General features: G+C 61.4%; 37 protein-coding genes, 2 tRNA genes, 2 pseudogenes and 1 other annotated feature. Of the genes and pseudogenes, 21 read left to right on the top strand and 20 right to left on the bottom strand.

Going from position 1 to position 45,124, the window contains the following annotated elements:
* Positions 1-114, top strand: a pseudogene (locus HKD46_RS16005) (IS5/IS1182 family transposase); the annotation flags it as partial.
* A gap of 157 nt (positions 115-271) precedes the next feature.
* On the opposite strand, the pseudogene HKD46_RS16000 reads toward HKD46_RS16005, so the two are convergent.
* The 3 genes and pseudogenes from HKD46_RS16000 to HKD46_RS15990 all read right to left on the bottom strand — a co-directional run.
* Positions 272-790, bottom strand: a pseudogene (locus HKD46_RS16000) (C39 family peptidase); the annotation flags it as partial.
* Positions 791-842: 52 nt separating this feature from the next.
* Positions 843-1,802 (bottom strand): hypothetical protein, encoded by a 960-nt coding sequence (locus tag HKD46_RS15995; RefSeq protein ID WP_010673558.1) that lies wholly within the window; start codon positions 1,800-1,802, stop codon positions 843-845.
* Between the two features lie 187 nt (positions 1,803-1,989).
* Positions 1,990-2,568 carry a hypothetical protein gene (locus HKD46_RS15990; RefSeq protein WP_232092831.1) on the bottom strand — a complete coding sequence of 193 codons (579 nt, stop codon included), beginning with the start codon at positions 2,566-2,568 and terminating at the stop codon, positions 1,990-1,992.
* 346 nt (positions 2,569-2,914) lie between these two features.
* Here HKD46_RS15990 and HKD46_RS15985 point away from each other — a divergent pair, with 346 nt between their 5' ends.
* Positions 2,915-4,216, top strand: a complete 1,302-nt coding sequence (locus tag HKD46_RS15985) for a sigma-54 dependent transcriptional regulator (protein ID WP_010673560.1) — start codon at positions 2,915-2,917, stop codon at positions 4,214-4,216.
* Between the two features lie 98 nt (positions 4,217-4,314).
* On the opposite strand, the gene ybaL is transcribed toward HKD46_RS15985, so the two are convergent.
* Together ybaL and ggt are read right to left on the bottom strand one after the other, a co-directional pair.
* Entirely contained in the window at positions 4,315-5,946 is a 1,632-nt protein-coding gene (gene ybaL, locus HKD46_RS15980; protein WP_043155825.1) for a YbaL family putative K(+) efflux transporter, read from the bottom strand.
* A 374-nt stretch (positions 5,947-6,320) separates the two neighbouring features.
* Entirely contained in the window at positions 6,321-8,102 is a 1,782-nt protein-coding gene (gene ggt, locus HKD46_RS15975; RefSeq protein WP_052814879.1) for a gamma-glutamyltransferase, read from the bottom strand.
* A 112-nt stretch (positions 8,103-8,214) separates the two neighbouring features.
* Between ggt and HKD46_RS15970 the strand changes: the two genes are divergently transcribed.
* Positions 8,215-8,832 carry a GDSL-type esterase/lipase family protein gene (locus tag HKD46_RS15970; protein ID WP_161470658.1) on the top strand — a complete coding sequence of 206 codons (618 nt, stop codon included), beginning with the start codon at positions 8,215-8,217 and terminating at the stop codon, positions 8,830-8,832.
* 158 nt (positions 8,833-8,990) lie between these two features.
* On the opposite strand, the gene rdgC is transcribed toward HKD46_RS15970, so the two are convergent.
* Entirely contained in the window at positions 8,991-9,902 is a 912-nt protein-coding gene (gene rdgC / locus HKD46_RS15965; RefSeq protein ID WP_010673564.1) for a recombination-associated protein RdgC, read from the bottom strand.
* Positions 9,903-10,081: 179 nt separating this feature from the next.
* On the opposite strand from rdgC, the gene HKD46_RS15960 reads away from it, so the two are divergent.
* The 3 genes from HKD46_RS15960 (at position 10,082) to HKD46_RS15950 (ending at position 15,599) form a co-directional block, all read left to right on the top strand.
* The gene (locus tag HKD46_RS15960; protein ID WP_171865653.1) at positions 10,082-10,510 is read left to right on the top strand and encodes a GNAT family N-acetyltransferase; all 429 of its coding nucleotides are present in this window, start codon (positions 10,082-10,084) and stop codon (positions 10,508-10,510) included.
* Between the two features lie 110 nt (positions 10,511-10,620).
* Positions 10,621-11,847, top strand: a complete 1,227-nt coding sequence (locus HKD46_RS15955) for an exonuclease SbcCD subunit D C-terminal domain-containing protein (RefSeq protein ID WP_171865652.1) — start codon at positions 10,621-10,623, stop codon at positions 11,845-11,847.
* The gene (locus HKD46_RS15950) at positions 11,844-15,599 is read left to right on the top strand and encodes an AAA family ATPase (protein ID WP_171865651.1); all 3,756 of its coding nucleotides are present in this window, start codon (positions 11,844-11,846) and stop codon (positions 15,597-15,599) included. Before HKD46_RS15955 ends, HKD46_RS15950 begins: the two co-directional genes overlap by 4 nt.
* Positions 15,600-15,680: 81 nt before the next feature.
* Here HKD46_RS15950 and HKD46_RS15945 read toward each other — a convergent pair whose 3' ends face one another.
* The 5 genes from HKD46_RS15945 to cysK all read right to left on the bottom strand — a co-directional run bounded on the left by HKD46_RS15945 (position 15,681) and on the right by cysK (position 20,475).
* Positions 15,681-16,226, bottom strand: coding sequence for a cytochrome b (locus HKD46_RS15945; RefSeq protein WP_052814874.1), 546 nt, complete (start codon positions 16,224-16,226; stop codon positions 15,681-15,683).
* A gap of 254 nt (positions 16,227-16,480) precedes the next feature.
* Positions 16,481-16,990: a PTS glucose transporter subunit IIA gene (gene crr / locus HKD46_RS15940; RefSeq protein WP_010673569.1), complete on the bottom strand. Its 510-nt coding sequence runs from the start codon at positions 16,988-16,990 to the stop codon at positions 16,481-16,483.
* Positions 16,991-17,033: 43 nt separating this feature from the next.
* Positions 17,034-18,761 carry a phosphoenolpyruvate-protein phosphotransferase PtsI gene (gene ptsI, locus HKD46_RS15935; RefSeq protein ID WP_052814873.1) on the bottom strand — a complete coding sequence of 576 codons (1,728 nt, stop codon included), beginning with the start codon at positions 18,759-18,761 and terminating at the stop codon, positions 17,034-17,036.
* A 44-nt stretch (positions 18,762-18,805) separates the two neighbouring features.
* The gene (locus HKD46_RS15930; RefSeq protein ID WP_005303128.1) at positions 18,806-19,063 is read right to left on the bottom strand and encodes an HPr family phosphocarrier protein; all 258 of its coding nucleotides are present in this window, start codon (positions 19,061-19,063) and stop codon (positions 18,806-18,808) included.
* A gap of 443 nt (positions 19,064-19,506) precedes the next feature.
* Positions 19,507-20,475, bottom strand: coding sequence for a cysteine synthase A (gene cysK / locus HKD46_RS15925; protein WP_010673571.1), 969 nt, complete (start codon positions 20,473-20,475; stop codon positions 19,507-19,509).
* A 163-nt stretch (positions 20,476-20,638) separates the two neighbouring features.
* Here cysK and HKD46_RS15920 point away from each other — a divergent pair, with 163 nt between their 5' ends.
* Genes HKD46_RS15920 through HKD46_RS15910 form a run of 3 tightly spaced genes read left to right on the top strand, consistent with a single transcriptional unit; the run spans position 20,639 to position 23,825 of the window.
* Entirely contained in the window at positions 20,639-21,481 is an 843-nt protein-coding gene (locus HKD46_RS15920) for a MoxR family ATPase (RefSeq protein WP_103244488.1), read from the top strand.
* 3 nt (positions 21,482-21,484) lie between these two features.
* Positions 21,485-22,648, top strand: a complete 1,164-nt coding sequence (locus HKD46_RS15915) for a VWA domain-containing protein (RefSeq protein ID WP_171865650.1) — start codon at positions 21,485-21,487, stop codon at positions 22,646-22,648.
* A gap of 55 nt (positions 22,649-22,703) precedes the next feature.
* A complete protein-coding gene (locus HKD46_RS15910) occupies positions 22,704-23,825 on the top strand; it encodes a beta-ketoacyl-ACP synthase III (RefSeq protein WP_039039348.1) in 1,122 nt (373 codons plus the stop codon).
* Between the two features lie 71 nt (positions 23,826-23,896).
* On the opposite strand, the gene tsaA is transcribed toward HKD46_RS15910, so the two are convergent.
* Entirely contained in the window at positions 23,897-24,601 is a 705-nt protein-coding gene (tsaA, locus tag HKD46_RS15905; RefSeq protein WP_041214760.1) for a tRNA (N6-threonylcarbamoyladenosine(37)-N6)-methyltransferase TrmO, read from the bottom strand.
* A gap of 305 nt (positions 24,602-24,906) precedes the next feature.
* Between tsaA and HKD46_RS15900 the strand changes: the two genes are divergently transcribed.
* Positions 24,907-25,902: an NAD-dependent epimerase/dehydratase family protein gene (locus tag HKD46_RS15900; protein WP_103244490.1), complete on the top strand. Its 996-nt coding sequence runs from the start codon at positions 24,907-24,909 to the stop codon at positions 25,900-25,902.
* A gap of 70 nt (positions 25,903-25,972) precedes the next feature.
* Here the strand turns inward: HKD46_RS15900 and HKD46_RS15895 are convergent, their stop codons facing one another.
* The 4 genes from HKD46_RS15895 to cydD form a co-directional block, all read right to left on the bottom strand.
* On the bottom strand, positions 25,973-26,359 hold the full coding sequence (locus HKD46_RS15895) for a DUF488 domain-containing protein (protein WP_171865649.1): 387 nt from the start codon (positions 26,357-26,359) through the stop codon (positions 25,973-25,975).
* Positions 26,360-26,367: 8 nt separating this feature from the next.
* Positions 26,368-26,739, bottom strand: a complete 372-nt coding sequence (gene rcsF, locus HKD46_RS15890) for an Rcs stress response system protein RcsF (RefSeq protein ID WP_010673578.1) — start codon at positions 26,737-26,739, stop codon at positions 26,368-26,370.
* A gap of 107 nt (positions 26,740-26,846) precedes the next feature.
* Positions 26,847-28,592 (bottom strand): heme ABC transporter ATP-binding protein/permease CydC, encoded by a 1,746-nt coding sequence (gene cydC / locus HKD46_RS15885; protein WP_171865648.1) that lies wholly within the window; start codon positions 28,590-28,592, stop codon positions 26,847-26,849.
* Positions 28,585-30,360, bottom strand: a complete 1,776-nt coding sequence (gene cydD / locus HKD46_RS15880) for a heme ABC transporter permease/ATP-binding protein CydD (protein ID WP_171865647.1) — start codon at positions 30,358-30,360, stop codon at positions 28,585-28,587. Before cydD ends, cydC begins: the two co-directional genes overlap by 8 nt.
* A gap of 201 nt (positions 30,361-30,561) precedes the next feature.
* Between cydD and HKD46_RS15875 the strand changes: the two genes are divergently transcribed.
* Together HKD46_RS15875 and HKD46_RS15870 are read left to right on the top strand one after the other, a co-directional pair.
* Positions 30,562-30,635: transfer RNA gene (locus tag HKD46_RS15875), tRNA-Gly, on the top strand.
* Between the two features lie 94 nt (positions 30,636-30,729).
* A tRNA-Gly gene (locus HKD46_RS15870) sits at positions 30,730-30,804 on the top strand.
* 147 nt (positions 30,805-30,951) lie between these two features.
* Here the strand turns inward: HKD46_RS15870 and arcA are convergent.
* Positions 30,952-31,671: a two-component system response regulator ArcA gene (gene arcA, locus HKD46_RS15865; protein WP_010673581.1), complete on the bottom strand. Its 720-nt coding sequence runs from the start codon at positions 31,669-31,671 to the stop codon at positions 30,952-30,954.
* 385 nt (positions 31,672-32,056) lie between these two features.
* Here arcA and HKD46_RS15860 point away from each other — a divergent pair, with 385 nt between their 5' ends.
* Complete coding sequence (locus tag HKD46_RS15860; protein WP_081000902.1) at positions 32,057-32,455, top strand: DUF3293 domain-containing protein; 399 nt, start codon at positions 32,057-32,059, stop codon at positions 32,453-32,455.
* A 107-nt stretch (positions 32,456-32,562) separates the two neighbouring features.
* The gene (locus tag HKD46_RS15855; protein ID WP_053288455.1) at positions 32,563-33,042 is read left to right on the top strand and encodes a putative 4-hydroxy-4-methyl-2-oxoglutarate aldolase; all 480 of its coding nucleotides are present in this window, start codon (positions 32,563-32,565) and stop codon (positions 33,040-33,042) included.
* Between the two features lie 3 nt (positions 33,043-33,045).
* Here the strand turns inward: HKD46_RS15855 and HKD46_RS15850 are convergent, their stop codons facing one another.
* On the bottom strand, positions 33,046-33,522 hold the full coding sequence (locus tag HKD46_RS15850) for a hypothetical protein (protein ID WP_039039355.1): 477 nt from the start codon (positions 33,520-33,522) through the stop codon (positions 33,046-33,048).
* Between the two features lie 166 nt (positions 33,523-33,688).
* Here HKD46_RS15850 and HKD46_RS15845 point away from each other — a divergent pair, with 166 nt between their 5' ends.
* The gene (locus HKD46_RS15845; RefSeq protein ID WP_039039356.1) at positions 33,689-34,078 is read left to right on the top strand and encodes an META domain-containing protein; all 390 of its coding nucleotides are present in this window, start codon (positions 33,689-33,691) and stop codon (positions 34,076-34,078) included.
* A 102-nt stretch (positions 34,079-34,180) separates the two neighbouring features.
* Here the strand turns inward: HKD46_RS15845 and aceK are convergent, their stop codons facing one another.
* Positions 34,181-35,908: a bifunctional isocitrate dehydrogenase kinase/phosphatase gene (aceK, locus tag HKD46_RS15840; protein ID WP_053288250.1), complete on the bottom strand. Its 1,728-nt coding sequence runs from the start codon at positions 35,906-35,908 to the stop codon at positions 34,181-34,183.
* 195 nt (positions 35,909-36,103) lie between these two features.
* Between aceK and HKD46_RS15835 the strand changes: the two genes are divergently transcribed.
* The 6 genes from HKD46_RS15835 (at position 36,104) to HKD46_RS15810 (ending at position 43,015) form a co-directional block, all read left to right on the top strand.
* Complete coding sequence (locus HKD46_RS15835; RefSeq protein WP_010673587.1) at positions 36,104-36,811, top strand: tRNA/rRNA methyltransferase; 708 nt, start codon at positions 36,104-36,106, stop codon at positions 36,809-36,811.
* Positions 36,812-36,883: 72 nt separating this feature from the next.
* Positions 36,884-37,014, top strand: a sequence feature (Thr leader region).
* Positions 37,015-37,071: 57 nt separating this feature from the next.
* Positions 37,072-39,531 carry a bifunctional aspartate kinase/homoserine dehydrogenase I gene (thrA, locus tag HKD46_RS15830; protein ID WP_042015804.1) on the top strand — a complete coding sequence of 820 codons (2,460 nt, stop codon included), beginning with the start codon at positions 37,072-37,074 and terminating at the stop codon, positions 39,529-39,531.
* A gap of 13 nt (positions 39,532-39,544) precedes the next feature.
* On the top strand, positions 39,545-40,525 hold the full coding sequence (gene thrB, locus HKD46_RS15825; RefSeq protein ID WP_171865654.1) for a homoserine kinase: 981 nt from the start codon (positions 39,545-39,547) through the stop codon (positions 40,523-40,525).
* On the top strand, positions 40,522-41,796 hold the full coding sequence (gene thrC / locus HKD46_RS15820; protein ID WP_103244495.1) for a threonine synthase: 1,275 nt from the start codon (positions 40,522-40,524) through the stop codon (positions 41,794-41,796). The genes thrB and thrC overlap by 4 nt, the downstream gene beginning before the upstream one ends.
* A 124-nt stretch (positions 41,797-41,920) precedes the next feature.
* Positions 41,921-42,343 (top strand): DUF4440 domain-containing protein, encoded by a 423-nt coding sequence (locus tag HKD46_RS15815; protein WP_103244496.1) that lies wholly within the window; start codon positions 41,921-41,923, stop codon positions 42,341-42,343.
* A gap of 453 nt (positions 42,344-42,796) precedes the next feature.
* Positions 42,797-43,015 carry a hypothetical protein gene (locus HKD46_RS15810; RefSeq protein WP_233721005.1) on the top strand — a complete coding sequence of 73 codons (219 nt, stop codon included), beginning with the start codon at positions 42,797-42,799 and terminating at the stop codon, positions 43,013-43,015.
* 182 nt (positions 43,016-43,197) lie between these two features.
* On the opposite strand, the gene HKD46_RS15805 is transcribed toward HKD46_RS15810, so the two are convergent.
* A complete protein-coding gene (locus HKD46_RS15805) occupies positions 43,198-44,811 on the bottom strand; it encodes a hypothetical protein (RefSeq protein ID WP_171865646.1) in 1,614 nt (537 codons plus the stop codon).
* Positions 44,812-45,124: the final 313 nt, after the last annotated feature.

Genomic DNA, 45,124 nt, shown 5'->3' with positions numbered 1-45,124 from the left:
CGGTTTTCAACGAGATATGAAAAGCTAGCCAAGAGTTTTGCAGCCTTTATCAAACTGGCTTTCTGCCTTCGCTACTTGCGCGAGTTATGTGTGGACAGAAAACCAGCATTTTGAGAACACAGCCTAGCTCTTTGTGCTGAAAACCGAATTCCAGCAGGGATGTTTCATTGACCGGGGCGAAGAGCCCATCCTTGCCTCTGACAGAGAGCGGGGGAGAGGGCTTGGCAAGGGGGGCATCGGGACGATAGCCCGCGCCGATGACGGCGAGGAGGATGCCGTTCCAGCTCTCCTTGAACTCCTTGAACGTGATCACCCGGTTGCCGAGGGCCGGGTCTGCCAGATAGACGCGATCGTGGCGATCGATGGCCCGCAGCACGGCAAAGTGCTGATAGCCGCGAATGTTGAGCAGGACGATGGTGGGCACCCTCACCTGGCGCAGTTTTTCATCGCCCAGTCGATACCCTCTGACCCGCATGCCGAGCATTTGCAGGTACTGCTTCATGTCGAGCATGGAGAAGCCGTAGTGCTTGACCTGCTCCGGGTCTGCCATGGCAAGCATGCCATCCATGACCCAGCGTTCATTGGTTGCATGGCCGTAGGCGTAGCGCAAGATGGTGGCGACGGCGGCGGCCCCGCAGCTGAAATCCGTATGTTGGCGCTCGATGTTGGCGTACCGGCGCTCCAGAATGCTCTGCACCGGTTTGTTGAGATCCCCCAACGCCGGGAGATGCTCCCCCAGTGGCACCGAGCCTGCCCAGACGGCAGGACAGCACAGCAACAGCCAGCGCATTCAGACCTCCAGTGTCAGGGAAAAAGGGGGCACTGGGCCCCCTCGCATCGACTTACTTGGCAAACCCTGCGGCCAGCGAGAGATTGTTCGCTTGCAGGTTGTTGGTCCCCGAGGAGACGTTCACCCCGATGTTGCCCACGGCACCGTTGAAGGCGCCGCCATCGATGGTTGCCCGGTTGAAGGTTTCGCGGCTGGTGTAGGTGTTGACCACGGGAATATACCCGACGGCGTACCCACTGAGCTTGATGTCACCCTCTTCCTTGAACTCGAACTTGCCATCATCTTTCGGGTTGTTGTTGCCGTACCTGTCGTTGTCATTGTCGTGGCCATGTCCTTTCTTGACATCATGACCGGTACCGCCCCCCTCGTAATCGCCCCAAGCCTTGAGACCGAGGAACACACCTGCCTTGTCAACCGTCTTGGTTGCGCTCAGGCTTTGGTTTTCGGTCATGTTCTTGGAGACGCTCTGGCTGTTGGCCACGGTGGCCACGGCCATGTTGCCGGTGGACACGGAGGCAGCCATGTTGTTGGCCTGGACGTTACCCGAGCCCGAGGTCACGTTGACCCCGATGTTGCCTGCGGCATCCTTGAAGGCCCCATCGCCCACACCGGCCTTGTTCTGATGGCCGTGATTGGTCGTCCAGTTGTTGCTGGCGCTCTGGGTGGAGAAGACCTCGGCATCCGACGATCCGCCAGGGGCGCCATGTTGTTGTTGACCACGACCCATGATGAACTCGGCATCGACCTCGTCATAGGCGGCCAGGGAAGCGCTGTTGCCCTGTACGTTGGAGTCACCGGCTGCGACGTTGGCGCCGATGTTACCGGATGCACCCTTGAACGAGCCGTCGATCTTGCTCGTGTTCTCCGTTCTTGTATTGGCGGTGCCTATCATGGAACTGGACTGCTGGTTATCCACGACGGCCATGCCGAGTTTGTTGACGTTGATGTAGCCGCCGACATTGACCCTGCCTTCGTATTCCACATCGACTTCTGCCTTGACCTTCTTGGTCAAGGTTGCCCCTGTCTCATCTCTGTCACCGCGGTAATCGGCGGATGCAGTGCCCGACATGGCCATGATGACCGCGGCGGCTAATGAGCTATAAATAAGTCCACGCATAATGAGTCTCTCCATTGAACTTTCAGCGGAAGATATGCCCATCGGCTGATACCCCCGGGCCTGGCTTCCTATCCCTGCGGCATCATGGGGATGCCGTTACTGCGCCAGCCAGGGGCAGGGAAACCATGTTGACTGACTGGTTTCCCTGTCCCGTGACCTGGTTCACCTGAATGACCCCCTTGCTGCCCGTGAGGGCGGTGTCATCCAGATAGATGCTGGTAGTGGTGTTGGCGGGGGGCTTTCCCCCTGGGGTCTTCGCGACGCTGGAGCTGAGATTGATGTCGGTCACGACACCCAGGCCGCTGTCATCGAGGGACAGGGCGAAGGCGTTCAGTTGCTGGTTGCCCTCACCCGCCCCCTGATTGATGCCGACCAGTCCCCGGTTCTGGCTCAGGGCCGAGCCCAGGATGGCGACGCTCTGGCTGCCGTTCAGATTGGTGGTGGATTGATTCAGCTGGCCAAATTGAATGACGGCCGGACCCGAAATGGCGATGGCGGCAAGATTGCCTTGCTGGTTGTTATTACCGGCAACCATATTGACGCCCATGGAACCACGAATATTGCTCAATGCCTGAGCACCGAGATCGACCCGGTTTTGTGCCATTGAGGGGGTGGCAAATGCCAGAAAAGGAAATGTTGCCAATGCAATATATGTCTTCATGTTCTGTCTCCATATGCCAGGAGGGCTTATTGGAGAGAGCAACGACCATGCCAATTTACAACCATATGATTTTTAGTTGTTTTTTATTTGATATAATTGTTTTTACGTCTCAATATTGAGAGCGACATATTATGTCGTGAAGTAAGCGCTTATTTATCAATGGATTTATTTTTTCTCACGGATAATTTGGCTGTCTCAATATTGTGGTGCCATCAGTCTAAAGGCGGGATGGTTTATAGTTATCATCGTCTGGCCATATTAAACGGCGCCATTTGATGATAAAGGGAGTTATCTGGATAAGTCGTCAGACTCCTTCGTGCAGTGGCGATAACAAGGAGTTGTCCCTATGACAGAAACGGCATTGTTGCTCATCAATTCATGTGCCGTACTGGAAAGCCTGCTGGAACAAGGCGAGTGGCAGGTGGAGCAGGCAAGCTCCCTGGTGGTGGCAGAGAAAAAACTGCAGGAAAAGGACTATCCCCTGGTGCTGGTGGTGATCGAGCATCAGCAGCACGAAGCCCTCTACAACCTGATTGCGCAGCACTCCGGCGCCTTGTGGATCGGCCTCATCCAGCGGGACTGTCTCGCCAGCGAAGCCCTTCGCAATTTGCTGGCAGCCTGTTTTCATGATTTTCACACCTTTCCCCTGGACAGAGACAGGCTCTCCCACAGCCTGGGACATGCCCTGGGGATGGCGCGCCTCATCCGGCGACACCGCCCCCGACTGCAACCCCAGCTTCGTTTCATCCAGGGGGAGAGCGCCCCCATCCGCCAGTTGCGCGACCAGATCGTGCGGTTGCAGCATTGCCGCCTGCCCGTACTGGTGACGGGACCGAGCGGTACGGGCAAGGAGCTGGTGGCCCGGGAGCTGCACTACAGCACGTTCGGGGAGGAGAGCCCTTTCGTGGCGGTCAATTGCGGGGCCATGCCCCATCAGCTCATCCAGTCCGAGCTGTTCGGCCACGTCAAGGGGGCCTTCACCGGGGCACAGCACCACAAGATAGGCAAGATAGAGGCCGCCGATGGCGGCACCCTGTTTCTCGACGAGATAGGGGAGTTGCCACTGGAGGATCAGGCAACCCTGCTGCGCTTCTTGCAGGAGCAGTGCATAGAGGCGGTGGGCAGCCACCTGACGCGTCGTGTGGATGTGCGGATCATCGCGGCCACCAATATCGATGTGGAGCAGGCGGTGGCCAGCGGCGGATTTCGCATGGATCTCTACTACCGGCTCAACGTGGTGCGCCTGCGCACCCCGGCCTTGTGCGAGCGGGCGGAAGACATCCAGCTCCTTGCCGATGACATTCTGGCGGAAGTGCGGGGCGGGCGGGTGCTCAGCTTCACCCGCAAGGCGCGCCAGGCCATGCAGTCCTATGGCTGGCCGGGGAATGTGAGGGAGCTGCGCAACCGGGTTCAGCGGGCGGTGGTCATGTGCAGCGGCCCCTTCATCGAAGCCGATGACATGGAGCTGACCAACATGGACAGCCTGCTGCTCGACGGCTCGCTCAAGGCGGTGCGCGAAGCGGCGGAGCGTCAGGCCTTGCAACGGACGCTGGCCCGCTTCCCCGATCAGCTCGAGGAGGTGGCCCGCACGCTCGACATCTCCCGGGCCACCCTCTATCGCCTGCTGGACAAGCACGATCTGCTGTGAGGGGACGGCAGTATCGCCCCGTCATGCAAAAAGCCCGGGCAGCAGGCCCGGGCTTCTTGTCTGGCCCCGTCGTGGGGACTCGTTACTTCCGATGAGCTTCAGGCCATCTCCATGGCGAGGTGACAGAGTCGCCGCGCAGCCTCCTCCTCGCTCTTGACCACCTGATGCACGCCGCGCACGCGCAGATGATGCACCTCCTCGTGCTGGTGGGCACAGGCGGCGATGCGCATCAGGGCGCCGTATTCCTGCGCCCTGATGGCTATCTCACCGGCCAGCAGGCTGTCATCCAGGGTGATCAGCAGCCAGCTGGCGTTGGGCAGCGCCGCCGTCAGCAGATCCTGCTGGATGGGATGGCCCGCCAGACAGGTGATCCCCATGGCGCGCCAGGGGGCCAGCAGTCGCTCGTCGGTGTCGATCACCACCATCTCCCTGCCTTGTTCATGCAACTGCCGAATGAGGTGCTGGCCTATCTCGTCGGCGCCCACTACCACCACATGGCCCTGCAAGGGGCAGAGGTGAGGTGACCCATCGGTGCGTGGTTCGGGATGGCGCCTCAGCCAGCGCTCCACCTGGTTGAAGACCAGCGGATTGAGCACGATGGAGAAACAGGCGCCGACCAGCACCAGATCCCGGGCGACCCCGGGGACCAGCTCGAGCATGACCCCGAGACCCATCAGGATGAAGGAGAACTCCCCCACCTGGGCCAGGCTGGCGGAGATGGTCAGCGCCGTGCGCTGGCTGTGGCCAAAGAGCCGCACGATGGCGAAGGCGGCCACGGATTTGCCGATCACGATGACGAACAGGGTGGCCAGCACGGCCAGGGGCTCGCGCAGCAGTATGACGGGGTCGAACAGCATGCCCACGGAGACGAAGAAGAGCACGGCGAAGGCGTCCTGCAGGGGCAGGGTGTCGTTGGCCGCCTTGTGGCTCAGATGTGAGCTGTTCATCACGACGCCGGCGAAGAAGGCGCCGAGGGCAAAGGAGACGCCAAACAGCTTGACGGCGCCAAAAGCGATGCCCAGGGAACAGGAGAGGACGGCCAGGGTGAACAGCTCGCGGGAGCCGGTGGCGGCGGTGCGGGCCAGCAGCCAGGGGATGAGGCGTCGCCCTCCGATGACCATCAGGGCGATGAAGGCAGCCACCTTGGCCAGGGTCAGGCCGATATCCGCCATCACCTGGGCCGGGGTCAGTGCCTCGCCCCCCTGCTGCAGGTTGGCGAGGATGGGGAGCAGTACCAGGGCCAGCACCATCACCAGATCCTCCACGATGAGCCAGCCGATGGCGATGCGTCCCTCGTTGGTGTCGAGCTGGCCGCGGCTCTCCAGGGCGCGCAGCAGCACCACGGTACTGGCGGTGGAGAGGGCCAGGCCAAACACCAGGCCGGCGGTCACGGTCCAGTCGAGCAGTTGGGAGAGGCCAAGGCCGAGCAGGGTCGCAAGCGTTATCTGGACGATGGCTCCCGGGATGGCGATGTGTTTCACCGACAGCAGGTCTTTCACGGAAAAATGCAGGCCGACACCAAACATCAGCAGGATGACGCCGATTTCGGCCAGCTCGGGGGCGAGCCGCAGGTCGGCGACATAGCCCGGCGTAAAGGGGCCGCATACCACGCCGGCCGCGAGGTAGCCCACCATGGGGGAGATGCGCAGGCGGCTTGCCAGCATGCCGAAGAGGTAGGCCAGCACGAGGCCGCCTACCAGGGTGGTGATAAGGGGGAGTGAGTGGTCCATGTCGTCACCTCGCTAATGGCAGTCAGGGGCTACCAGATCACCCGAAGGTGAAGAGGGCAGCTGTCAATGAGCAGGGGGCGAAAGAGACAGAAGTTGGCCGTATCAAGGGGAAATCTTGAGGGCAACAGATGCCGTTTCTATTGAAAAGTAATGCATTTATATGCCATGAGCAACACTGTTCCAGTTTTTGCGTTGGTTTTGATGAAAAGCATCTTTAATGCATTGCGATTGGGTGAAAAGAGTGTGCAGTTAAAGAAAAATTGGCAGGAATAATCAATCGATGATGATATTGGGAGGCAAGGGAGAACACCTATGAGCACACGGCATGGAGGAGGCTGGCCTCCTCCATGGTGAACGAGGGTGCTGAAGGGGCATCACTCCCCCCTGGCGACCCCCTCACGTCTGGGGTCTGCGGCCCCCAGCCAGCCGCCGGCATGGCGCTGGACGCCCTGCAGCCCGGAGGTCTGCTCGTTAAGCAGGACCTCGTGCCCTCTGGCCTTGAGCCCCTGGACCACGGTATCGGGCGTGCGCCCCTGCTCCAGCTCGGTGGGGCCGTTGCGACTGCCGAAATTGGGCAGGTTGATGGCCTGCTGCAGGTCGAGCCCCCAATCCTGGGTGCCGAGCAGCGCCTTGCCCACGTAGTTGATGATGGCCGAGCCTCCCGGGGATCCCAGGCTCATCTCCAGCTCGCCGCTTGCCTTGTCAAACACCAGCAGGGGAGACATGGAGGAGCGGGGGCGCTTGCCGGGCTCCACCCGGTTGGCCACCGGCAGGCCGGCGGCGTCCACCGAGGTGAAGGAGAAGTCGGTGAGCTGGTTGTTCAGCAGGTAGCCGTTGACCATCAGCCGCGAGCCGAAGCCATCCTCGATGGAGCTGGTCATGGCCACCGCCATGCCGCTCTTGTCCACGATGGAGATGTGGCTGGTGGAGGGCAGCTCCGGGGTGGCGTCCCGGCCCCTGGCCAGCGCCCGGGGCGGGTTGCCGGGCTGGGCGACGCCCATGGAGCGGTTGCCGATAAGGTGCCCCCGCTGCGCCAGATAGCCCTTGTCCAGCAGGCCTGTCACCGGCACGTCGACGACGTCGCCGTCGGCCACGTACTGGTTGCGATCGGCGAAGGCGAGGCGTGCCGCCTCGCTGTAGAGGTGAATGGCCTCGCTGGAGGCGGCCAGTTGGCCCTGCTCCCCCTGTACCGGTTTGAGGGCGGCCATGTCCCGGCTCTCCAGCATGCCGAAGATCTGGCCAAGGGCGATGGTGCCGGAGGAGGGGGTCGGGAAGCCGCAGATCTCGCTCTGGCGATAGTCAAAGCAGAGCCCGTCCCGCAGCTTGGCCCGGTAGCTGGCGAGATCGGCGGCGCTCAGCACCCCGGGGTTGGTCGGGTGGGCGTGCACCTTGGCCACCATGGCCTCGGCCAGTGGGCCGCGATAGAAGGCGTCGGGGCCGTCGCTTGCCAGGGTACGCAGCACCCTGGCCAGGGCCGGGTTGGTGAGCCGGGTACCTGCCGTCTTGGGAGTGCCATCCGCCTGATAGAAGTAGGCGCGGGCGTCCGGATCCCCGGCCAGATAGGGATCTTTTGCCAGCAGGGTGGCGAGGCGGGGGCTTATCACGAACCCTTGCTCTGCGAGGGTGATGGCGGGTTCGAACAGCGTGGCCCAGGGCAGCTTGCCATAGCGCTCGTGGGCCAGGGCCAGGGCTCGCACCGTGCCGGGGGCGCCGACGGAGCGCCCGCCCACCACCCCCTCATAGAAGGCCATGGGTTTGCCCTCCTTCATGAAGAGCTGATCGGTGGCAGCGGCGGGGGCTGTTTCCCGGCCATCCACCGCCGCCACCTGCTTGCCGTCCCACACCAGCATGAGGGAGCCGCCGCCGATGCCCGAGGATTGAGGTTCCACCAGGGTCAATACCAGCTGGACGGCGATGGCCGCATCGACGGCGCTGCCCCCCGCCTTGATGATCTGGTAGCCCGCATCCACCGCCAGCGGGTTGGCCGCCGCCACCATGAAGTCACGGCCCTGCCAGCCCGGTTTGTCAATCCAGCCGCTGGCCGCCTCCGGGGCGATCAGGGTCTGGGGAGGAGGGACATAGTGAAAGCCGTCCTGGGAGGCGCAGCCGCCAAGCAGGCCGAGGGCGACCAGCAGGCCGAGGGGTTTGAGGGACATGACAGGCTCCTTGTCGGTTTCTTGTTCACCTGCCGAAATGTGTCACACTTGGAGCTTGATTAAAAGTTTGTCTTAATACTCATATGGTTACAATGCTCTCAGGGAGGCGCTCATGACACACCGGGGGAAGCTGGCGAAACCTTGCATGGCGGGGCTGCTCTGCCTGTTGCTGACGGCCTGCGGGGAGCCGACCTTCAGACCGCTGGCCCAGGGGGAGACCCTGCTCGCCTTCGGGGACAGTCTGACCGAGGGGCGCGGGGTAAGCCCGTCCCAAAGCTACCCCAGCGTGCTGGCGACCCTGAGCGGCCATCCCGTGGTCAATGGCGGGGTGTCCGGAGAGCTGAGCCAGGCCGGTAGGGCACGCCTGCCCGGGTTGCTGGCCCGGCACAGACCCGCTCTGGTCATCCTGCTGGAAGGGGGCAACGACATCCTGCGTGGCAGCGGGGAGGCGGCCCTCAAGGCCAATCTCGCCGCCATGATAGAGGCGGTGCAGGGGAGCGGGGCCCAGATCCTGCTGGTCGGGGTGCCCCGAAAATCCCTGTTTGCCGATGGCGCTCCCCTCTACGAGGAGCTGGCAGATCAGTACGGGCTGGTGCTGGACAACGACAGCATCGGCGAGTTGCTGCGAGACCCGGCCTTGAAGTCCGATGCGGTGCATTTCAATGCCGAGGGTTACCGCACCCTGGCGCAGCGACTTCATCGACTGTTGCAGGAAAGGGGGGCACTCTAGCGAGATGTCATGCTGCCGCAATCAATGGGCTCAGGGGATTGCGCGGCGGGAGGGCGGCGGCGCTACCCCGGAGGGGGCCAGCCCGTGGCGACGATGTCGATGGAGATGAAAAAACCGCCGTGAAGGCGGTTTTTTGCAATCATGCTGAGCCAATTTGCTTAGATGGACTGCTCTTCACCGCCCAGGGCAGCAAACAGGGCCGGGATGAACTGGGAGAGCTCGGCGGTGACCAGGGCGAAGTCGGCGTCCAGGCGGGCGGCGGGATCTTCACTGGTGACGTCGTCGTTTTGCTCGCGCAGCTCTTCGCTGAACTTGAGGCGCTTGATGGAGAGATCATCCCCCAGCACGAAGCTCAGGGTTTCGCCCCAGTTGAGGGCCAGCTTGGTCACCAGCTTGTCGTTGGCCAGGTGATTCTTGATCTCCTCGCTCATCAGATCCTGCTGCTTGCAGCGGATGATGCCGCCGTGCTCCATGGCGCTGCGCAGCTCGGCTTCGTCCTCCAGGGTGAAGGCGGCGGGCAGGTTGCCCTCATTGAGCCACTCGGTCATGGTGATCTCGGGCGGGTTCTTGAGGGCCACCGGCACTACCGGCAGGGAGCCGATGGATTTGCGCAAGAGCGCCAGCAGATCGTCCGCCTTCTTGGCGGAGCCTGCATCCACCACCATCAGGTTGTCGGCAGGGTTTATCCAGGCGAAGGTCTGGCTGGTGCGGCTGAAGGCGCGGGGCAGCAGGGTGTGCATGATCTCCTCTTTCAGCGCCTCCTTCTCTTTCTTCTTGAGGGCGCGGCCCTGCTCGAATTCAATGGCCTCTACCTTCTCCGCCAGCATCTCCTTGACCACGGTACCGGGCAGCATCTTCTCTTCCTTGCGAGCGCACAGCAGGATGTGGCCAGAGGCGGCGTGGGTCAGGGTGGAGCCGAATTTGCCAAGGGGCTTGACCCACCCGAACCGGGAGATGTCCTGGCTGCCGCACGGGGTGAAGGCGCAGGCTTCCAGCTGGGTTTCCAGCTGCTCAACGGTCAGGTCGAAGGGGCGGGTAAAGCGGTAAATCTGCAGGTTTTTAAACCACATGGCGTCCTCGGTCTCTAGATTGTCCGGCGGGCATTGTACTAGAGAGGCGCTTTGTGATCAGCCAATCATTCTCGCTAAATAAAGGGCGATCGACCTCACAGGGCCCCACCTTGATCCCCCGGGAGCGGGCCCAACTCCCCTAGACTGCGAGTGTTCACATTGCTGACAAGGAGGCGACCATGTTGAGACAGAGTCGGCCGGAAGACATGGAAGAGATCGTCGAAATCTGGCTCCTGGCCTCCCTGCAGGCCCACGATTTCGTCGATGCCTCCTGCTGGTGGCAGACTCAGGAGGAGCTGCGTACCCGCTACCTTGATGACGCCCGCATCTGGGTGTTCGAGGAGCGAGGGGACCTGCTCGGCTTCATGGCGCTGGTGGATGATTACCTGGCTGCACTCTTCGTGCGCCCCGATAGGCAGGGGCGGGGGGTGGGGCACGCCCTGTTGCAGGAAGCCAGATCCAGATGTGCCGAGCTGCATACCCGGGTCTTCGTGGAGAACGAGCCTGCGGTGCGTTTCTACCGCCGCCACGGCTTTGAAATCGGGGGGGAGGTGCCCGATCCCCTCACCGGTCATCTTCAGTACCAGATGCATTACCAAGCCGTCTGAATCTGACGTCTGGGGCTGCCCCGGTTGAAAACGGGGGGCTCCATCCTCATCTTGTTTCCATCCCGGGGCGCCCTCGCCCCCGCTCTCTTCTCCTTATCGAGCCGTTTTCCATGAAGATCCTGCACACCGCCGACTGGCACCTCGGTCATCAGCTTCACGGCCACGACCGCCGCTTCGAACACGACGCCTTCCTCGACTGGTTGGCCGACACCATCAAGACCCGCGACATCGATGCCCTGCTGGTGGCGGGCGATCTGTTCGACACCGCCAACCCTCCCGCCAGTGCCTGGCAGCAGCTCTACCGCTTCCTGGCACGGCTGCGGGCCGAGCACCCGGCACTGGAGATGGTGCTCATCGGCGGCAACCACGACTCCCCCTCCAAGCTGGATGCCCCCCACGAGCTGCTGCGCGCCTTCGACCTGCATCTGGTGGGTAGCATCAGTCGGGACGACGAGGGGCGCCTCGAGACCGAGCGCCTGCTGGTGCCGCTGCGAGGCAAAAACGGCGAGGTGGCCGCCTGGTGCGCCGCCGTGCCGTTTCTGCGCAGCAGCGATCTGCGCCCCGACGGGCTCAGGGAGGGGCAGGACAGACTCATCGAAGGGGTACGCCAGGTCTATGAGGCGGTGCTGAGCGAGGGGCGGGTGCGCTGCCATCCGGATCAGGCCCTCATCGCCATGGGCCACGCCTATCTGGCGGCGGGCCAGCTCTCCGAGCTCTCCGAGCGGCGGGTGCTTGGCGGCAACCAGCATGCCCTGCCTGCCGAGCTGTTTGCCGCCGCCGACTACACGGCGCTGGGCCATCTGCACCTGGCGCAGAGCCCGGCCGAGGGAGTGCACTACAGCGGCTCGCCGCTGCCGCTCTCGCTGGCCGAGGCGAACTACAACCATCAGGTGCTGGAGGTGACGTTTGAGGGGGGCAAGCTGGCCCGGCTTGAGCGGATCCCGGTGCCCCGCGCGGTGGAGATGATCCGCCTGCCCCAGAGCGGCCTCGACGAGGCGCTCCAGGCCATCGAGGTGCTGGCGCTGCCCGCTTGCCCGCAGCAGGCGCAGCCCTTCCTCGAGGTGCGGCTGCTGCTGCCCAAACCCGAGGCCCGCATCCGCGAGCGCGTACTGGCCGCCATCGGCGACAAGCCGGTGCGCCTGGCCCGCATCACGACCAGTTATCAGGGCTCGGGCCAGGGGCTGGCGGATGGTGCCGGCCAGCGCAGGCTCGATGAGCTCTCCCCCACCGAGGTGTTTCGCCTCTGCTATCAGCGTCAGTTCGACGGGGAGCCGGAGGCCGAGCTGGTGGCGTCGTTTGAAGAGATCCTGGAGCAGGTGAAGGAGTCCAGCCAATGAAAATCTTGTCGCTGTCAGGGGAGAATCTGGCCAGCCTGACCGGTCAATTCACCATCGATTTTGCCGGTGGCGCTCTGGGGGCTGCCGGCCTGTTTGCCATCACCGGCAATACCGGCGCGGGCAAGAGCACCCTGCTCGATGCCATCTGTCTGGCGCTCTACGACGAGATGCCGCGCTTTATCGCCAATCGCAAGAACGTGGCCGAAGTGGGCCGCATGGATGACGAGGAGAAGCTCAAGGCCAATGACGTGCGCGGCATCCTCAGCCGCGGCCACGCCAGCGGTTTTGCCGAGGTGCAGTTTCGCGGCTGTGACGGCCGCATCTGGCTGGCCCGCTGGGCGGTGCGCCGGGCCCGCAACCGCGCCGAGGGGCGCTTTCAGGCCCAGGAGCGCAGCCTGACCGACGTGGCGTCGGGCCAGGTGTTCAGTGGCAGCAAGCGGGAGCTGCAGGATCGCATCGACGAGCTGGTGGGGCTCTCCTGGGAGCAGTTTCGCCGCGCCGTCATCCTGCCGCAGGGGGAGTTTGCCGCCTTCCTCAAGTCGAGCGCCGACGAGCGTTCGGCCCTGCTCGAACGGATGACCGGCACCGAGCTCTACTCCGCTATTTCGGTCCAGACCCATGAGCGGGCGCGGGAGGAGCAGCAGAAACTGGCTGCCATCAGCCAGCGGCTCGGCGACGTGGCACTGATGGACGAGGTGACCCGCGAGCAGTGGGTGAGCCAGCAGGTCAACCTCGCCACCAGCCTCAAACACGAGCAGCAGCAACAGCAGCTGATGCAGTATTTGCGCGATCTCAACGGCCGCATCGCCGCCCAGCAGCAGGCCTGTGAGGAGGGGGAAGTGGCTCTTGCCGCAGCCGAGGCGGCCCACGGTGCGGCCGCCCCCGAGCGCGAGGAGTTCGCCCGCGCTGAGCAAGCCCAGGTGGCCCGCGCGGATCACGACGAACTGGCTCGCCTCACCCTGGAGGTGCAGCAGCAGGAGAAGGCGCAGGCCGAGCTTGGCCCTGAACTTGGCAAGCTGGAGGAGAAGACCCAGCAGAGCGCCCTCACCGAACAGCAACTGCTGGCGGAGAAGATCGCCGCCGAGCGCGAGTGGGGCGCCCTGCAGCCTGAACTCAAACGGGCGCAGGAGCTCGACACCCGCATTCGGGAAAAGCAGCAGCAACTGCAGAAGATCCAGCAGGAGGGGGCGCAGGAGCGGGAGGTGCAGCTCACCCTGGAGCAGGGCTGGCGCCAGCAGTGCCAGCAGGTGGAGCAGCTCAAGGGCCAGCACCAGCAGTGGGGTGCCTGGCTTGAGGAGCACAAGGAGCTGGCGCCGGTGGCCCGCCAGTGGCAGCCGCTGCTCACTGCCATGCAGGATTGGGCCGAGGATGCCGACAGGCTGCAGCAACTGCTCACCCTGCGCGAGCACAAGCTGCGCACCCTCAGGCAACTGCAACACCAGCTGGAGCAGGGGCAGCAGGAGCGCGACTACTGGCAGCGCGAGCAGACCCGGTTGCAGCAACAGCAGCACGAATTGCAGGAGCAGCAGTGGGAGGGGCGTCTGGCCAAGGCGCAGGAGCAGTGGCAGCAGCAGACCGAACAACTGGGCCAGCTGCGCCAGCTGCTGGAGCTGGCGGACTATGGCCGCAATCACGGTGAGCAGCATGGTCGCCTGCAGCAGGAGATCGCCCAGCTGGAGCAGGCGCTCGGCAAGCTGGCCATCCTCGGCGATGAGTTGACGCCGGCCCGCGAGCGGCTCGCCCTGCAACGGGACGAGGCACGCCGCGCGCTGGAGCAGTCCCGTGCCATCGCCAGTTTCGAGCAGCATCGCCACATCCTGCGCGACGGTGAACCTTGCCCGCTCTGCGGCGCCGAGGAGCACCCCTATCACCAGAGCCAGCCGCAGGTGGCCGGTATTCTCGGCCAGCTGGCGGAGCGCGTCCGCAGCCTGGAGCTCGAGTGGGAGCGGCTCAATCACCAATACATTCAGTGCGAGAGCGAACGCCAGGAGCTGGCCCGCCAGCTGGCAGTGCGTCAGCAGCATCTACCTGAGCTGGAGACGCGCGCCGAGCAGCTGACCCAGCGTTGGCAGCAGCTGGGCGGTGCCGAGCTGCTGGGCCATCCGCTGCCGCTGCGTCAGAGCCCGATCGAGTGGAACGAGTTGATGAGTACCCTGCTCGGCCGCGGCCAGAGTCTGGAGCAGGGGCTGGCCCGCAGCCAGCAGCAACTGCGCGAGGCCCAGCAGGGGCAGCAGCAGTTACAGGCCGTGCGCCAGCAGCTGAGCCAGCTGGCCAGCCAGCACCAGCAGTTCGAGCAGCAGTGGCAGGAGGCCGATCGCCAGCGCATCGCCCTGGAAGGGGAGGTGAAGGGGATGGGCGAGCAGGAAGCGACCCTGCGCCAGCGCCTTGAGCAGGGGGGCAACCGGCTCGACGAGCAGATGGGAGGCCAGCCCTGGCGTCAGTGGCTGGGCAGCCAGCAGTGGCGCGAGTGGCAGCGGGCCTGCGAGGCCTGGCTGCACGGCCAGAGCGAGTGGGAGCGGCTGACCGGCGAGATTGCCAGCCTTACCCCGGCCCTGAGTGCTCAGGAGGCGCGTCTGCAGACCCAGCGCGAGCTGCTGCACAAGCTCGAGCGCGACTACAAGGAACATGAACAGCAACGGCAGGGGCTGGTTACCAGTCGTGCCACCTGTCTGGGGGGGGAGGAGATTGCCCTGGTCGAGAGCCGCTGGCAGCAGCGGCTGCAGCAACTGGCCAGCGAGCTGGAGACGATGCAGGGGGCGGCCCGCACCCTGCGCGAGCGCCAGACCGAGCTCAAGACCCGTCTCAGCCATCTGGAGCAGGAGAAGCAGGTGAGCAGCCGGCGGCGACGGGAGGTGCTGGGGCGCTGGGCTGCCCACGCCAGCAGCCTCGGCATCGCCGAATATGATCTGCGCCGCCTGCTGGCCATGAGCCCGGATGAGCTCAAGGGGCGCCGCGCCGCCTTGCAGGCGCTGGAGGATGCCCGCGCCGAGGCGCGTACCCGCTTGACCGAGCGGCAGCGGGCGCTGGCGCTGGAGGAGAGCAAGCGAGAGCGTTACTGCGAGCATCACCCCGAGCTGGCCGCGTTGGCGCCACAGGAGCTCGCCAGCCGGCTGACGGCGCTGGAGGCGCACTGCCGCACTCTCGACGAGCAGCTGTTCCAGTGCAAGAGCACGCTGGCCCAGGCCGAGGCGGCGGCCCTCAAGGCGGGCACCTTGCAGGAGGAGCTGGCTGCCCAGCAGGCGGTGGCGGATCATTGGCAGCGGCTCTGTGATCTCATCGGTTCGGCCAGCGGCGCCAAGCTGCGTACCTTCGCCCAGAGCCTCACGCTGGAGCGGCTGCTGCTGGAGGCCAACGCCCAGCTCGCCGAGCTCTCCCCCCGCTATCGGCTGGAGCGGGTGCCCGGCACCGATCTGGCGCTGCAGGTGGTGGATCTCGACATGGGGGACGAGGTGCGCTCGGTGGACTCCCTCTCCGGCGGCGAGAGTTTCCTGGTGTCGCTGGCGCTGGCGCTGGCCCTCTCCAGCCTGTCGTCGCGCCAGACCCAGGTCGAATCGCTCTTTATCGACGAGGGCTTCGGCACCCTCGATCCCGACAGTCTGGATCTGGCGCTCTCAAGCCTCGATTCCCTGCAGGCGGCTGGCCGCCAGATCGGGGTCATCTCCCACGTGCAGACCCTGGTGGAGCGGATCGGCGTGCAGGTACGGGTGGATGCCCTCGGCGGCGGCGAAAGCCGGGTGGTGTTGCCCGGCTGACGACGTGTCGCCCATGACCCTCCATGAACAAGAAGGCTCCTGTCACAGGGGCCTTTTTGTTGGTGTGCAACCCGTCGCTGGTTATTTGCGCTCGGGCAGCATATTGGTCAGGGTGTTGTCCTTGAGCACATGGTGGTGGTAGATGGCTGCCGCTGCGTGCAGGGCAATCAGCGCATAGCCAATGTTGGCCAGCGTCTCGTGCAGCTCCTTGATGGTACCCTTCAGGCCGTCATCGGGGGCGATGAGGGCGGGGAGTGCCAGGCCGAAGAAGGGAATGGGCTTGCCCCCTGCGCTCAACAGCAGCCAGCCCAGCAGCGGGGTGAGGATCAGGAAGCCATAGAGCGCCAGATGGGCGAGCTTGGCCAGCGTGAGCATCAGGGGGGAGAGCTCGGGCACGATACGCGGTGAAGGGCTACCCACGCGCACCAGCAGGCGCACGACCACCAGCACCAGGATCAGCAGACCCACCATGAAGTGAAACTCCTTCATCAGGTCGCGGCCAGCCGACCCTTTGGGGAAGATGTCCCTGAACTCCATCAGGCCGTAGGCGGCCACGATCAGCAGCAGGGTCAACCAGTGCAGCCCTATGCTCAGGCTGCCATAACGTTGTTCGGAATTTCTCAGCATCGTTGTCTCCTCGCCACTTAAGCGGCTTATCTCTTTTCATCCCGTCTCATATCGAGCCAAAGGACCCGCAGGTATCCCTCTTGAGGGTACTCGGCTTGCTTATGCCCGTGTTGATCTCGATAACATTTCTGCCTGTTTGCCGTCATGCTGACCTGTGCGGGAGCCCATGGAGTATCGGGGGATGGAAGGGGCAAAAAAAAACCGAAGCACTAGGCTTCGGTTTTTGGCGGTCGCTGGCGTCAGGCCAGGGCGCATTATTTCTTGATGCGGATCACCGGGGTTTCGCCCACGGTCACGGCGCCAGTCATCTTCACCAGCTCTTTGATCTCGTCCATGTTGGAGATGACCACAGGCGTCAGGGTAGACTTGGCTTTGGCTTCCAGAACGGCCAGATCGAACTCGATGATGGTGTCACCGCGCTTGACCTGTTGACCTTCCTGAGCGATACGGGTGAAACCTTCACCCTTCAGCTCGACGGTGTCGATACCGAAGTGAACGAACAGCTCGATACCAGAGTCGGACTCCAGAGAGAACGCGTGGTTGGTCTCGAAGATTTTGCCGATGGTGCCGTCGCACGGAGCAACCATCTTGTTGCCGGCCGGCTTGATGGCGATGCCGTCGCCGACGATCTTCTCGGCGAAGACGACGTCAGGCACATCTTCGATGGGGACGATTTCGCCGGACAGCGGAGCAAAGATTTCGATGCCGCCAGTGTCAGAACTGTCGTCGGAAACCAGTTTCTTCAGTTTGTCGAACAGACCCATAGTAAAAGCTCCTAGAGATGATTGTCGCTGTTTGCAGCCGATCTTAGCAGACTGCCTTCTGCTTAATAAAGTTATCTACGCACGCTTCGATTTCGGCGGCGGTGGCAAAGCTCAGCGCCTGGTCGGCCATGGCCTTCACATCTTCGAAGTTGGTGTTGCGGATAAGCTTCTTGATACGCGGTACAGAGATGGCGCTCATGGAGAACTCATCCAGACCCATACCCAGCAGCAGCAGGGTGGCGCGTTCGTCACCAGCCAGTTCACCGCACATACCGGTCCACTTGCCATTGTCATGGGAAGCGTCGATCACCATCTTGATCAGGGTCAGGACGGAGGGTGACAGCGGGTTGTACATGGCGGAAATCATCTCGTTACCACGGTCGACAGCCAGGGTGTACTGGGTCAGGTCGTTGGTACCGATACTGAAGAAATCCACTTCCTTGGCCAGATGATGAGCCATCACGGCCGCGGCCGGGGTCTCAATCATGATACCCACTTCGATGGATTCATCAAAGGCTTTGCCTTCGGCACGCAGTTCGGCTTTCAGCGTCTCCACGGTAGCCTTCAGGCTGCGGAACTCTTCGACGGAGATGATCATCGGGAACATGATGCGCAGTTTGCCGAAGGCAGACGCACGCAGGATGGCCCGCAGCTGGGCGTGCATGATGTCGGTGCGGTCGAAGAAGATACGCACGGCACGCCAGCCCAGGAAGGGGTTCATCTCTTTCGGGAAATTCATGTAGGGCAGTTCTTTGTCGCCGCCGATGTCCATGGTACGGACAATGATCGGTTGATCCGGCATGGCTTCGGCCACTTCCTTGTAAGCCTTGAACTGCTCGTCTTCGGTCGGCAGCGCGTCACGGTCCATGAACAGGAACTCGGTACGGTACAGACCCACGCCTTCGGCGCCGTTGCGGATGGCACCTTCGGTGTCCTTGACGGTCCCGATGTTGGCGCACACTTCGACCTGGTGGCCATCCAGGGTGATGGCAGGCAGGTCTTTGAGCTTGGCCAGCTCGTCCTTCTCTGCCTGGAACTGGGCCTGGAACTTCTTGGCTTCGTTCAACTGGTCGGCGGTCGGGTTGATGATGACCTGGTTGTTGATCGCATCCAGCACCAGCATGTCACCGTTCTTGACGCGCTCGGTGATGTCGTTGGTGCCCACGACGGCCGGCAGCTCCAGGGAGCGTGCCATGATGGAGGTGTGGGAGGTACGGCCACCGATGTCGGTGACGAAGCCCAGCACGTATTTCAGGTTGATCTGAGCGGTTTCAGACGGGGTCAGGTCTTTGGCGACCAGGATGACCTCTTCGTCGATGGTGCTCAGGTTGACAACGGCCATGCCCAGTACGTTCTTGACCAGACGGGTGCCGATGTCACGGAAGTCGGTGGCGCGCTCACGCAGATAGGGGTCATCCAGATCGGCCATCATCTTGGCGTACTGTTCGATCACCTCGTGAACGGCTCTGTCGGCAGAGGCTTTGTGTTCTTTGATGAAGGATCTGATATCCCCTTCCAGCTCTTCATCTTCGAGCAGCATGATGTGGCCTTCGAAGATGGCCTCTTTTTCTTCACCGAAGGTGCGACCGGCCATCTCTTTGATGGCTTCCAGCTGTGCGGCTGACTTGGTGCGGGCTTCGAGGAAGCGGTTGATCTCGGCATCAATCTGTTCGGCGGGAATCTTGCCTTGATTGATAACGATTTCATCTTCTTTCAGAAGAAGCGCCTTACCGAATGCGATACCGGGGGACGCAAGAATGCCAGATATCATAATCCTTCCTATTAAAACGACTGTGGGGGAGGAATAAAGCTGGATTACTCCAGCTCGTCCATCAGGGCAACCAGCTTCTCAACGGCTTTCTGAGCGTCCGGGCCGTCAGCCTGGATGGTCACGTTGGTGCCTTTGGTCAGACCCAGGGTCTGGAGCTTGAACAGGCTCTTGGCGCTGGCGGATTTGCCACCGGAGACCACAGTGATCTCGCTTTGGAATTCTTTGGCTTCTTTCACGAACTGAGCTGCAGGACGGGTGTGCAGGCCGTTTTCAGCAGTAATAACAACAGACTTCTCGTACATGGTTTCACCCCATATTATTGATATTGTTTGGAGAGATGGTCGCCAATGAGGCTTCCTGTCTCACCGTGTCAGTATGGATATGTTGTAAAGTAACGAAATCAGACCTGCAATGGTTTAATCCAGGTCAATTTTCTGTGCAGTATTCGGTGTCGTGGCCAGGTATTTTTTCGCTATCAGGCTGCAAGCCGCGTCAGGCCTGGCCTGAAATTATTTTATAACGAAAAATAACACTTTGTTACCTTGTGATACCTTGCCAGCAAACACCTCGTGACGCCGCACAGGATATGAGATTTATCACAGAATGTCTGCTTTTTTTGTCATATCCAAGTTTGTTATTTTACCCCAAAAAATAAGGGGCCGAGTGGCACTGGTGGCTAGAGAGTTTAGCGCATAATGAAAACGGCGCTCCGAGGAGCGCCGTCGTTTTGGTGTTGGCTGATCAACTACTGCTGCAATTCCTGCTCGCTGAACACACCGGCGAAGAGGGCGCTGGAGAGGTAACGCTCGGCGGCGCTCGGCAGGATGACGACAATCGTTTTCCCTTCGAACTCCGGCTGCTCGGCCAGACGGTTGGCAGCGACCACGGCAGCGCCGGAGCTGATACCGGCCAGGATCCCTTCCTCTTCCATCAGGCGGCGGGCCATCTCGATGGCTTCGTCACTGCTCACCTGCTCGACGCGGTCCAGCAGGCTCAAATCCAGGTTGCCCGGGATGAAGCCGGCGCCGATGCCCTGGATCTTGTGGGGACCGGGCTTTATCTCTTCACCTGCCAGTTTCTGGCTGATGACGGGAGATTCGCTGGGCTCGACCGCCACGGAGACGATGGCCTTGCCTTTGGTCTTCTTGATGTAGCGGGAGACCCCGGTGATGGTGCCGCCGGTACCGACGCCCGCCACGAACACATCCACCTCGCCATCGGTGGCGTCCCAGATCTCGGGGCCAGTGGTCTGCTCGTGGATTTCCGGGTTGGCCGGGTTTTCAAATTGTTGCAGCAGTACGTACTTGCCCGGTTCGGATTCGAGGATCTCGTTGGCCTTGGCAATGGCGCCCTTCATGCCGAGGGGACCTTCGGTCAGCACCAGGTTGGCACCCAGGGCCTTGAGCAGCTTGCGGCGCTCCAGGCTCATGGTGGCCGGCATGGTCAGGGTGATGGGATAGCCGCGGGCCGCAGCCACGAATGCCAGGGCAATGCCCGTGTTGCCGCTGGTGGGCTCGATGATCTCCTTGCCCTTGGTCAGCACGCCGCGTTTCTCGGCATCCCAGATGAGGTTGGCACCGATCCGGCACTTGACGCTGAAGCTTGGGTTGCGGCTCTCGATCTTGGCCAGCACGCGGCCCTTGGTAACACGGTTGAGACGAACAAGCGGGGTGTTGCCTATGGTCTGGCTGTTGTCCTCAAAAATTTTGCTCATGGTGCTATCCCTGTGTTTGTTAAGGCGATGAAACAAGATTACCCTGTGGTTTCTGAATGAGAAGTGACGAATCGTTATAACAATATGTTATTACAACATATAGAACTTATTCTCTCTTGCCGAGGGGGCTCCCGCTGCCTGGGCATCCAATGGAAGGGATCTCATGGGATTTGCAGGAAGCGATCGCTATCTCGCATCACAGGCACTGAAGATGGCCGTCGATGCCGCCATCGTGCTGGAGAAGCCGCTGCTCATCAAGGGTGAGCCCGGTACGGGCAAGACAGTGCTGGTGGAGGCGGTGGCCGAATCCCTGGGCGCCGAGCTCATCAGCTGGCACATCAAGTCCACCACCAAGGCCCAGCAGGGGCTCTACGAATACGATGCCGTCGCCCGGCTGCGAGACTCCCAGCTCGGTGACCCCAGGGTAGGGGAGATAGGCCACTACATCCGCCGGGGTAAGCTGTGGCAGGCCTTCAGCGCAGAGCAGCGGCCAGTGCTGCTCATCGATGAAATCGACAAGGCGGACATCGAGTTTCCCAACGATCTGCTGCTGGAGCTGGATCGGATGGAGTTCGATGTCTACGAGACCGGCGAGCGCGTGAAGGCGCGCCAGCGCCCCGTGGTCATCATCACCTCCAACAACGAAAAAGAGCTGCCGGACGCCTTCCTGCGCCGCTGTTTCTTCCACTACATTCGCTTCCCCGACAAGGCCGAGATGCAGGCCATCGTCAAGCTCCATTACCCCGACCTCAAGGAGCGGCTGCTCGACGAAGCGATGACGCTCTTCTTTGAGCTGCGTGCGGTAGAGGGGCTGCGCAAAAAGCCGTCCACCTCCGAGCTGCTGGACTGGATCCGGCTGCTGTTGGCGGACGACATCGCCCCCGAAGCCCTGCGCACCCGTGAGCCCGGCAAGCTGGTGCCCGCACTCTACGGCGCCCTGCTCAAGACCGAGCAGGACCTGCATCTGTTTGAGAAGCTCGCTTTTCTGGCCAGACGCGGCAGCTGACCCATGCTGATCGACTTTTTTACCCATCTGCGCCGTCACAAGCTCCCCTGCAGCCTGCGCGAATTGCTGGACTTGCACGCGGCGCTGGCTGCCCAGCTGGCCAGCCTCGACATGGACGAGTTCTACCAGCTATCCCGCTGCCTGCTGGTGAAAGACGAGGCGCACTATGATCGCTTCGATCGCGCCTTCGCCGAGTATTACGAGGGGTTGGCCGCCATCCCCCTGTTGCCGGAGAGCCTGACTGACGACTGGCTGCGCAAGGAGTTCGAGCGACTGTTAAGCCCGGAGGAGAAGGCGTTGCTCCAATCCCTTGGCGGGCTGGACAAGCTGCTGGCGACCCTCAACCAGCGCTTGAACGAGCAGAAGGAGCGTCACGCCGGCGGCAACAAGTGGGTCGGCACCGGGGGCAGCAGCCCGTTCGGTCACGGCGGCTATCACCCGGAAGGGATCCGCATGGGGGGAGAGGGCCAGCACGGGCGGGCGACCAAGGTGTGGGAAGCGCGCCACTTTCGCAACTTCAGTGACGACTCGCCCCTGGGGCAGCGCGCCATCCAGCTCGCCCTGCGCAAGCTCAGGCGCTGGGTGCGCCGGGGCAATCCCGACGAGCTGGATCTCGACGACACCATCCAAAGCTCGGCCAGGCAAGGCTGGCTCGATGTGAAGCTGCGGCCCGAGCGCCACAACGGGGTCAAGCTGCTGGTCTTCTTCGATGTGGGGGGCTCCATGGATGCCCATGTGGCCGAGGTGCAGCGCCTCTTTTCGGCCCTGCGCCACGAGTTCAAGCACCTGGTGTTCTTCTATTTTCACAACTGCCTCTACGACTTCGTCTGGCAGGACAATGCCAGGCGCCTTGATGATCGGCTCGATACCCTGCGGCTGCTGCGTACCTACGGCAGCGACTACAGGGTGATGGTGGTGGGGGATGCGAAGATGGGCCCCTATGAAATCACCTGGCCAGGTGGCAGCGTAGAGTACTGGAACGAGGAGCCCGGCCAGGTGTGGCTCGGGCGCCTGCAACAACATTTCCCCAAGATGGTGTGGGTCAATCCGCTGCCAAGGCAGGAGTGGCTGTGGCACCCCTCCATCAAGTTGATGAACGAATTGATCGGCGGGCGGATGCACCCGCTGACCCTGGCGGGTCTGGCTGCGGCCATCGACCAGCTGTGACCCTCTGAACCCTAAAAAACAGACAAGCCGGGATTGCACCCGGCCAGGAGCAAAGATGACCTCTATCGTAATCAGTGGCTCAGGCCTCTATACCCCTCCCTTTGCCGTCAGCAATGAAGCGCTGGTGGCGGCCTTCAACCAGTACGTGGATCTCTACAACGAGGAGAACGCCTCCGCCATCGATGCAGGGCAGCTGCCTGCCAAGCAGCACTCGAGCTGCGAGTTCATCGAGAAGGCCTCCGGCATCAAGAGCCGCTATCTGGTGAGCAGCGAGGGGGTGCTGGATCCCGACATCATGCAACCGCTCATGGCGGAGCGCCCGGACGATCAGCCCTCCATCATGGTGGAGATGGCGGTGGCGGCCGCCGAGCAGGCGCTGATCGCCGCCGGTCGTGAACCGGGGGAGATCGATCTTGTCATCGTCGCCGCCTCCAACATGCCGCGCCCCTACCCGGCGCTGGCCATTGAATTGCAGCACTATCTCGGCGCCAGCGGCCTGGCATTCGACATGAACGTGGCCTGCTCTTCCGCCACCTTCGGGATCAAGACCGCCGCAGACATGCTGGCGGCAGGCACCGCCCGGCTGGCGCTGGTGGTCAATCCGGAGATCTGCTCGGGTCACCTCAACTTCCGCGATCGGGACAGTCACTTCATCTTCGGCGACGCCTGTACCGCCGTGCTGCTGGAGCGGGAGGCCGATTGCCAGGTGGCCAACCCCTGGCAACTGGTGGCCAGCAAGCTGGTGACCCAGTACTCCAACAACATCCGCAACAACTTCGGCTTCCTGAACCGGCTCAGCCCGCGCACCCGCTACGGCGACGACAAGCTGTTCCGCCAGCAGGGGCGCAAGGTGTTCAAGGAGGTGCTGCCCCTGGTGTGCGATCAGATAGCCTCCCAGCTGGCGGAGCAGGGATGGGCGGCCGATGGCTTGAGCCGGCTCTGGCTTCATCAGGCCAACCTCACCATGAACCAGTTCATCGGTCGCAAGTTGCTGGGCCATGACGCCAGCCAGCAGGAGGCGCCTGTCATCCTCGACCGCTACGGAAACACCAGCTCGGCGGGTTCCATCATCGCCTTCCACCTCTTCAATCAGGATCTGCCGAGCGGGGCTCGCGGGGTGCTCTGCTCCTTTGGGGCCGGTTACTCCATCGGCAGCCTGCTGCTGCAGCGGCGCTGAGCACCCTGTTTTGCCCATAAAAAAGCCACCCGGGAGGGTGGCTTTTTTTCATGCTGCCAGAGAGGCTTTTTTCAAGCGGGTTCGATGGCCAGTACCTGACATTGCGGTTCTTTTATCTGAAATCGCACGTTCACATCGAACAATCTGACACCGTACACCTTGTCATCCGGCTTGCCCTTCTTGTAAGCAGGGCGGGGATCCTGGGCCAGCACCTCCCTCACCAGTTCACGCAGCTCCGGGTGGGCCTTGAGCCAGGGGGCGAGCTGCTGCTCGGCCTGGGCGCTGAAGCTCACCGCCAGCGGCGGGGTGGGGGCATCGGGGGCGAAACCGCCACGGGCGTGGGGCAGGCTGTCGGCATAGGGGACATAGGGCTTGATGTCGACGACCGGGGTGCCGTCGAGCAAGTCCACCGCGCCCAGCTCGAGCCAGAGCTTGCCGCGCTCACGTCCCACCCCGTGCAGCTCGACCACGGAGAGGCCAAGGGGGTTGGGGCGGAAGGTGGAGCGGGTGGCAAAGACCCCGACCCGCTCGTTGCCGCCGAGGCGCGGCGGGCGCACCGTCGGGTGCCAGCCCTGATCCATGGTCTGGTGAAACACGAAGCTGATCCAGAGATGGGAGAATTGCTCGATGCCGCGCAGCACATCGGGCTGATCGTAGGGAGGAAGCAGTTCGAGGCGGGCGCGAGCCGCGCTGACCAGACCGGGCTGGCGGGGTATGGCGAACTTCTCCTTGTAGGGAGAGCGGATGATCCCTAGGGTATCGATATCGAACTTCATGGCGGATCCTGGCTGAAAACCCGGGCAATGTAGCACAGGCACGCCGAAAACGCAGGGGGAGTACCAGGACGCGGCCCCTGTGATCCCGATCCCAGACCCGGTGCCAGGGGGCTGTGTCCTGGTGCCAACTTGCGTAGGGTGGGGCGGCAAAAGGGGTGGCGGGGGAGCGGACAAGGAATCTGCTGCCCGCACCATGACGATATGCCTGGCGGCATCAGGGCGTGTGCTCACCATGCCAGGCCATGGCCGTTTCGGCTGCCCGTGGAGGGGCTGCAAGGAGAGGGCGCCATAGAGGAGAGACAGGGATGAAATTGTTGATTATCGGCGGCACCGGCTTTCTGGGTCGCCACCTGACCACGCTGGCCCTGGATTGGGGGCACGAGGTGACGCTGTTCAATCGCGGCCACCGCCAGCACCCGGATTGGCGGGAGCTGACCCAGCTTCACGGAGACAGAGACGGGGACCTGGCCCCCTTGCGGGGCGAGGGGCGGCACTGGGATCTGGTCATCGACACCTGCTGCTATCGCCCCGAACAGGCCGAAGGGCTCTCTGACGCCCTGCTGGGGCGCTGCGATCGGCTCATCTTCATCTCCACCATCAGTGTCTATCGCGATTTTTCCCAACCCGGCATGGATGAGTCGGCCCCCCTGCACGAGATGGCAGGAACGCCCACCGACTACGGCCCCCTCAAGGTGCTGTGCGAGTCGGTGTATCGCGCCCGCTGGGGAGATCGCCTGTGCACCCTGCGCCCCGGCGTGCTCTGCGGCCCCTTTGACCCGACCGCTCGTCTTGCCTGGTGGGTGAGGCGGGTGCAGCGGGGCGGGCCCTGGCTCTTGCCGGGGCTGGGGGAGGACAGGCTGCAATACCTGGATGTGCGCGACTGTGCCGAGTTCGTGCTGCGGGCTGCCGAGCAGCGACTCGCTGGGTGCTTCAACCTGATCAAGCCCGGCATCGCACTGAACGACTGGGTGGAGCGCCTCGCTGCCCGGCTGACGCCAGTGACCCCCTTGCAGCTCGAGTGGGCTCCCTGGCGTGACCTGATGGCGGCAGGGGTGGCGCCCTGGCAAAGCTATCCCACGCTGCTGCCAAGCGAGCTGCCGGAGTATGCTGGGTATGGCACCATCAGCGCCGAGGCCGCCATCGTCCATGGGCTGAACTTTCGCCCCCTGGAGGAGACGGTTGACGATCTGGTGGTATGGCTTGCCAGCAACCCCCGGGGGCCGCTGCCGGGCATGACCCCTGATGAGGAACAGGCCTTGCGACGACGAGTGGAGGTTTCCTTGTCATCGAATGCGTACTAGCCGGCATCATAAAGAAGAGGGCACCCCGGGGTGCCCTCTTCTCATGTGGGGTGTTCATCCATGACGGGACTCAGCGCAGCAATGCCCCCGCCTCGGCCAGCAGGGTTCTCAGCACACTGCGATGGCAGCGGGACTCCTGTTCGCAGTAGCACCCCACCGAGAAATGGGTAGTGTGGGAGAGGGCGGCCAGCAGGGCCAGATCGTGCCTCGCGGCCGGGGCGGCCATCTCAGCCTTGTACTGCTTGCAGAAGGCGGTCCACCGGGCCGGGGTGTCGGCAGTCTGACCGAGTTTCATGGTCTCGGCGCTGGGGGCCAGATTGGGGAACCAGACGTCGTACCAATCCAGGCTGGCGAACGCCGCTTTGGGCACGCCGCGAGGGGGGCGACGCACGGTGCCGATGCGAAGCCCCTCATCCTCGAGGCGGAGGCTGCCGAGTCGCACGATGGTGATCGCCATGGCAGGACTTACTTCTCTTCGGCCACTTTCAGCGCCTGGCCGTAGCAGATCACCTGCTTCAGGCAGCCGGGCACGTCGCTGAACTCGGCGCACTTGTCGAAGCTGACGCCGTTGCCCCCCATGTCCGCCACGCGGCGGCGGGCCAGGGTACGGGCTTCACCGGCATTGGGCACCGCCTGATTGGCATCGCTCTGGCAGGATTCCCCCTCGACGGTGCCGAGATAGAGGTAGTTGAGGTCGGCGAGCTCGCTCTGCTCGTAGATCCGCACGCTCCCCGGCTTGAAGTACTCGTCGAAGTTTTCCTTGTCCAGATTGCTGTTGAAGGCGAAGTCGGCGCAACCGGAGGCAATCAGGGGCATCATCAGGATCAGGCGTTTCATATCGGCATCTTGTTGGGTGGCGAGTGGGTCATTATAGGGGGCAGTCGCCGATGGCGACCAGCCCCATTTTTAGCCATATCAATGGATTGTAGCGAGACGACCCCGGATCAGGCGGGGGCCAGTCGCCGGTGCAGGCTGCGGTAGTGATCATCTTCCAGCAGCTCCTGGTGGGGGGCACACAGACGGATGCGACCCTCTTCCATCAGGGCTACCCTGTCCATCCGTTCCAGCCCCAGCAGGCGGTGGGAGATGAGCAGCAGGGTGCGATCCGCCCCCAGGGTCAGCAGCAGATCCATGATCTCCCGTTCGGTCTGGGTATCGAGCCCTTCGGTGGGCTCGTCCAGCAGCCAGAGCGGTGCATCGTGGAGCAGGGCGCGGGCGATGCCGATGCGGCGGCGCTCCCCGCCGGAGAGCGGACGCCCGCCATCCCCGAGCCAGGCATCCAGCCCCTGTTCGGCCTGCTCACCCTCATCGCACAGCAGAGTCCCGAGCCCCACCTGGGTGAGTACCTCGATGAGCCGTTCGTCGCTGGCTCCGGGGGCGGCCAGGGTGAGGTTGCCACGCAGGGTATCGGCAAACAGGTGGACCCGCTGGCTCACCACGGAGCAGGAGGCGCGCAGCGCCTCTTCGCTGTAATCGGTGAGGGGCTTGCCATCGAGCAGGATCTCCCCCGATAGGGCCGTCCACTCCCGGGTCAGCAACCCCATCAGGGTGGACTTGCCACAGCCGGTCTGCCCCAGCAGCGCCAGCTTCTCTCCGGCATGCAGTTGCAGGGTGCACCCTTGCAGCACGGGTGCATCCTGGCCTGGATAGGTGAAATACAGGTCGCTTATCTGCACGGCACCCCGGGCAGCGGGGGCTTGCTGTGCGCCCCACTCCGGCGCCTTGGCCTCTTGCAGGATCTCGTTGAGACGGCGGGCGGAGGTGAGGCTGGTGGAGAGGTGCTGGAAGGCACCGGCCAGCGGCAGCAGCGCCTCGAAGCTCGCCAGGGTAGCGAACACCATGAGTGCCGTGATGGGGTCAGGGGCACTGCCACCGACGCCGTGACCGGCCAGCCAGAGCATCAGGGTCAGAGTCCAGCCGCTCAGCAACTGCACCGAGAAGGCGGCCAGGCCGCTGACGCGGGCCATGCGGGCCTGGGCCCGGATCAGGGCCTGCTCCGCCTGCTGCAATCCGGTGAGCGCCTCGGGAGCGGCGGCGAACATCTGCAGTTCGGCCTGGCCGTCCAGATAGTCCACCATGCGGGTACGCAGGTTGGACTTCTCGGCGATGAGCTGGCGGCCCGGCGCGCGCCCGGCAAAATAGAAGACCAGGGGCAAGGCCAGCATGCCAAAGAGCAGAATGGCTCCCAGCGTCAGCGCCAGGCGACCATCGAAGAAGGAGAGGAAGAAGACCAGCCCGGCGCAGCTCAGCAGGGCCGCCCCAATGGGGGTGATGAGGCGCAGATAGACGTGATCCATGGCATCGATGTCGGCCACCAGACGGTTGAGCAGGTCAGCCTGGCGAAAACCGGCAAGGGAGCCGGGGGAGAGAGGGGAGAGCTTTTGCCAGAACCAGACCCGCAGCCGGGTCAGCACCCGGAAGGTGGCGTCGTGGCTCACGACCCGCTCGCCCCAGCGACTGGCGGTGCGCACGATGGAGAAGAAACGCACGCCCCCCGCAGGGGTCATGTAGTTGAAGGTGTCTCGGGTGGCGACCGCCAGCCCGGCGACGGCGGCGGCGGAGAGGAACCAGCCGGAGAGGGAGAGCAGGCCCATGCCGGCCACCAGGGTGACCAGGGCCAGCAGCAGGCCGATGGAGAGGCTGAGCCAGTGCTGGCGATAAAGGCGCAGGAACGGCAATAGATCAGTCATCGAGAGAGTCTCCGAAACCTTGGGATTGCGACAGGAGGCGGGCGAAGGGGCCCTCTGCCTCGCCGAGTGCGGCAAAACGTCCCTGCTCCACCAGCTTGCCGTGCGCCAGCACCAGGATGTTGTCCATCTGGCTGAGCTGATCGAGGCGGTGGGTGATCATCAGCAGGGTCTGACCTTGTGCGGCCTGTTCGAGGGCGCTCATGACGGCCCGCTCAGAATGGCGATCCAGGCTGGCAGTGGGTTCATCCAGCACCATCATTTGGGTCGTCTTGAGCAGGGTACGGGCAAGGGCGATGCGCTGGGCCTGGCCGACGGAGAGGCCGCCCGCCTGATCCCCGACCCGATAGTCCAGCCCTTTCTCATTGACGAACTCCCAAGCCTGGGCGCGCTTGAGCGCGGATTCCAGCTCGGCGTCGCTGGCGGATGGTCTGGCCAGCAGCAGGTTGTCCCGCAGGGAGCTGTGGAAGAGTTGGGGATTCTGGGAGAGCCAGCCTAGCTGCTGGCGCCACTGGCTGATGTCCATGGTACGAAGTTCCACTCCGTTGACGCACAGGGAACCGCGATAGGGGGCAAAACCGAGCAGGGCATTGACCAGGGAGCTCTTGCCCGCGCCGCTGATGCCGACCAGGGCGGTGCGCGTGCCGGCTTCCAGCGTGAAATCGAGGGGACCGACCAGCACCTTGCCCTCGGCGCTCAGCACTTCCAGGCTGCGGGCTTCTACCTTGACGGGGCCATCCGCATGGAAGGGGAGCGTCCCGGAGGCGGGTTCGCTCACGTCGGCCTCGAGAAATTCCAGCAGTTGTTCGGCGGCGCCAATGGCCTGTGCCTTGGCGTGATAGTGGGCACCGAGTTCCCGCAGCGGCGCGTAGAACTCGGGGGCGAGGAAGAGCACGAACAGGCCGGTAAAGAGGGTGACCTTGACACCATAGCTGCCAAAGTTGAGGTGATCGATGTAGGAGAAACCGAAGTAGACGGCCACCAGGGCCACCGCGATGGCGGCGAAGAACTCCAGCACGGCCGTGCTCAGGAAGGCGAGGCGCAGCACCTCCATGGTGCGCTCGCGAAAATCTTCCGATGCATCGCGGATGGCCTCCCCTTCCGCCCGGGTACGCATGAAAAGCTGCAGGGTGCGCAGTCCCTTCAGGCGATCGAGGAAGTGGCCTGAGAGGCGCGCCAGCGACTGGAAGTTGCGGCGGTTGGCATCGGCGGCACCCACCCCCACCAGGATCATGAAGAGAGGAATGAGGGGGGCCGTGCCGAGCAGAATGAGGCCCGCCGCCCAGTTGACCGGGAACACGGAGACCAGGATCACCAGGGGAATAAAGACGGCGATGGCCATCTGGGGCAGATAGCGGGAGAAGAAGTCCTGCATCTCTTCGATCTGCTCGAGCAGCAGGCTGGCCCAGCTACCGGCGGGACGACGCTGGATATAAGCAGGGCCGAGCCTGGCGAGGCGGGTGAGCACCAGCTCGCGGATGGCCTGGCGCACCGCACTGCCCGCCTTGAAACTCGCCACCTCGCGGCCATAGGCCAGGGCCGCCTTGGTCAGGGTCACCAGCAACAGACTGATGAAGAGGGGGGCGGAGTGCTTCGGCGTGGAGCCTTCGATGATGAAACCGTGAATCAGGGTCGCCAGCAACCAGGCCTGCATCACCATCAGGACGCCCTGACCCAGCCCGAAGGCGATGGAGATGCCGATCCAGCGCCGACCATGGCCCGATTGTTTGCGCAACCAGCCATAGAGATGTTTCTGTCTGTTCTTGTCCATTACCACCCTCCTCAAACGAGTGGCGCAAGACTATCGTCGCCCCCACGGCTTGGCAACCTTGCAGAACCGGGCGGAGGAACATCATTGTGTGAAAAATCGGCTTCATGCTCATTAGTTGGCCGAACAGCTTGATTTATGGCAAAAAATGCGAGGTCGGTGATTGCGCTCGGCGGCAAAATGCATATAGTAGAGGCCACTGACGCGGGTGTAGTTCAATGGTAGAACGGTAGCTTCCCAAGCTGCATACGTGGGTTCGATTCCCATCACCCGCTCCACATTCCAGATAGCGGCACGCGCCGTTGTCCATATCAGCCAGATGGCTGTCTGTCGTGGGGATTCCCCATCACACCAAGCAAGTTTTGATGCCTAGCGGGCATCGTATAATGGCTATTACCTCAGCCTTCCAAGCTGATGATGCGGGTTCGATTCCCGCTGCCCGCTCCAGTCTTCACACAAAAAGCCCACTCCTGCGAGTGGGCTTTTTGTTGTCTGTTTTTTGATGCCGGCGAGAGTGCCAGAGCGGCCAAGCTGAAAGGCGCAGACATGGAAAAGGCGCCACAGGGCGCCTTTTCAACTCGGGAGTGGGGAGGATTACTCCTGCTCCAGCTCGCCGCAGAAGCGATAGCCTTCGCCATGGATGGTGGCGATGATCTCCGGGGTGTCGCCCACGCTCTCGAAGTGCTTGCGAATACGGCGGATGGTCACGTCCACGGTGCGGTCGTGGGGCTTGAGTTCGCGGCCCGTCATCTTCTTGAGCAGCTCGGCACGGGTCTGGATCTGGCCCGGGTTCTCGCAGAAATGCAGCATGGCGCGGAACTCGGAGCGGGGCAGCTTGAACATGTCGCCAGCCGGGCTGACCAGGGCGCGGCTGTTGATGTCCAGGGCCCAGCCATTGAACAGATAACGTTCCACCAGCTTCTTCTCTTCGCCACCGGCGGCCACGTTCATGGTGCGGCTCAGCAGGTTGCGGGCACGGATGGTCAGTTCACGGGGATTGAACGGCTTGGTGATGTAGTCATCTGCGCCGATCTCCAGCCCCAGGATCTTGTCCACTTCGTTGTCGCGACCGGTCAGGAACATCAGGGCGATGTTGTCGTCTTCACGCAGCTCGCGCGCCAGCAGCAGGCCGTTCTTGCCCGGCAGGTTGATGTCCATGATCACCAGGTTGATGGTGTGGCTGGTCAGGGCCTGGTGCATCTCGTCACCGTTGTTGGCTTCGAGCACGATGTAGCCTTCGGCTTCGAAGATGCTCTTGAGGGTGTTGCGGGTGACCAGCTCGTCTTCGACGATCAGAATATGTGGTGTTTGCATGAGTATTCCCAGATTCTTATCAGTTAATTATCGAAATTTTAACACTCTTTGGCGTTATCCGACCGGTCCTGAAAATTTATTACGTCATCCTGGGTATGAATATCAGGTCGAATCATCGCGAATTTGGTAACTATGTCGGCAAGCATCCCTGTGCCGTACATGGGCTCTCAACAAGTCTGAACAAGAGAAGCCCGGAGAGGTAGTCCATTACAAAAGTTGCTGCATTTTATCAGTTAACAGGCGCATAACAACACTCTTTGCCGTCAGATAGCAACTTTTTAACTCAGCTTTGATATAAGTCAATCCCCGAGTTCGCTGCATCATACTTGGGCTGACCCGCTTTTTCGCCCTTAATAAATGTAATGGGATGTAACATGTGGTTGACATGACTTTGTGGGAAAACTACAGAAAAGTGTGCTTCATCGCCCCCTTTGCGCCTCCCTGCTGCCCAGCCTATGCCATTGTCACGGCCTGGAACCCGGCCAGCCGGTGGGTGGGGCTGCGTCGCAATGCCCGTCGCCAGCGAGCCCTTGTCCGGCAAGTGGGCGAGTGTCCCGTCATGGGAGAGGTCTGGGGGAGCGATGAGGATGAGCGCTGGCAGGAGGCGTCGCTGTTGTTGCCGCTTTCGCTGCCAGAGGCGATCCGGCTGGCCGCCCGATTTGGCCAGAATGCCCTCTATTGGGTACGTGAAGGAGAGCTCTGGCTGGTGCCCGTGTTGCTGGAAGGGACGCCCTGTCATCTGGGGGCGCTTGCGTCCCGCTGGCGGTTCAGGCCTTCAGGCTGACATGGCCCCCCGCCATCCGGACAGGGCACCCGGCCGGTGGATTGTCAGCGCCCCGACATGATGAAAGAATGAGCGGACACATTTCACTCCATGGAAGGATGATGATCATGCTGGACCTGCTGCCCGACCTTTGCGATGAACATGGCGATGCCCTTAGGATCGCTGACCCCCTCTTTCACGACTATGGCGGCAAGGCGCTGTTTTACGGCGAGGCCGTGACCCTCTCCTGCTTTGAAGACAACAGCCTGGTGCGTGAGCTGGTCAATCGTCCCGGCCATGGCAAGGTGATGGTGATCGACGGGGGCGGCTCCCTGCGTCGGGCGCTGCTCGGGGATCAGCTGGCCATCAAGGCGGTGGAGCAGGGGTGGGAGGGGATCCTCATCAACGGGGCCGTGCGGGATGTGGGGACGCTGGCGACCCTGGCGCTGGGGGTCAAGGCCCTGGCCCCCTGCCCGGTCAAGACAGAGAAACGGGGTCTGGGCACGCTGGATGCCGTGGTCTCTTTTGCCGGTGTGACCATAGCGCCCGGCGACTATGTCTACGCCGACCTCAACGGTGTGCTGGTGAGCGGCGCCAGGCTCCTCTGAACCTCAGAAGTTGAAGCCCACGCCCAGAGTGAGAAAGTGTTCCGTGCTGAAGGCACTGAGTCCGTAATTGGCGGTGATGGCCAGGGAGGGGGTCACCAGCAGGCTGCTGTTGAGCTCAACCAGGGTGCTGGCCTTGCTCACCTCCAGTTGCTTGAGCTGGCTGCCGATGTTGAGTGACGGGGAGAGGCGATAGCGCACCCCAGAGCTGATATTGAACCCGGCCTGCCCGCTTTGGGGGCCGATGGCGGGGCCGGCCTCCATGTAGAGGCTGATGTCATCCTGAAGCGGGTATTGATAGCCGGTATTGATGAGCCAGAGGTCGAAATTGTCGCCAAGGTGGCTCTGGTTGCCGAGCAGTACGCCGGAATAGCTTTTGACGTAGAGCGGGTTGTCCGATTCGGTCTGGAGAAAACTCCAGTCGGCGGCCTGAGCCGAAAAGACGAGGCTGGATGCCATTGCGATGACGAGAGACTTGACCATTCGTTTCCCCTCCCTGGGTCCGAACAGGACTACAAGCATGGCACATGCCAGCGGGGAGTAAAGGGAACCCCGATCACAATAAAAGAGTTTTGATTGACGCTGCAGTCATGGTACACAGGCCCCTCACTCCGTGTCGTTACGACACGCTCCATCACGAGGTGAACTGATGAACAACAAACTGATCCTGCTGGCCGCTCTGGCCCTGGGAGGCTGCGCCATGACTACGGGTTCCACTCTGGCACAATTGCAGGCATCGACCTGGCAACTGCAAGGGGCGAGCGGTGATACCTTCACCCTGCAGGTCGCCGGTGACAAGGTGGCGGGCAAGGGCGGCTGCAACCGCTACTTTGGCGGCATCACAGAGCAGGGTGACGGCGTGTTGACGCTTGGCGCCATGGGTTCGACGCGCATGATGTGTGCGGGGGATCTGGCCGGCAAGGAGATGAACTACCTGCAGACCCTGGAGAAGGTGGCGAGCTTCCAGATCAGCGGCAAACAGCTGGTGCTAAAGGATGCCGACAAGGCCACCTTGCTGACCTTTGACGCCGTGAAATAAGCCGGGATCTCGTCAAAGGCTGTCGCAGGCGACCCCTGCGCCAGCGTGCAGGAGAATGTGAAAAGGGACGCCATGGCGTCCCTTTTTGTGCCTGATGTCGGGTCATCCCCCTCGCTGGAAGCGAAACCGCTTCTTGCGTCGGTAGGGATAGACATCCTCGAACATCCCCTCCTTGATGTTGCTCTGCAGCATCTTCCAGTAGTTGGCATCGAAGAGCTCCTTGTGCAACTGCATCATGATCTCCCGCACCTGGGGTTTTTGCAGCAGGAAGGTGGCGAATTCCTCCGGGAAGATGTCGTTGGGTGCCACCGAATACCAGGGTTCGGCGCTCCACTCGTCCTCCGGGTAGCGCGGCGGCGGGATCTGGCGGAAGTTGCACTCCGTCATGTAGCAGATCTCGTCGTAGTCATAGAAGACCACCCGGCCGTGGCGAGTCACCCCGAAGTTCTTGAACAGCATGTCGCCGGGGAAGATGTTGGCCGCCGCGAGCTGGCGGATGGCGTTGCCGTACTCCTCCAGGGCGAGGCGGGTCTGCTGTTCGTCCGCCTGATCCAGATAGAGGTTCAGGGGGATCATCTTGCGCTCGGTGTAGAGGTGTTTGATCACCAGCTTGTCGGCGGTGAGGGTAAGCGCAGAAGGCGCCACCGCCTTGAGCTCGGACAACAGCTCCGGCGAGATGCGATCGAGGGGAAACTCGAAGTTGGTGAACTCCTGGGTATCTGCCATGCGGCCCACTCTATCATGCTGTTTTACCAGCCGGTATTTCTCCTTCACCTGCTCGTGGCTCACCTCCTTGGGCGGGGTGAACTCGTCTTTTATCACCTTGAACACCACATCGTAGGAGGGGAGGGTGAACACGCTCATCACCATCCCCTTGATGCCGGGCGCGATGACGAACTGCTCCCGGCTCTGGGCCAGGTGCTGCTGGTAGTGGCGATAGAGCTCGGTCTTGCCGTGCTTCTGGCAGCCGATGGCGTTGTAGATCTCATAGTCCGGCTTGCGGGGCATGATCTGGCGAAGGAAGGCCACAAAGAGCGCCGGTACCGGGGCATAGACCATGAAGTAGGCGCGGGCGAAGCCGAACACGATGGAGGCCAGCTCCGGCTCGAAGATGACGGTGTCCACATAGATGCTCTGACCGGTGCTGAGCAGGGGCAGGATGAAGGGATAGACTTCTCCCTTCACCCGGATGAGCCCCACCAGATAGGCTCCCTTGTTGCGATAGAACACTTCCCTGAGCAGCTCGATGGCGAAGGGCTCCTCGTGCAGGATGGCCGGGCCGCTCTCTGCCAGATGGCGGTGGATGTCCATGATGTCCCGCTGCTTGTCTTCGAAAGGGAGGGTGAAGCTGTAATCCCCGAGCAGCTGGCTCAGGGTCTGGGGCAGGTGGGAGAGATCGGTGCGATAGATACGCAGCAAGGATCCCAGGTCAGGCTTGTCGCCCCGGCTCACGAAGGGGTGGATATAAAGGTTCTCGTCGCGGATGTTGCGATGGCGGAAGATGCGGCGATAGACGGAATTGAAGAAGGACTCCGCCACCTCGAAGTTCTCGCAGCGGGGCAGGAGATCGCTGAAGGCGCCTTTCACCTGCTTGAGCAAGGCCTGGGTCGGCAGCTGCTCCCCCATCATCTGTTTGATCTGCGCCGTGGTGGCGCCGACATGGTGATCATAGAGGCGGATGCGCTCTCGACCGGCGAGCTGCACCCCCAGCCAGTCGCTGTTCTCGAAACGACTCTTGCTGCCCTGGGTTATCTCGAGAAAGCGGCTGTAAAACGACTCAAAACGTTGCAGGATCGTCTCGGCGACCGCCTGCTCCAATGGCTGCTGCATCTCTCTCTTCCTTGTGATCTGTCGGGCCCATGGCGTCAGTGCCCTGAGGCGGCGGACTCGCGTCCAAGGCCACTATGGCAACATCCAAACATCTGTTCAAGTGGCAATATTTCGGGATAAACGGTAGATTGCGCCCCTGTTTTGCCGACGGTTCGCCGCAGTTCGCGGCGTCGGCCTCATCCTGGAGAGAACCCGATGAAACTCTATTTTGTGCTGGTGTCGCCCGCCCGTGCCGCCAACGTGGGGGCTGCTGCCCGCGCCATGAAGACCATGGGCTTCGATGCCATGCGACTGGTGGGGAGCCGGGTGCACGAAGAGGAGGAGGCGAGCTGGGTTGCCCACGGGGCGCAGGAGATCCTGACGGATGCGCAAGCCTTCGACACCCTGGAAGAGGCCCTGGCGGACATGGATTTGGTGGTCGCCACTACCGCCCGGCAGCGCGGCCGCTACCAGCACTACCTCACCCCGGCGGACATTCGCGACCAGGTCCGGGCCAAGCCCTCCCTCGAGAAGGTGGCCATCGTGTTTGGCTGCGAGGAGTCCGGACTCTCCAACGAACAGCTTGCCCAGGTGGATCTCATCAGCTACCTGCCTCTCAAGGTCTCATACCCGTCCCTGAATCTGGGTCAGGCGATCATGCTGTATGCCTATGAGCTGAGTCCGCTGCTCGATGACCAGAAAGTGAGCGACGAGCAGGACGTAGCAGAAAATTTCGAGAGTGCCGGGCAGGTTCGCGTGCTGAAATCAAAAACAGCAGAATTGCTTGGTGAACTCGGAGTTTCGCAGGATGAAAAACTGCATCAATGGGTGATGGACCGAGTGCCCATGCTGCCGCAGCGGGATCTCAATATGCTCCATCTGCTCTGCAAAGACCTTGCCCGCAAGTTTGGCAAGGAGGTTTAGGTTGACAGCCCCTCGCCGGGCGCGGTATTGCTAACAACCAGATTCGTTCAAGAGTGTTCGTCATGCAGCTATTCACCAACATCATCACCACCACCATTATTACCGGTACCACCACAGGTGGCACTGGGGCCGGTTGATGCGCTGACGAACAAGCACAGAAATCAGAAAAAGGCCCGTACCCACCCAGTACGGGCCTTTTTTGTTGGATTGTTTTTAGACCTATTAGCAGATCAATTTGCAGGGAATACAGGGAGATAGCGATGAGAGTGTTGAAATTTGGCGGGTCGTCACTGGCCGACGCAGAGCGTTTCTTGCGGGTTGCCGATATCGCGGTGAATACCCATGGCCAATCCCAGGTGGCCCTGGTGCTGTCGGCACCGGCCAAGGTGACCAATCACCTGGTCGCCCTGGTGGAACAGACCAGTCGCGGCATGGATGCAAGCAGTACCCTGTTCGAGATCAACGGTATCTTCTCCCGTCTGCTGGCCGGCTTGAAGGCCGCCTATCCCGCGCTGGATGACAAGGCGCTGCAGGCTCGTTTGACCAGTGAACTGGATCAGGTCGAGCGGCTGATGCAGGGTATCCGTCTGCTGGGGCTGTGCCCGGACAACGTCCAGGCACGCATCCTGAGCCGTGGCGAGAACCTCTCCATCGCCTTCATGCACGAGCTCTTGCGGGTGCGCGGCCTCGAGCTGGATCTCATCGTGCCCGAGCAGTTGCTGGTCACCGATGGCGGCTACCTCGAAGCCCATGTGGACATCGAAGCCTCCCGGGTGCGCTTCGCCGCCAAGGGCCTGCGCTCTGATTGTCTCTACCTGATGCCGGGCTTCACCGGTGGCAGCGACAAGGGCGAGACCGTGCTGCTGGGCCGCAACGGCTCCGACTATTCCGCCGCCGTCTTGGCCGCCTGCGTCGATGCCGAGTGCTGCGAGATCTGGACCGACGTGGAGGGCTGCTACAACTGCGACCCGCGCCTGGTACCGGATGCCTACCTGCTCAAAACCCTCTCCTATAAAGAGGCAATGGAGCTCTCCTACTTCGGTGCCAAGGTGCTGCACCCGAAGACCATCGCCCCCGTGGCCCAGTTCCACATTCCCTGCCTCATCAAGAACAGCTTCAACCCCCAGGGTCCGGGTACCCTCATCGGGGTCGATCAGGGGGATGACGATCTGAAGGTGAAGGCCATCTCGGATCTCTCCGGCATGTGCATGTTCAACGTCTCCGGCCCCGGCATGAAGGGCATGGTAGGCATGGCCGGTCGCATCTTCTCCGCCGTCTCCCGCGCCGGGGTCAGCATCGTGCTGATCACCCAGTCATCCTCCGAGTACAGCGTCAGCTTCTGTATCCACAGCTACGACAGCGACAAGACCCGCAAGGTGCTGGAGCGCGAGTTCGAGCTGGAGTTCAAGAACCAGTTGCTGGACCCGCTCGAGATCATGACCGATCTGGCCATCATCTCCCTCATCGGCGACGGCATGCGTACCTCCAAGGGGATGGCGGCGCGCTTCTTCACCTCCCTGGCCCAGGCCTCCATCAACATCGTCGCCATCGCACAAGGATCGAGCGAGCGCTCCATCTCCGCGGTCGTGCGCTCCGGCAAGGTGGCGGAAGCCATCAAGGCGTGCCACCAGAACTTCTTTGGCAGCCAGCAGTTCATCGATCTCTTCGTGGTCGGGGTGGGCGGCGTCGGTGCGGCCCTGGTGGATCAGATTGCCCGCCAGCAGCCGGTACTGGCCGAGCAGGGCACCGGCCTGCGGGTAGTGGGTATCGCCAACAGCCGCCAGATGGCGGTCAACAAGGATGGCCTGGTCCTCGCCAACTGGCGTGAACAGCTGGTGGAAGCCCAGGGCAGCTTCAGCCTGGAGGCGGTGAAGAAGCTGGTGGAAGAGAGCCACCTCATCAACCCGGTGATCGTCGACTGCACCTCGAGCGAAGCCGTGGCCGTCCAGTACGCCGATTTCCTGGGGGCCGGTTTCCACGTGGTCACCCCGAACAAGAAGGCCAACACCGGGTCGCTGGATTACTACAAAGCGCTGCGTCGCACCGCCCGCCAAACCCGCCGCAAGTTCCTGTACGAGACCAACGTGGGCGCGGGCCTGCCGGTCATCGAGAACCTGCAAAACCTCATCAAGGCCGGTGACAAGCTGCGCGCCTTCGACGGCATCCTGTCCGGGTCGCTCTCCTTTATCTTCGGCAAGCTGGACGAGGGGATGGCCTTCTCTGAGGCGACCCAGATCGCCCGCGGCAACGGCTTCACCGAGCCGGATCCCCGCGATGACCTGAACGGCATGGACGTGGCTCGCAAGCTCCTGATCCTGGCCCGCGAGGCCGGCATGGCGCTGGAGCTCTCCGATGTGGAGGTGGAGCAGGCACTGCCGCCGGGCTTTGACGTGAGCGGCGACGTGGAAGCCTTCATGGCCCGCCTGCCCGAGGCCGATGGCTGGTTCCGCGATCAGTTCGCAGCGGCCCAGCGTGAAGGCAAGGTGCTGCGTTACGTCGGCTCCATCGAGGGTGGCAAGTGCAAGGTGGCCATCAAGGCGGTGGGTGGCGACGAGCCCCTGTTCAAGGTAAAAGACGGGGAGAACGCGCTCGCCTTCTTCTCCACCTATTACCAGCCCATCCCCCTGGTACTGCGCGGCTATGGCGCAGGGACCGAAGTGACCGCCGCCGGTGTCTTCGCCGACGTGCTGCGCACCCAGAACTGGAAGCAGGAGCTGTAACATGAGTTCAGAGATGAACCCGAATGTAGAAATCGGCGGCAGCGTGGTGGCCTATGCCCCGGCCTCCAGCGCCAACCTGAGCGTGGGCTTTGACGTCCTGGGGGCGGCGCTCGCCCCCGTGGATGGCTCCCTGCTGGGGGACCGCGTCCAGGTCAAATCGGCAGAGGTGCCTTTCGCTCTCTCTTCCGTGGGCCGTTACGCCCACAAGTTGCCGGACGACCCGAAAAAGAACATCCTCCACGACTGCTGGGTCGCCTATGGCGAGGCGCTTGAGAAGCGCGGCCTGGGTCTCAAGCCGCTGCAAATGGTGCTGGAGAAGAACCTGCCGGTGGGCTCGGGCCTGGGATCGAGCGCCTGCAGCGTCGTGGCGGCGCTGGAAGGGCTCAACGCCTTCCACGGCGCGCCCCTGAATGAACACGACCTGCTGCTGCTGATGGGGGAGATGGAAGGGAAGATCTCCGGCTCCGTCCATTACGACAACGTGGCGCCCTGTTATCTGGGGGGCATGCAACTGGTGCTGGAGGAGGGGGGCGTCATCAGCCAGGGCATCCCGGTGTTTGACGAGTGGTACTGGGTGGTCTGCTACCCGGGCACCGTGGTCTCCACCGCCGCCGCCCGCGCCATCCTGCCGGCCCAGTATCGCCGCCAGGACTGCCTCACCTATGGCCGCCGGCTTGCCGCCTTCGTGCATGCCAGCTACAGCCGCCAGGAAGGGCTGGCCGCCAGCGTCCTGAAAGACGTGATCGCCGAGCCTTATCGCGCGGCCCTGATTGAAGGTTTCAACGAGGTGCGGGCCCAGGGGGCCCAGAACGGGGCGCTGGCCACCGGCATCTCGGGGTCCGGTCCCACCGTGTTCGTGGTGATGAAGGATCTGGCCCAGGCCGAACGCATGAAAGAGTGGATGGAAGCGCACTTTGTGCGCAATGAAGATGGATTTGCCCGGGTCTGCAAACTGGACATGGCCGGGGCACGGGTAACAGGAAGCGAGCTATGAATCTTTACAACATCAAGGACAAGAGTGAACAGGTGAGCTTCGCCCAGGCGGTGCGTCAGGGGTTGGGCCGCGAGCAGGGGCTGTTCTTCCCAGAGACCCTGGCGCCGCTGGCCGACGTGGATGCCCTGCTGGATCTGCCGCTGGTCGAGCGCTCGGCCCGCATCCTGAGCCACCTGCTGGGTGACGAAGTGCCGGCTGCCAAGGTGAGCGAGCTTATCGACGCCGCTTTCACCTTCCCGGCGCCCCTGGTGAAGCTCAAAGATGGCACCTATGCCCTGGAGCTGTTCCATGGCCCGACCCTGGCGTTCAAGGATTTCGGCGGCCGCTTCATGGCCCAGTGTCTGGCTGCGTTCAGAACCAATGACAAGATCACCATCCTCACCGCCACCTCCGGCGACACCGGTGCCGCCGTGGCCCACGCCTTCTATGGCCTGGAGGGGATTGAAGTGGTGATCCTCTACCCCAAGGGCAAGATAAGCCCCTTGCAGGAGGCGCTCTTCTGCACCTTAGGCGGCAACATCCGCACCCTCGCCATCGACGGTGACTTCGATGCCTGCCAGGCGCTGGTCAAGGATGCCTTCGACGATGAAGGGCTCAAGACCGCCATCGGCCTCAACTCCGCCAACTCCATCAATATCAGCCGCCTGCTGGCCCAGGTCTGCTACTACTTCGAAGCCGTGGCCCAGTTGCCGAAAGCCGATCGCGCCAAGGCGGTCATCAGCGTGCCGTCCGGCAACTTTGGCAACCTCACCGCGGGTCTCATCGCCAAGGCGCTGGGGCTGCCGGTGAAGCGCTTTATCGCCGCCACCAACGCCAACGACACCGTGCCGCGCTACCTGAAAACCGGCCAGTGGGAGCCGCACCAGACAGTCGCGACCCTGTCGAACGCCATGGACGTGAGCCGCCCCAACAACTGGCCGCGCGTGGAAGAGCTGTGCCGTCGCAAGGGCTGGGCGCTGGAAACCTTGGGCTCAGGGATGCGTGACGATGCCCAGACCCGCGATGCGCTCAAACGCCTCCATCAGCTGGATTACCTGTGCGAGCCCCACGGGGCGATTGCCTGGGATCTGCTGAACGAGCAGCTTGGGCAAGACGAGGTCGGTGTGTTCCTCTGCACCGCCCATCCGGCCAAGTTCAAGGAGTCGGTGGACGAGATCCTGAATCTGGATGTACCGCTGCCGGGCCCGCTCGCCAAGCACGCCGCGCTGCCGCTCCTGTCCCACGATCTGCCCGCCGACTTTGGCCGCCTCAAGGCCTTCCTGCTCGGTTAAGCCGTCATGAGACGCTGACGATCCCCCGCTTTTTCACGAAAGCGGGGGATTTTTTATGTCCGGTATTGATGTCCGGTATTGGGCGGGTAGCCCGCCCAGATCCCCCTGAAACAAGGAGCACGGCATGAGCCCGCATCCCCTTCGCACCCTGATCGAGACCTGTGACGCCGCCATCTCCCGGCGCGACTTCGAGGCCCTGATGGCCTTCTACGCCGAAGACGCCGCCCTGGTGATCAAACCCGGCATGGTGGTGCGCGGCATTCCCGCCATCCGCCGCGCCTTCACTGCCATCTCCGATTACTTTGACGGCCAGCTTGAGGTGACCCAGGGGGCCATGGAGGTGATCGAGGGGGCCGACAACGCCCTGGTGATCATGGAGACCCGGCTGCGCTACCCGGGCGGAGAGGGGTGGATCGATGAAACCCGGCGCGCCACCTATGTGTTTCGCAAAGAGCCCGGCGGGCAGTGGCGCTGCACGGTGGACAACTCCTACGGCACCACGCTGCTGGGAGCGCAGCAGCCTGGCGATCGGCCTGCAACTGACTAGCGCAGTCACACTGGCTCGGCTAGCCAGATTGAGTAGCAAGAGCCAAGCCATGCAGGCCGGAGAACCCGAGCCGCACGCAGGGCGCCGCTCTGCCTGGGAGGGGGCATCACAGCGCTGCCCAAGGCGCAACTCCCCGTTTTGGCTGTGCCTCACAACCTGCTGTCAGAAAGTGCGCTGACAGTGATTGCTGCGACGTTTTTACGAATCTGGTTTGCACTTTCGTTGTTATGTTCGCCCCTGGCAGCACAACCCTGTAGGCGGGTCATTTCCAGCCCCCCGTGGCCCGTTGACCCGGTCTGCCGTGGCTGCTAATCAGGGTGACACCCTTCATGGACGAGCAGAGCCGCAGATGCCTCGACGGCGCGGCTTATCGACAACAACACCACAGTGCAGGGAGCAGACCATCATGTGGCCGTACCGAAAAATAGTGACCCAGTCCCTCAAAACCCCCTGATGATCGCCAGGATCATCTTTTACTTCGCCCTGATATTACTGTTGCCGCTGCCGTTTATGGTGTCCGCAGACACCGTCCTGGCAGAAATCGGGCGCACTTATTACGCCCTGTTCTCATTGCCCATCGCTATGGTGCTGATGCTGATATCGAGCCTGATGGCCATCCTCATTGCCATGGTGGAGTCGCGCAACCAGCAGCCACCCCAGGGACGGTGGTAAGAAGATTCCTGTCTTTCAAGCCATCCAATAAAAAACCATCCCGGGCGGGATGGTTTTTGGACTTCCAAATTGGGACACCCACCTTTTTTTTGGCCCTGAAACATGGACCTGCCATCCGTCAAAAAGGTGGGTGTCCCAGATTTCATATTTCTTGTTTTCCGAAGTGTGAGGGCGAGAATTTATTATGTCGATACAACATCTAAATGTGGGCCACAATATCCAATAACAATTATTTTCTTGGTGTTGTCAATGTGGAAATATACACGAATAGTTTCATCAGGGTTTCTTGAATTACCAATTTTTAAATGTCTAAACATTGCGACTTTAGCGCCATCATAATCAAATGTTCGCTGAGATGCGTATTTGTCTGTTCTCTCTACAGTTTCTGATTCACTAGCTGAATATGCGGCGCCAAATAAAGATCTTGCTTTAACGTCCCCTTCAGATAAAACCAAGTCTAAATATTCTGTCACCAATCTACCTAGAAGGCCAAGTAATTTACTTGAGTTTTTGAATGACAATGATTTTGTTGTTGAATGATATGCGTCTTCTAAAATTAAAACTCTGTTTGGAAATAACTTTGAAATGAGGAGGAGAGAAGTCTTTGGGGTTAGCCCATCAACAAGGATATCAGTAATTTCTGTTGGGGAGAAAAAAGTTTCACTCTGCGCGACTTTATTTCCACTTTGGCTAAGTTGATACTTTAAAGTTTCTATCTGATGTTGTTTTGCTCTGTTTTCTGCTGTAAGTCTTTCAGTTTTGTTCTGCTCATCAGACAACTCGCTTATCCATTTTGTTAGCTCTTCATTAAAATCGGACTTTAATCTATCAATTATTGCCTCATGCTCATCTAATTGTGAAAATGCATCTTCAGCTAGTTGTTTAAACCCCTGGTCATCTTGAAGTTCACTAAATTTCTTTTTTAAGAAAATTCGCTGATCTTTCTGTCTTTTCGCTCTTACATCAGTTGGACTGAAATGTTGCTTTTTCCTAAATCCGTTTGTAGTATGAGTGATTATTGATAAGATTTGGGCGTTAACATTTATATGATTAGCTTTCCATTCATCAATCGTGGAGGAAAGCAATAATCTGTTATAACAGAATCCACGGCCTTGTGATGGATAGATTATATTTATTGCCCCACCCCAAGCAGAGTAACGCCGAGTTAGAACTCTTTCCATTTCCCAGCTATCAATTTCTTCTGTAGTAGAAACAACTTGAGCCAATCCAAATAATTGCTCCTGTAGCTTTAATGGATTTATTAGAGTTTTTTTATTAGTCCCATTGCTTATTATTATTATGGGGTGACTTCTATCTTCTCGCTCAATTTCAGAACTTAGTGAAATAAGGCTGTCAGTTGTGTTGCTATAACTTTTTAATTGCTTGCCAATAGTGTCACGATCAAGTTCTGCATTTTTGCTTAAGTATGTAACAAGCTTAGGTCTTGTTGTCATCGGTATTTCGATGACCTGAGTGCTAATATCGCTCGTTTCTAATAGAATTGATATCTGAGTAAATGTTTTGCATTCTTTAACACCTATTTCAGTTACCCATTGCCTTCCACTAACTTGGTCATCTGGGTGTGTCAACATGACTGAGTGCATATATGGTTCAAATTGAGTGGCAGCATAAGTCCTGACAGTCGAACGCTCTAGCTTGAATTCATCACTGCTTTTAAGTTGCTCAATGCTAAATATCTTTCCAGTTTTTTCCTTTAACCATCCCGCAATGGTATTAAATGCTCTATTTGTTGCATTATCACCTATCAGATTAAACTGATTGACATAAATTAACATTTATTTTTCCTTGAAAAGGTCTTTAATGGTATGGGGTTGTATATATAGTTTTTTAACCCTAGTAGATCAGCGCTGAACGAAGTAAGGTATAAAAAATTGCCAAGAAGGTGACTTTTATTTGACAGCTATTTATTCGCGACAATTTAATTTGCCTGTTAAGATATCTGTCTATCGTCTATCCCACGCTCATGTACAGGACCTTAAGCGTTGAGTCCCTTTAAAACTCCTTCCAAGGTCCTGTTCTGTATCGATTTTCTCTGCTTGGTTCGGCAAGCGTTCTTGGCCAAATAATCAGCTGCCCATTCCAGTCTTT

Origin of the sequence: Aeromonas sp. TW 6 (assembly GCF_013168745.1) — a bacterium.
Classification (GTDB): Bacteria; Pseudomonadota; Gammaproteobacteria; order Enterobacterales; family Aeromonadaceae; genus Aeromonas; species Aeromonas caviae.
Note: the sequence above shows the minus strand (reverse complement) of the source record. Positions and strands in the feature narration are given on the sequence as shown.

What these genes read in the sequence shown, in the direction of transcription:
- HKD46_RS15990 (WP_232092831.1), bottom strand. Translation starts at nt 2,568, where the DNA reads ATGAAGACATATATTGCATTGGCAACATTTCCTTTTCTGGCATTTGCC.
- HKD46_RS15985 (WP_010673560.1), top strand. Translation starts at nt 2,915, where the DNA reads ATGACAGAAACGGCATTGTTGCTCATCAATTCATGTGCCGTACTGGAA.
- ybaL (WP_043155825.1), bottom strand. Translation starts at nt 5,946, where the DNA reads ATGGACCACTCACTCCCCCTTATCACCACCCTGGTAGGCGGCCTCGTG.
- ggt (WP_052814879.1), bottom strand. Translation starts at nt 8,102, where the DNA reads ATGTCCCTCAAACCCCTCGGCCTGCTGGTCGCCCTCGGCCTGCTTGGC.
- HKD46_RS15970 (WP_161470658.1), top strand. Translation starts at nt 8,215, where the DNA reads ATGACACACCGGGGGAAGCTGGCGAAACCTTGCATGGCGGGGCTGCTC.
- rdgC (WP_010673564.1), bottom strand. Translation starts at nt 9,902, where the DNA reads ATGTGGTTTAAAAACCTGCAGATTTACCGCTTTACCCGCCCCTTCGAC.
- HKD46_RS15960 (WP_171865653.1), top strand. Translation starts at nt 10,082, where the DNA reads ATGTTGAGACAGAGTCGGCCGGAAGACATGGAAGAGATCGTCGAAATC.
- HKD46_RS15955 (WP_171865652.1), top strand. Translation starts at nt 10,621, where the DNA reads ATGAAGATCCTGCACACCGCCGACTGGCACCTCGGTCATCAGCTTCAC.
- HKD46_RS15950 (WP_171865651.1), top strand. Translation starts at nt 11,844, where the DNA reads ATGAAAATCTTGTCGCTGTCAGGGGAGAATCTGGCCAGCCTGACCGGT.
- HKD46_RS15945 (WP_052814874.1), bottom strand. Translation starts at nt 16,226, where the DNA reads ATGCTGAGAAATTCCGAACAACGTTATGGCAGCCTGAGCATAGGGCTG.
- crr (WP_010673569.1), bottom strand. Translation starts at nt 16,990, where the DNA reads ATGGGTCTGTTCGACAAACTGAAGAAACTGGTTTCCGACGACAGTTCT.
- ptsI (WP_052814873.1), bottom strand. Translation starts at nt 18,761, where the DNA reads ATGATATCTGGCATTCTTGCGTCCCCCGGTATCGCATTCGGTAAGGCG.
- HKD46_RS15930 (WP_005303128.1), bottom strand. Translation starts at nt 19,063, where the DNA reads ATGTACGAGAAGTCTGTTGTTATTACTGCTGAAAACGGCCTGCACACC.
- cysK (WP_010673571.1), bottom strand. Translation starts at nt 20,475, where the DNA reads ATGAGCAAAATTTTTGAGGACAACAGCCAGACCATAGGCAACACCCCG.
- HKD46_RS15920 (WP_103244488.1), top strand. Translation starts at nt 20,639, where the DNA reads ATGGGATTTGCAGGAAGCGATCGCTATCTCGCATCACAGGCACTGAAG.
- HKD46_RS15915 (WP_171865650.1), top strand. Translation starts at nt 21,485, where the DNA reads ATGCTGATCGACTTTTTTACCCATCTGCGCCGTCACAAGCTCCCCTGC.
- HKD46_RS15910 (WP_039039348.1), top strand. Translation starts at nt 22,704, where the DNA reads ATGACCTCTATCGTAATCAGTGGCTCAGGCCTCTATACCCCTCCCTTT.
- tsaA (WP_041214760.1), bottom strand. Translation starts at nt 24,601, where the DNA reads ATGAAGTTCGATATCGATACCCTAGGGATCATCCGCTCTCCCTACAAG.
- HKD46_RS15900 (WP_103244490.1), top strand. Translation starts at nt 24,907, where the DNA reads ATGAAATTGTTGATTATCGGCGGCACCGGCTTTCTGGGTCGCCACCTG.
- HKD46_RS15895 (WP_171865649.1), bottom strand. Translation starts at nt 26,359, where the DNA reads ATGGCGATCACCATCGTGCGACTCGGCAGCCTCCGCCTCGAGGATGAG.
- rcsF (WP_010673578.1), bottom strand. Translation starts at nt 26,739, where the DNA reads ATGAAACGCCTGATCCTGATGATGCCCCTGATTGCCTCCGGTTGCGCC.
- cydC (WP_171865648.1), bottom strand. Translation starts at nt 28,592, where the DNA reads ATGACTGATCTATTGCCGTTCCTGCGCCTTTATCGCCAGCACTGGCTC.
- cydD (WP_171865647.1), bottom strand. Translation starts at nt 30,360, where the DNA reads ATGGACAAGAACAGACAGAAACATCTCTATGGCTGGTTGCGCAAACAA.
- arcA (WP_010673581.1), bottom strand. Translation starts at nt 31,671, where the DNA reads ATGCAAACACCACATATTCTGATCGTCGAAGACGAGCTGGTCACCCGC.
- HKD46_RS15860 (WP_081000902.1), top strand. Translation starts at nt 32,057, where the DNA reads ATGACTTTGTGGGAAAACTACAGAAAAGTGTGCTTCATCGCCCCCTTT.
- HKD46_RS15855 (WP_053288455.1), top strand. Translation starts at nt 32,563, where the DNA reads ATGCTGGACCTGCTGCCCGACCTTTGCGATGAACATGGCGATGCCCTT.
- HKD46_RS15850 (WP_039039355.1), bottom strand. Translation starts at nt 33,522, where the DNA reads ATGGTCAAGTCTCTCGTCATCGCAATGGCATCCAGCCTCGTCTTTTCG.
- HKD46_RS15845 (WP_039039356.1), top strand. Translation starts at nt 33,689, where the DNA reads ATGAACAACAAACTGATCCTGCTGGCCGCTCTGGCCCTGGGAGGCTGC.
- aceK (WP_053288250.1), bottom strand. Translation starts at nt 35,908, where the DNA reads ATGCAGCAGCCATTGGAGCAGGCGGTCGCCGAGACGATCCTGCAACGT.
- HKD46_RS15835 (WP_010673587.1), top strand. Translation starts at nt 36,104, where the DNA reads ATGAAACTCTATTTTGTGCTGGTGTCGCCCGCCCGTGCCGCCAACGTG.
- thrA (WP_042015804.1), top strand. Translation starts at nt 37,072, where the DNA reads ATGAGAGTGTTGAAATTTGGCGGGTCGTCACTGGCCGACGCAGAGCGT.
- thrB (WP_171865654.1), top strand. Translation starts at nt 39,545, where the DNA reads ATGAACCCGAATGTAGAAATCGGCGGCAGCGTGGTGGCCTATGCCCCG.
- thrC (WP_103244495.1), top strand. Translation starts at nt 40,522, where the DNA reads ATGAATCTTTACAACATCAAGGACAAGAGTGAACAGGTGAGCTTCGCC.
- HKD46_RS15815 (WP_103244496.1), top strand. Translation starts at nt 41,921, where the DNA reads ATGAGCCCGCATCCCCTTCGCACCCTGATCGAGACCTGTGACGCCGCC.
- HKD46_RS15810 (WP_233721005.1), top strand. Translation starts at nt 42,797, where the DNA reads ATGATCGCCAGGATCATCTTTTACTTCGCCCTGATATTACTGTTGCCG.
- HKD46_RS15805 (WP_171865646.1), bottom strand. Translation starts at nt 44,811, where the DNA reads ATGTTAATTTATGTCAATCAGTTTAATCTGATAGGTGATAATGCAACA.